The following is a 57,671-nucleotide window of genomic DNA, read 5'->3' as shown; positions in this document are numbered from 1 at the left end:
CGAGCTGTCGCACGCAGGTGGGCCCGGACCGGACGCGCGTCAGATCAAGCACGGTGAAGCGCGATAGGGCTTCCGAGGCATGTGGAAAGAGCATTTTTGGAACTCCGGACGCAAGGGCGACATGCCAAGCTTCTGATGGCAAAAATATAAAATCAATGGCCTGCCTCGGGAACAGATGGCAAGCCTGCTCTTTTGCTGATAAGCGCCTCCGCCTCAAACATCCCGCAATTGATGGTAATTACCGAGTTGCGTGGACGAGTGTAGTTGTGGACAAATGGTTTCTGCCCCGATCGCCTTTTGCCGCTTCCATGGAAACTGCAAATTAAGAATGACGGATCAATTCTTTGGGCAGCATGACGCTGCGGCGGCAAAGTGCGGAGTTGGTTTGTGCCGCATCTACGCCGGTTACGAAGCCGGAACCCCAATTTGAGGCGAGGCGATGAGATCGGCATCTACCCAGGACCCTCTGCTCTCGGACGATCCCTTCTACACGGTTGTCGGCGGTAGTATTCAGGGAAGCTACTTCCCGGACACTTCGGGAGCCACTCCGAGTTCGACCACCACGACCGGCTCCGTCATGTCGGTCACCTCGGGTGGGGTCACCATCAACTTGATCCTCGATGCGGCGGCGCAGGCTGCGCCGGACAGCTTCAAGAACGGCCTGCAACAGGCGGTCGCGATCCTTGCCGCCAACATCACGGACAAGATCACCGTCAATATCAACATCGATTACAGCGGGAGCGGCGGCGGCGCTTCGGCCGGCCCCGACAGCGGCTACTATGAAACCTATGCCTGGACTCACTCGCAGTTGGTAAACAATGCGAGCGCCGGCGACGCCACGTTCAACAGCCTGCCGGCTGGCTCCGCGATCCAGGGACAATCGAACGTCGCGGTCTGGAATGCGCAGCTCAAGCTCTGGGGAGTGATTGGCGCCAACGACACCACCACCGACGATGCCAGCGCGAATTTTTCCACCGACATCAATCCCAGCCTGCTGGTTGGCGTCGCCCTGCATGAGCTGACGCACGCGATGGGCCGCGTGCCCTACGGTTCGGCGCCCGACGTCTTTGACCTGTACCGGTTCACAAGCCCCGGCGTTCGCCTGTTTCAGGGCGGCGCAACAGCGCCAGCCGCATTTTTTTCGCTGGACGGCGGCGCTACCAAGATCGCTGATTACGGCCGGAGCTCCGACCCTAGCGACTTCCTCAATGGCGGCGTGCAAGGGTCCAATGATCCTTTCAACGAATACTATACCAGCTCCACCATTCAGGGATTGACGACAGTCGATCTAAAGCAGCTGGATGCGCTCGGATTTCATCTCGCGGTCAACTCGCCCACGACAATCGAGTCCTATGGTTTCACGACCCTTGTTGAGGCCGGCAGCAACTACTTCATGAACGCGATGGCCGGCGGCGCGGGGCCGTCGGTGAAATACGGCGGTTCGGCATACGTTGCCGGGCAGTTCGGCGGTTGGTCACCGATCGGAGCGGAAGCGATTTCGGGCGGCTACGAAGTGGCCTGGAAGAGCGGATCTCAGTTCACGATCTGGTATACGGATGGCAGCGGCAACTACATGTCAAACGCTGGATCGCTCGCGGCCAACAGCACCAGTTTGGAAATGTTCGAGACGAGCTTTCATCAGGATCTGAATGGAGATGGCGCGATCGGAATTCCAGCAGCGACGATCGAGTCATATGGCTCGACGAAACTGGTTCAGGTTAGCAACAATTATTTCTTCAACCCCGTAGCGGGAGGAACGGGACCAGAATTCAGCTATGGAGGATCTCCCGTTGAGCAAGGTCAATTTGGCGCTTGGTCACCGGTCGGAGCGGAAGCGATTTCGGGCGGCTACGAAGCGGCCTGGAAGAGCGGATCTCAGTTCACGATCTGGTATACGGATGGCAGCGGCAACTACACGTCAAACGCTGGATCGCTCGCGGCCAACAGCACCAGTTTGGAAACGTTTGAGACGAGCTTTCATCAGGATCTGAATGGCGATGGCACGATCGGAATTCCAGCAGCGACGATCGAGTCATATGGCTCGACGAGCCTGGTTCAGGTTAGCAACAATTATTTCTTCAACCCCGCAGAGGGAGGAACGGGACCAGAAGTCAGCTACGGAGGATCTCCCGTCGCGCAAGGTCAGTTTGGCGCTTGGTCACCGGTCGGAGCGGAAGCGATTTCGGGTGGCTACGAAGTGGCCTGGAAGAGCGGATCTCAGTTCACGATTTGGTATACGGACAGCGGCGGCAAGTACACGTCAAACGCTGGTTCGCTCGCGGCGAACAGTACCAGTTTGGAAACGTTTGAGACGAGCTTTCATCAGGATCTGAATGGCGATGGCACGATCGGAACTCCCGCAGGAACGGCGGGGAGGACGACGATTGAATCATACGGCGCGACGAGCCTGGTTCAGGTTGGCAACAATTACTTCTTCAACCCCGTAGCGGGAGGAACCGGACCAGAATTGGGCTACGGAGGCTCTCCCGTCGCACAAGGTCAGTTTGGCGCTTGGTCGCCGGTCGGAGCGGAAGCGATTTCGGGTGGCTACGAAGTGGCCTGGAAGAGCGGATCCCAGTTCACGATTTGGTATATGGATATCAGCGGAAATTATACGTCGAACGCTGGATCGCTCGCGGGCAACAGCACCAGTTTGGAGACCTTTGAGACGGGCTTTCATCAGGATTTGAATGGAGACGGCATTTTAGGAGTCACAGCACAGGTCTCCGCACAGTCAAATCTCAATGTTGAACGGCAAGTTGTCTCTCCTCTTCCTGCGGGCGAGCAATTCCATTTTGGACAGGGCCAAGAGATTTTGCTGGCTCGGTCTAGCGCGCTCGATCTGGCTCAGTTCGATTGGACTGATGGTAGCTATTCGCATTCAGTGCACGTCAATCCACCCTCCAATAGCTTTCTTTCAGTTGAAATAATGCCAAACCACGATGCCATGAGCGCGTGGCATGAACTCGCCCGTAGCATTACTGGTGACCACGGGCACCTGCTGTTCACGTAACCTAAGCGACTGCCCTTTTTTTATACGACCCATAGCTAAATTGACGAGCCCAATTCAAAATGGGCTTTTCCAAGAAATTGTAGGATATCCAGCAGAGCACGATCGTGCATACGAATGCGGCAATGAGCAAACCTAGGTCCTCTAGAGTTTGCAAGCGTTCTCCTCGCCGCATTGCGACGAAGAACAGCCCAATCACCATCGGGTGGAATAGATATACAGAATAAGAGATCGTCCCGAAAAACTGGAGCGGCGCGCAGTGAAGTACTCGAAGCGTGTCGTGATCTCTGTTCAAGACGATGACTAGAATTGCAGACCCATACAACAGGCCAAGATACAAGTGACCCCAATAATACATCGTATCTGCGGGTTGCTTAGAATACAGGACGAGGAAGAACGGAATAGCCCCCACACAGAGAGCCAGAACTAATGTGACCAGGGGGCGGCGCCTGTTCAACCACGCGAGACTTTGTTCTCGCCTAAATGCCAAGGCGATCAGTCCTCCCAGACAAAGCTCATCAAGTCGTAGCAATGTGTTCACATAAGGAGCAAAATGATTCTCGGGATACTTCAGATGAAAATACGCACGCGCCGCAGCCGAGATCGCGCCGGTCGCCCAAAGAATGATCCTTAAGCGGGACACTGGCGTCAGATAGACGACAGCAGGGAAAACCAGGTAAAATTGCTCTTCGATGGCAACTGACCAAGTAACGCTGGAGGCGCTCGGTCCCCATTCATTGTGGAAGGACATATACCAATTTTGTAAGAAGAGTAGGTAGGTGACGGGACCTATATCTGCATTGAAATAAGTGTTTGGGGGAAGGCACAATGTGAACCCCCAAAAGAATACGAGCAGTAAGAAATAGGGGGGCAAAATCCTCGCTGCACGACGTAGGTAAAACGTCGCAAAGTACCTCCCTTTCTCCCGTTTATCGACAAGAATTCCAATGATCAAAAAGCCGGAGAGCACAAAGAACAAGTCAACGCCCGTGCGACCAAAGACCAGTATGCTAGAGAGCCATGTGGATGCGCTGCCTAGGCTCGGTGAGATGACAGCTCCAATGAAATGCCAGAGAAGGACCATCAGCACTGCGACGCCTCTGATGCCGGTCAGCTCGACGATGTGCTGTTCAGAGGAAAGAATTGCGTTCCTCATGATTTCTCCCGAAAAACAGTTTAGACGCGGCTTTTAGCTCCATTCCGATCGGATGATATATCTAATCGCGGAATGCAGCCCAGCCGGGTTCAAGTTGTAGAATGCCGTCGAGCGAGGTGAATATCGCGTCGGGCATCGGTGCGAGTCTTGTAGTTTCGAAGATGAACGAGCTCGCTTTTGAGGATATGAAGAAGCCGCTGATGGAAGCTTGTCGAATGGATCGATCCTAGCACACAGATCGTCGCACCGGATTGCGCGTTGCGGTCCTTGATGGAGCGGGAGCTCATGTCGGGCGTCCGGCACTCAGCGCCGCAGCACTGGGCCGTGCAGATTCGAGCTCTCTTTGGCCGCCGATGTGATCGGCGCCTCCATACCGCCAGCTCAATGGCCTGGCGCTTGTACTCTTCGGTGAACGACCGACGATGAGGTTCTTTCCATTCGACACCTCCCGGCTCTTTGAGCCTAATGCAGCTCTCTCTCATTCGGGGGAGGTTCACCCTGGGCGCTCCAGTTCTGAAATCTTGGAAGGGATATCTGTGTCTTGGAAAGATCGGTGTTTCGCTTTATGCGATTCGATGTCGCTCGGGATGGCGCGCTGCTCGTTTATGCTCCGGATAGGTTGCCGGTACTATCAGGACCGCCTACCAGCGGTTCCGCTCCGCCAGGAGGAAGCGCAACGTTCGACTAAAGGCGCTTTCACCCGTCCAATCGGTTGGTAGGTCTAGCGCCCACACATCATTGAGGAAGTCAAAGTTAGAACCCGCCACAACCCAGAGTTGGTCTGAGAATACAAGGGCTGAATGCGCCATCCGCGGTGCCCACACTTTCGCGAGGTAGGGGTACCAGGTTGTTCCGTCCTTGGAGTACCAGATTTCGTTTGATCCCGCCCGAGTCGATGGAACCAGTCCTCCCATAGTCCATAAAGCGCCGCGAAACGACGCGCTGGCGGACCAGATCCGGCCAGGCCATTCTGCCATCGCTGTTTTCCTGGTCCAGGAATGACCATCGGGGCTGCACCACACGTCTTGGTAAGCGACGGCTTTCTTGCCCCAATATCCGCCGCCCAAAATCCAAATCTGTCCTTCGTGAACAACCGCGTTGTGGAACGCACGAGCTGGCCAAGGTGCGTTTTGAAGGACCTGCGTCCAGGTCGTCCCATTGTCAGTGACCCAGACGTCGTTGAAGTTTGGCTCCGTGCCTTCGTTTCTCGGATGCCGAGTGCCGCCGAGCAGCCAAAGCCTTCCGGAAAAAGATACGAGTGCGCCGCCACCGCGTGGTGACCAATCTGCCTCTCCAGCTCGGGTCCAGCTTCGCCCATCTTGAGACGACCAAATTTCAGCGACTGGCGTAAAGGTGTCGCCGTCTTGATAGAAGCCGCCCATTCGCCAAAGCCGTCCTGCGAATGCAATGACCATCGATTGAACGGTAGGGCTCCATGGAGCTTGATTTAGCTCTTTAATCCAGGTCAGACCTTCCGCTGAACTCCAGCAATCACTGAGCCCTTGTGGTGTTTTCGCTGGAGTGCCTCCAATCAGCCAAATTCGGTTTTCATGAACGACCAAACCTGCGTTGTCCCTGGGGGCCCACGGAGCAGCCGAGGTTACTGCTCTCCAAGACGGGTCCGGCGCGGGGCGATAGGAGGCTATCCCAACGGCCCCGCTTATGAGCCCTCCGACGAGTATGAGGCGCCGGGTAGGTGGTCGAGGATTCATCGCGCTGCTCCGTTGTCCTTTCCACTGTCTAGATCAAGAAAATCGTAGCACTTCAAGCGAATGGATTTGTTCGCTGGATGAACAAACCGACACTTCACTTGCCTTGCACAATTGGATGCTGTTAGAGGAAAGCTATCTTTCATGTCGCCTTTTTCGTGTGGCGGAACCATGTCTTCTACGAGGCCGAGGTAAGCGTGGGCACGATCAGGTTTGGCCTACTTGGCCGCGGACGCATAGCGAACCATGGCGCGGATTTGCTGGGCTACGGTAGCCTCATGGGAGCTGCCCGCGCCCACATTCGCGGCAACTTACCTGATCGCGCGGATACCGGGGCTTCCTCAAGAAAAAGATCTCATGCTGTCTTCTATCGCGGCCGAGGAAAAGCGCGTTTACAATGTGCGCTCGGGCCTGCGGCCGCTGCTGTTTCCGAACGCGCATCGGTATCAAGTTGCATTCTCTCGCTGCCAACGTTCGCCGAGATCGCAATTGCTCAGCAAACTGCTGTCATTGATCTGGTTCGCACGCTTGACTAGTCCTCGGCCGACGGCTCGACTGGCGCAGTCCCTCATCGCGTCGGGATTTGGTCCACTCACGTCGCAGGCTTTCTCAATCGCGCTTGTTCCTGTTTTGTTTCGGTTATATGAGCCATCTGATTTCGGTGTCTGGGCGGCTATCCAGGCCGTGGCGATAATGGTCGGCTCGCTGCTCTCGTTTCGCTTTGACCTGGCCCTGGTAATCGAGCGCGACTCCCTGGCCGCGAGTCGTCTCTTCCTGGCCACGATAGGTCTCGTTTGTGTCATGTCGCTCGTGCTGGGCGCTGTGACCGCCATATTCATGAGGTCCATTGAACAGCTCGGAATCGGGCCGATGCCTGTAGCGTTGGGTTGGGGCTGGTTGTCGCTCGTGGGTCTTGCAGTCGTACTCCAGGCCTGGTTGATGCGGGAGGGGGCGTTTGCTCGAATCTCGACGGGCGTTGTGCTGAATGCGATCACAGCTAATCTCGTCCAGCTCGGAGGAGGCTTTAGCGGCGACGGCGTGTGGCTGGTCGTTGGCAGTGTTGTTGGGCAGGGAGCCGCTACGCTTTTCTATGTTTGTAGCATTCAGCGGTCCACTAAGCGGCCGGCCTATTCGATGGATGTCAGTGGGATGATGACTGCCTTGATGCGCAACAGGCGCTTCCCGCAGTTCTCGCTGCCCTTCACGGTCCTTTCCTTGCTACGCGAGCGAGCGCCTATCTTCATAATCGGAGCATTCAGCACGGCTTCGCTGGTCGGAGTCTACAGCCAAGCTTGGAGATTGACGCATCTTCCGTCCGCATTCACCAGTGCTTCTCTTAGACCCGTGTTCTTTCACCGCGCAGCGACGGAAGGACTTGCCCCTCAAGGTGACGCGGTCGACCGGATCATGCGATGGCTGCTCATCGTGAGTAGCCCATGGATTGCCCTGCTCGTGTTTGGAGGAGACGAGCTCTTCATGTTCGTGCTCGGATCTCGATGGCAGGGGGCGGGGTGGTTCTCCGCAATGCTCGTGGTGCCTGCGTCTCTCTTCATGATGACAAATTGGATGGATCGACTGCTCGATTCCATTGGCCGTCAGGATCTCAATCTGAGGCTCGAGGCCGTTGCAGCAATCAGCTCTGTCGGTTCTCTTTTGGCGATGCTCGCTTCGGGACGATCGTTGACCGAAGCCGTTGCCCTGCAAAGCGTAATGCTGACTTTGAGCTACCTTGCGTTTCTCTGGATCTGCTATGGTGCCGCGGGTTGGTCCCGCTCTGTATTGCTGAGATCGATTGCTATTTCCGGGGTTCTCGGAGCGGTGGTCTATGTCATGCTTTCCATACTCCGGCAGCTGCTTGCGCCAGTGGCCGTGATTGCGTTGGGCGCCATGTTGGGGGGCGCCATCACAGCCATCGCCTTGTTGAGAGCTAGGAGGGATTTGCTATGATCACCATTATCGACTACGGCGTCGGCAATCCCGGTGCTCTCGTCAATATGTTCGAGTTTATTGGCTACGAGGCACGAATTGCTAGTCAGGCCTCGGCCATCCTCGAAGCTAGTCACCTGCTGTTGCCCGGAGTCGGTGCGTTTGATGCGGCCATGCAGAGGTTGCGCAATTCAAATCTCATTCCGGCACTCGAGAAAGCTGCTTTTGGCCAAAGAACCCCTTTGCTGGGAGTTTGTCTCGGCATGCAGCTGCTCGGCCGCGGCAGCGAAGAGGGAGCTACAAAGGGACTCGGCTGGATCCCTGCCGATACGGTCCGAATGCGCCCCGACCCTGCACTGAAGCTGAAGGTGCCGTTCATGGGATGGGCGGACATCGAAGCTGCGCCGAGCGCGAGGCTACTCGATGGTGGCAGCGAGCTTTGCTTCTACTTTACCCACAGCTACCGCATGGAATGCGACTATGCCAGCGATGTCGCTGCGACCTATCAGTTTGACCGCCCGGTTGTTTGCTCTGTGCAGCGCGATAATATTTATGGAGTGCAGTTCCATCCAGAGAAGAGCCACCGGTTTGGCATGAAGCTGCTAAGCAATTTCGTCGAGAGATCCGCAGTATGAGACCCCGCGTCATTCCGGTTCTCCTGCTTGATAGCCGCCGTCGACTCGTGAAGACGCGACGTTTTGGTGAACCCGTCTATGTCGGTGATCCCTTCAACGTCATTCGCATCTTCAATGAAAAGGAAGTGGATGAGATCTGCTTGCTCGATATCAACGCAACGGTTGAAAAAAGGCGGCCGGACGTCGGTTTCATTCGCGAGCTCGCGAGTGAGTGCTTCATGCCGTTGAGTTACGGTGGCGGTGTGACATCTGTCGCGGACGCGACGCCTATATTCGCGGCGGGCGTTGAAAAGGTGGTCCTTGGTCGTGCTGGAGCGGACATGCGCGCGGTCCGGGCGCTTGCCAACGATTTTGGATCCCAAGCCGTCACCGTCTGTATCGACTGCACGCGCGTGAATGGCACGTGGCGAGTCGCACAGGACCGTTGTCGTGTCGTTACCGATCTCGATCCTGTCACCTTTGCAAAGGCCGCCGAAGATTCCGGTGCTGGTGAAATCTTGCTGCAGAATGTCGATCGAGACGGAGAGCGCGGCGGGTACGACCTTGCCCTAATCTCCCAAGTCTCCCGCGGCCTCGAGGTCCCGTGTGTTGCGCTGGGAGGCGCTGGTGAGCTGCAGCATCTGACGGAAGGTCTCGCGGCAGGCGCCAGCGCTGTCGCTTCTGGAAGCGCCTTCGTTTTTGTTGGTCGCCTTCGAGCCGTCCTTATCACCTATCCTTCGGGCAGTGAGATACGGCGTCTGCACGCAACTCTGCAGAGGGTCGTTTGATGCTGCAGAACAACCGAAGTTATCAAGTCTGTTCATACTGCGTGATGGATAACACTAATCCGGGAATCGCCTTCGACAGCAACGGACAGTGCAACTGCTGTCGCGACGCCATTGCACGCAAGCCTCACGAATGGTGGCCCAGCGACGAGGGGCGAGCAAGCTTAAACGCGATCGTCGACAACGTTCGAAACGAAATGAGCAACAGACCGTATGATGCCATTATAGGGCTGAGCGGTGGGATAGACAGTGCTTATGTGGCCCATCTGCTGGCAAGGGAATATGGTCTTCGCCTTTTAGCGGTGCATGTAGATGGTGGCTGGAATACACAAGCCGCTGTTCGAAATATCGAATTGTTGGTGAGGAGCTTAGACATTGATTTGCATACCGAGGTGATCGAGTGGGAGGAAATGCGTGACCTCCAGCTGGCATATCTCAGTGCCTCGGTACTCAATCAAGATGCGCCCCAAGATCATGCATTTTTCTCAACCCTCTACAAGTTGGCCAAAAAGTACAATCAAAAGTATTTCTTTAGCGGAGTTAACTTCAGCAGTGAGAGCATTCACATCCCTGCAGGTGGTTATCCAGCGATGGATGCGCGCAACCTGAAGGCGATCCATCGTGCACATGGCGCAACTTCGCTGCGAACTTTTCCCGTCATGAGTTCGCTTCAGTATCTTTGGCTAGTGAAACTCCGAAGGCAGGTGCAAATAGTGAAGCCACTCAATTATCTGCCCTACGACAAAGAGGCTGCGAAGCGCTTGTTGGTGCAGACTTACGGCTTCGTGGATTACGGCAGCAAGCATCAAGAAAGTCGATTTACGAAATTCTACCAAGAGATCTACCTGCCCGCTCGCTACTCCTTTGATAAGCGCAGGCTGCATTATTCAGCCCTAATAGTTGCGGGGCAAATCACCCGCGATGGTGCGATGCAAGAGCTAAGTGTTCCTTTGATCTCCGAAGGGCAGGCGATGAGAGATAAGCGCTTCGTGGCAAAGAAGCTTGGAATTGAATTCTTGGAGCTGGAACGCCTGATCGCTTTGCCAGCGGTTCCGCACGAGCACTATGCAAACAACGCAGCCCTCTACAGGTTGAACCACGCTTTGCGACGACTGGTCCCGAGGTTCTCATGATCATCTCTTTAACCTACGTCGTGGCCGCTTTAGCAATCTATGTTGCCGCGATCTATCTAGTGTACCGATTGGAGCCTCGCATAACTGCGTCTTCGATTTTAATCTGCTTCCTATTTTTGATATACGGTCCGCCTTATATCGCCTACATGCTGTTCCGCAGGCCCATCTCGGCAGCCGATTACTTAATTTCCAGTTCGGTTGATTTCGACCAGGTGGTCATTGGTCAAAATCTTTCGATTGCGCTGATGTTCGTCTCTGTAATTGCAGGCATAGAGCTTTTAAATGTGTTGATGGCTAGCTCGATCCTGAAGATGCAAGAAAATCTTAGGGCGTGGAACAAGCAACCACTGACGTCATCGTCAAAGAGGTCGTTGGCGCTATTCAGCGTAGTCCTCGGGCTCGCGATTTTCATGGGATGGACATCGTACCGGGAGGGTCACTTTCAGACGCTGTCGGGATATCTCTCCGTACCAGGGGATGAATTTGCTAAGATCGCTTACCGCCAGCAGCACGGCGGAAGCCAAAGTTATCTTTACAATTGTGTCGCAGCTTCCGTCGCACCGATGATGATAGTCTGGGCAGCTCTCGCAGGATGGGCGCAGCGATGGTGGGCGCTGCTAGCGGCGGCCGCTTTGCTCGTTATGACGACTTTGTTAGCAAAGCTCGAGACGCTCAATAAGGCGCCTAGCGCCTTATTTCTCCTTCAGCTCGGCTTCGTGGGGTATTTATTGTTTCGAAATAATCTGAACTGGCGCATAGCAGTCGGGGGTCTCGCGGTCACGATATTGATTTTCGTTCCGATATTTCAGCTGGCAATTCCTGGTATGAACGCGACGGAAGCGCTTGGATTCTTCTATTATCGGGCGTTCGATTACTCGAACGCGGCACTGCTGGAGTATTTTGGAGCGTTCCCTTGGAGGCTTCATCACATGTGGGGAGCCAACATCCGATGGGTAGCCACGCTGTTGAATTGGGACTGGACCCCATCTTACGACGTGGTGGCGAGGCTGTGGCGGTCGGCCGAAGGGACGCATACGACCGCTATGTTTATTGCAGATGCATGGGTCGACTTTTCCTATGCGGGAGTAGTCATATACAGCATAGTCGCGGGCGCGGTCTGCCGGGCTATAGATGCGGTGTTTCTCAAGGAGGGAAAGACGACGGTCGCGGTGGCGGCTCTGGCCGCTGCGTTCATTGGGGTCTACAACTTGATGATCTCCGCGCTTCCAACTTCGATGCTGTCCGGCGGATTGGGACTGCCGTTGATTGTCGCGCTCCTGCTTGGAATCGGCAAGCGCTTGAGGCGCGAGGAACGTGGCGAGGCAGCCGATGCTGTGCCTATCGTCTTGGAAACTGGGACGGGGAGCTAATGCTGACCACATTGCCCATACGCATTCTTGATGTCTTAATGGGGTGGAAGGCATGGAGGTCAGGGGCGGTTTCCGTCGGAAGCGGAACCTCGTTGGTTTGGCGCCGGCTTCGTCGTGTTCAGGGCAATCGACTGAGAATTGGCGAAAGCTCTATTGTCCACGCGAATATCATTTTTGAAAGCCGGGGGGGCGACGTTCTAATCGGTGATCGGACATATGTTGGCCTATCCACCGTCATTTGCTTTCAGCAAATTTCCATTGGAAATGACGTCCTCGTATCTTGGGGCGCAACGATCGTTGACCACGATTCGCACAGCCTTGAGTGGAATCTGCGTCGGAACGACGTGCGCGAATGGTCGCGCAATCGAAAGGACTGGTCTCACGTCCCTAGCGCGCCAGTAGTAATCGCCGATAGGGCGTGGGTAGGATTCAATGTCACGATATTGAAGGGGGTGACTATCGGGGAAGGTGCTGTTGTTGCTGCGTGTTCCGTTGTGACGCGAGATGTTCCGCCTAATGCTCTCGTTGCGGGAAATCCGGCTCGGGTGATTCGGATCCTGAGCAACGGTGCCAGGGCCGAACTATCGCAATGAGGATTTTCCAGAACAACGGGCTCTCGCGCGGATTTCGAAGCTACCGCACCAGGCTGCGTCGCAACACGTTCCGCCAGCAGATTCTGGACTTCCTGGGCACTCGATTCGCCGCCTTGCATATTCTGTCTCCCGTACTGGAGGACGACGCACGTGCGTTCTATACAAACGGCGATGATGAGCGATTGCAGACAGCCTGGGCGCTAGAGCAGGGTCTCCAAACGAGCGATTTGACGAAAATACTCCTTGCCCAGATCGAGCACCACAATGCCGAAGTCTTCTACAATCTCGATCCAATGCTATATGGGTCCGATTTCGTAAAAAGGCTGCCGGGCTGTGTCAGGCACACGATATGCTGGCGTGCAGCACCTTCGGGCAACGTAGATTTGAGCGAATACGACCTTGTCGTCTGCAATTTTCCCTCGATACTGCAGGATTGGGAGAGAAAGGGATGTCGAGTAGCGTATTTCGCGCCTGCATATGATCCTTCAATGAGCGAATATGCGGGTGAGACGACCAAACCACTGGATTTGATATTCGCTGGAGGTTTTTCGCGCCATCACATCGCGAGATCGGCGATATTGAGTATGGCGGCTGGCCTTCAGGGCGTAAAGTCGCGCTTCCATCTCGAGCAGGGGCGACTGACGCGTGTTGCGAATGCGTTGCCGTTTGTTCCTTTGCTGAGCAAGTTCGCGTACCCGCGTCAAGTCGCAGAGCGGGCTATGAAACCGCTCTACGGGCGAGAAATGTACTCGGCATTCGCGAGCGCGAAAATAGTCCTGAACGGGGCGGTCGATATGGCTGGAGCCGACCGGGGAAATATGCGTTGCTTTGAAGCAACTGGTTGCGGTTCGGTCCTGCTGACGGACGCCGGCAACTACCCGGAAGGGTTCGTTGATGGAGAAACGATGGTGACCTATTCCGCCCCCGGTGAGATCTCAACGCTGGTTAATCGGCTGCTGGCCGATCCATCTTGGGCATCGTCGATCGCGCAGGCTGGGCACCACATGGTGAAGAGTCTGTACAGCAAGACGAGACAATGGGATCGCTTCCAGGAGCTAGTGGAGTGAAATTGGCTATGGTCTCGCACTCATGAATGCTGCATTAAAAGGCACCTGGGAAGACGCCGTGTGCTGGCTCCGCAAACAACCGGAGCAACGGCAGCTCGTCTTGGACGCCTTCTATGACGATCCGCTCATCGCAGCAGCCGAGAGGTACTTCCATTCCTCCGAATGGGAAGAGATATCACGCCTCTTGTCCAACAGGTCGGGCAGGGCGCTAGATGTTGGCGCGGGCCGAGGAATAGCGAGCTATGCCTTGGCTCGCGGTGGATTCGAAGTTACTGCGCTCGAGCCTGACCCGAGCGCAATTGTTGGGGCTGGCGCGATCCGCCATCTCGTGGCGGAAAGCCGGCTCGGCATTGACGTCGTGGAACAATTCTCGGAGCAGCTACCCTTCGCCGAAGCAACTTTTGATGTGGTTTTCGCGCGCGCTGTGCTTCACCACACTCGTGACCTTGAGAACGCATGCAGCGAGATGTATCGAGTGCTCAAGCCAGATGGCTTGCTTATAGCTGCAAGAGAACACGTGATCACCAAGGATGCGGACCTGCCTCGGTTTCTTGCGCTGCATCCACTGCACCATCTATATGGGGGAGAACATGCGTTTCGGTTGGATCGATATCTGGCCGCGCTCAGGCACGCGAAATTCCGCTCTACTGAGGTGCTTTTGCCGCTCAAGAACCCCATCAATCTCTACCCTTACACGATCGATCGCATTCGCGAAGAGGTCATCACAAGATGCTCGCGCAGGCTTCCTATTGCTTCAATATTGCGGGCTCTGACTCCACCTATGCTAATTGAACTAGCTTTGTCGGTTGCTACCCGTTTCGACAATCGGCCAGGGCGACTGTACACATTTGTCGCCTATAAGTAGGCGCTCAACCTTGCTTGTCCTCCCAGAGGGACGCTGCGCGCTGTCGACGGTCTGTGAGTGCTGCAGCGTGGCGGTGTTGACCAACCCCGGTCAAACGAGCAGTTGAAGTCGAGAAAAGAGTCCATGAAGCCACTGGTCCCAGGTGCGGTCGCCGACGGCCCGCGCAAGCACAACGCCGTCAACATGCTGGAGCGCCTGGATTAGCAATTTCGAGCCGTCCGTGTGTTGACCGTCAAGCGTCACTAGTGGGATCCCATGGCTATCCCGACCTGGATTTGTGGTTGGAGCACAAGAAGGAGGCGCTACGCTTAGGAACTGAGGATCTTCCGGGCGCAGTGGGTGAGCGACGGAGACTCCGAGGAGCGTACCTCGGCCGCGCCCCATGATCAGTTTTGCTGCCTAAACGCACAGAAATGATGCGGTCCGCAGTCGGATTTAGGGATTCCGAAATAGCTGTCTGGCAAAGCTAAGTTTGAGCTCTGATTCGCTTGGGTTGACGGAATGCAGGGAACGAGATGGATCAGCTTTTTAGGCCTAGGACTTGATTTAAAAGGGGTATCTCGAATATAGACGACCTACGTTCGACCACCGGGCGCAACGGAAGGGATCGCTGAATGATCAGGTTTGGCCTGCTCGGATGCGGGCGTATCGCCAAGCGTCACTCGGAGCTGTTGGGGAGTGGTCAAATTGAGGGCGCGCGCCTCGTTGCGGTCTGCGATGTGGTTAAGGCTCGCGCCGACGCTGTCGCCACGAAGTTTGCAGTCCCGGCCTACGACGATTTGAACGAGTTTCTCGCACGCACCGACATGGATGCCGTCGCGGTCCTGACGCCGAGCGGCATGCACCCCGAGCACGCCATTGCCTGTTCGCGCGCCGGCAAGCACGTCGTCGTCGAAAAGCCGATGGCGCTTCGGTTGCAGGATGCCGACGACATGATCCGCGCCTGCGACGAAGCCGGCGTAAAGCTGTTTGTCGTCAAGCAGAACCGCTTCAACGTTCCGGTCGTCAAGGCGCGGGAGGCGCTGGACGCCGGTAGGTTTGGCCGGCTCGTCCTCGGCACTGTGCGAGTGCGCTGGTGTCGAGACCAGAGCTATTACGATCAGGATGCGTGGCGCGGCACCTGGGCCTATGACGGCGGCGTGCTGACCAATCAGGCCAGCCACCACATCGATATGCTGGAATGGTTTTTCGGGGACGTCGTGAGCGTTCATGCCCGCGCAGCTACCGCCTTGGTGAAGGTCGAGACTGAAGACACTGCGGTCGCGACACTGAAATTCCGCAACGGCGCGCTCGGGATCATCGAGGCGACCACGGCGGTTCGGCCAAAGGATCTCGAAGGCTCTCTTTCGATCCTTGGCGAGAAGGGCACGGTCGAGATCGCGGGGTTCGCGGTCAACCAGATCAGGCACTGGAATTTCGTCGACGAGTTGCCGAGCGACAAGGTCGTCGTCGAGAAGTTCTCGGTCAATCCTCCCAACGTCTACGGCTTCGGCCACCAGGCCTATTATCAGCACGTCGTCGACTGCCTGTTACATCAGAGCGCTGCTCTGGTCGATGGTCTGCAGGGCCGGAAGAGTCTCGAATTGATCTCCGCCCTCTACGAGTCGATAGAGACCGGACAGGAAGTCGCGCTTCGTTTCGAGCCGCGGCGGAGCAAGCTCGGTGTGATCTCGTGAGCGGCAAGCCTCAGATGCACCAGGTTGCCGTGCGCGACGTTAAGTTCGGTGAGCGCGTCAAACTGGTTGAGCCCTGCAATCTCTACGGCTGCGAGATCGCGGACGACTGCTTCGTCGGCCCGTTCACCGAGATACAGACCGGGGTAACCGTCGGCCCGCGAACCCGTGTGCAGTCGCATGCCTTCATCTGCGAACTGGTGTCGATCGGCCAGGATTGTTTCGTCGGACACGGCGTGATGTTCATCAACGATACGTTTTCCACCGGTGGGCCGGCACGCGGGCGCCGTGAATTGTGGCGCGCGACGAAGGTCGGCAATCGCGTTTCGATCGGCTCGAATGCCACTATCATGCCGGTGTCCATCGCCGACGACGTCGTGATCGGAGCAGGTTCCGTCGTAACGAAAGACATCACCGAGCCCGGCAGCTACGCCGGAAATCCCGCCCGCCGCCTCAAGGGCAAGATCTAGGGAATAGCATTCATGCCGGTACCTTACGCGGATCTCGGGCTCCAGTATCAGTCGATCAAGGATGAGATCGATGGCGCCATTGCTGCGGTCATCCGCGATAGCGCCTTCATCCGGGGACCCTATGTCGATTCCTTCGAGCGACAGTTTGCGGCTGCGGCGAGGGTCAAGCACTGTGTATCCTGTGCGAACGGCACTGACGCACTCTACCTCGCGATGGCAGGGCTCAAGGTCAAGTCGGGTGATGAGGTCATCACGACCGCGCATTCCTGGATATCGACGTCGGCGATGATTACTCATACTGGCGCCCAAGTCGTGTTCTGCGATACCGACGGCGTGACCTTCACGATCGACCCGGCGGCGATCGAAGCCGCGATCACGCCGCGGACCGTCGGAATCATTCCGGTGCATCTCTACGGCCAGCCGGCGGACATGGACGCGATCATGGCAATCGCGCGCAAGCATGGACTCTGGGTCGTTGAGGACTGCGCCCAGGCGCATCTGGCCTGCTACAAGGACCGGATGGTCGGAACGTTCGGCGCGGCCGCGACCTACTCGTTCTATCCCGGCAAGAATCTCGGCGCTATGGGCGATGCTGGCGCTGTCGTCACCAACGATGCTGAACTTGCAGAGCACATGACTATGGTGGCGCGCCACGGCGGCCTCATCAAACATCAGCACAACATCGAGGGCATCAACAGTCGGCTCGATGGGTTGCAGGCAGCAATTCTTTCCGCGAAGCTGCCGCATCTCGCTGCCTGGACCAAAGCCCGGCAACATGCGGCTGCGATCTACGATGCCAGCCTCAATCAGATAGAAGGTGTGGAGGTGCCGCAGGTCGCACTCGGCCGCAGCCACGTCTATCATCTCTACACGATCCGTCATCCGCGACGCGATGCGCTAGCCGCTCATCTCAGTTCCAGCGGGGTGCAAACTGCGATCAATTATCCGACCGCACTGCCATTTCTTCAGGCTTACAAGCGGTTCGATCATAGCATGCGTGAGTTTCCGAATGCATACCGTGATCAAAACAGTATTCTCTCGCTCCCGATGTATGCCGAGATGACGAGCGAACAGCAGGAAATAGTTATCGATTGCATTCGCTCCTTCTAGTTGGTCATGCCTTTGTCGAGCCAGGTACTAAGACGGGGGTGAGATATTGTAATGACCATTTGGATCACCGGTGCCAACGGTTTTATTGGAAGGTATCTGACGCGCGAACTGGCCGAGCGAGGACTCGCTGTACATGGCCTTGGCCATGGGGCGATTGCAGAGCCCGACAAGCACTATCTCGGAATGCGCAATTGGTTGAACGGTGAAATCGAGTCTGCCAATCTCAACGCCTTGGCAGTGCGAGCGGGGTTACCAAACGTTGTCTTCCATTTGGCCGGCGGATCCTCCGTCGGAGTGTCCATCGCGCAGCCCTACGAAGATTTTTCGCGCACGGTAGCAACCGCGGCTCGTCTTCTGGAGTGGCTGCGTACAAATGCGCCGGAGTGTCACGTCGTGGTAGTGTCTAGTGCGGCCGTCTATGGCTCCGCCCTTGTGGAGCGCATTTCTGAAAGCGCAACGACCGAGCCCGTATCTCCCTATGGTCAGCATAAACTCATAGTCGAGCAGCTCAGTCGTAGCTATGCCACCACGTTCGGCTTGCAAAGCACAGTCGTGCGGCTCTTTTCGGTCTACGGTGCCAATTTGCGCAAGCAGTTGCTTTGGGATATTTGCATGCGTTTGCGCGACGGGGCTGGCGCGCTTACACTCGGGGGTACCGGGAGAGAACAGCGCGATTGGACAGAGGTCCGTGATGTGGCGAAGTTGTTAGCGCGCGTTGGGTGCAATCCGCCGGATCAAGCAGTCGAAATCATCAATGGAGGCTCGGGCATTGGAACGTCCGTTGCCGATATAGCTCAGTACGTCACGTATGCTTGGGGCTTAAATATTCCAGTGGAGTTTTCAGGTGTAGCACGGCCCGGCGATCCTCTATGCCTGGTGGCAGATGCCAGTCGGCTGAACGCATTATCCTTTGAATGGGAAATTGCCGTTCGGACGGGCATTGCCGAGTACGTCACTTGGTTCAAGGGGCAATTTCCTTGACTCGGCCGCCCCTCCGTGTCGGCTTCACATTCATTCCCCGCCGGTTGCATGCAGGGGGGTTCAACTATCTCAAAAACCTGTTTGCGGCTCTTCACAGATATCAGCCCGGCGAACTCGAGCCAGTAACATTTGCGGGCCTTTCGGACGATGACCAAGATCTGGCTAGTTTTCTGCGGATTCCAAGTGTCGAAGTCGTAAAGCATAAGGCGTTCGAACGCGATCATTCCGGGTTGACTAGTGCGCTCGTTGCCGGAATAGACCACGCGGCCGCTGCTGCTTTCGATGCGGAGAGAATTGACGTCGTGTTCGAGCATGCTCGGTTTTTCGGTTGGCGCCTTCCACTACCGACCGTCGCCTGGTTTCCGGATCTGCAGCACAAAAGCCTGCCTCAGCTGTTTTCCGTGACGGCCCGTTGGCGTCGTGAGCTTGGATTTCGTGCTCAGCTTGCCGCACGACGAGCGATCGTTCTGAGTAGCGAAAGTGCATTGAAGGACTGCAGGCGCTTTTATCCGGGCGCGACAAATCAGTTCTCGGTCGTCAAGTTCGCCAGTTACCCGACTAACGACCTTCTTGCAGTGAATCCTCGCGAGATTATCAGCCTTTATGGCTTGCCTGAGCGATACTTCTATCTGCCGAATCAGTTCTGGCGACACAAGAACCACCAATTGGTGCTCGATGCACTGGCGATTTTGGCTGAGCGGGGTATAAAGATTGTAGTTGCGGTATCAGGTGGGCCCGATGAACCGCCCAGATCCTTCAACGGCATCATGCGACAGGTTGAGGAGCGCGGGCTCAAGGAAAACTTTCGTTACTTGGGGATGATTCCTCTCGCGCACGTCTACGCGCTACTCCGGGCATGCCGGGCACTGATCAACCCGTCACGGTTTGAAGGCTGGAGTACGACCGTGGAAGAAGCGAAGTCCTTTGATGTACCCATGATCGTATCGGATCTGGACGTACACCGCGAACAGACTGGTGGCTCGGCTGTGTACTTCAGCGTCGACGATGCCGCGGCTCTCGCCGGATGCCTCGCCGAAGCTATGTCGAGAGATGAGCCCTTCGTCGTAAGGCAGTTGGGATCCTCGGTCGAACGGCGCGTTGCCAAGTTCGCCGAAGAGTTTGCGGATGCCATCAAGCGCGCTGCGGCAGCCGGCTCTTTACTCTCGCGGCGTGTCAAATAGGATCGGTCAGAGTTTCGCCCTAACCGGCTGATCGCCAACTTCGCTTTTCGGCCAGGATCTGAGGGCCGCATTGCGGTCTTGCGATGCGCGATGTCGATCAATTCACGCCTGCCTGATGCCATTGACGACCCAGCGGTAGCGGTCGAGCGCGACATCTTCGTAATATTTCTCGGCAACAGTGGCCGCACGAATGCCCTTGTATATCGTGGCCTGGCGATCTCTAGCGGCTTCGCGGATGATGCGGGCAAGCTCGGCCGGATTTTCTGGCGGAACGACCCATCCGATTGCCTCTTCGTTGAGCACCAGAGCTCCCTCCGAATCTACCTCAGAGGCTACAATCACTGGCCGCCCAACGGCGAGGATGTTGTAGAGGCGACTCGGTATGGAAACGCCAGCCACGTTGCGACGATACGGAATGATCCAGAGATCGGCGGCGGACAGGAACTCAACGAGCTCATCCTCAGCGACAGGTTTCAGCATCGTGATGTTCTCGAGTCTGTCCTTCGCGAACAGATCGTTCAGGTCCTTCCAGCCAACGCCCCATCCCGAGAGGATGAAGTGGATGTCCTTGTCTTCCCGCAGCAGCCTGGCCGCCTCGAAGACCGTCGCAGGATCGTGGGTGAAGCCGAGATTGCCCGAAAGGCCAACGATGAATCGTGACGGATCGGGTCCGCGGAATCGACTGGCGTGAGCGATCTCCCGATATCCGATTGGAACCAGCGCCCAGTTGGGAATGTAGTGAAGCTTGCCGGAATCGACACCTCGATACTTCTGGATGAGCGGAGCAGCATCGCGTCCAATCACGACGATGGCGTCTAGGCGCTTAAACATAAGGGTGTTGGCGAATCGAATCAGACGGACCGTAAGCGAGTTGGACTGCACCATGCCGGCCGCCTCGAGTGCCTCAGGATAGAGGTCGTAGATCAGGAGCATCGTGGCCGCACCTCTCAGTTTCGCTGCCAAGAGTACGGTATAGGGCAAAGTGAAAGGTGTCGTGACACAGAAGACGAGATCTTCCGGCCTTGCGCGCCTGAGAACGGAAAAGAACATCCGGGCCGCCAGCAGACAGATGGCTACGGCGCGTCGCACTAGTGCGGACTTGGGCGGATTCCAGGTGCCGACTTCGACGACGGTCGGTTTGCCGGGAGCGTTTGAGCGGCTTGAACCGGGCGTGGCGGAAACGACGACCACTTGGTGATCTATCGCAAGGGCGTCGGCGATCCGGCCGACATAGACCGCTGTCGTGCTCGTATCTGGCGGATAGAATTGTGCTGCGATGATCAGCGTTGCGGGCTTGTCCATGTGTCGATTGATCTTCGCCACTCAAATCTGCGGCTCTGAAAAGGTGTTGGCATGCTCCGTCAGGTACGCCGAGTAGGCGCGCCGAATTCCAAGCTCCAGCAAGGTCGTCGCGCGCCAGCCGAGCTTGGCGAGGCGGCTGACGTCGAGCAGCTTGCGCGGCGTGCCGTCGGGCCGCGAGCTGTCGAAACTGATCTCGCCGTCGTAACCGACGGTTTCGGCGACGACCCGCGCGAAGTCGGCGATGGTGATGTCCTCGCCCGTGCCGATATTGACCAGCTCTGCGCTCGAATAGGTCTTCATCAGGTGCACGCAGGCATCCGCCATGTCGTCGACATAAAGGAACTCACGCCGCGGCGTGCCGGTGCCCCAGACGACGACGTTCTTCGCGCCCGCAACCTTCGCCTCGTGGAAGCGGCGGATCAGGGCCGCGACGACGTGGCTCATTTCGGGATGATAATTGTCGCCGGGGCCGTAGAGATTGGTCGGCATCACGCTGATGAAGTCGCTGCCGTACTGGCTGCGATAGGCCTCGGCCATCTTGATCCCGGCGATTTTTGCAATTGCATAGGGCTCGTTGGTCGGTTCCAGCGGGCCTGATAGCACGGAGTCCTCGCGTAGCGGCTGTGGCGCCAGCTTCGGGTAGATGCAGGACGAGCCCAAAAACATCAGCTTCTCGGCGCCGTTCTGATGCGCGGCCTGGATCACATTGGCCGCGATTGCGATGTTGTCGTAGATGAACTCGGCGCGCAGCGTGTTGTTGGCGACGATGCCACCGACCTTTGCCGCGGCGAGGAAGATCACCTGCGGCCGCACGCGCGCGAACCAGTCGAACACCGCGGCCTGGTTGCAGAGATCGACCTCGCCCCGGTCCACCGCGACGAGCTTGACGTCCTCCCGTTCGAGCCGGCGCGCAATCGCAGCTCCGACCATGCCGCGATGGCCGGCGACGTAGACGCTTTTGCCTTTCAGCTCAAACGGTGCGTTTGCCACGGCCCGCGTCCCGCTTTGCCTCCGCCAGATCGCTCGCCATCATCTCCGCGACGAGCTCTGCAAAGCTCCGCTTCGGCTTCCAGCCGAGCACCTCGCGCGCCTTGCTGGCGTCGCCGACGAGGAGATCGACCTCGGTCGGACGGAAATAGGTCGGATCGATCTTCACCACGGTCTTGCCGCTCTTCTCATCGACGCCGGTCTCGTCGACGCCCTTGCCGCGCCATGCGATGCGGCGGCCGACTTGCTCGAACGACAGCTCGACCATCTCTCGCACCGAGTGCATCTCGCCGGTGGCGAGCACGAAATCGTCGGGCTTGTCGGCCTGCAGGATCTTGTGCATGCCCTCGACATAGTCGCGCGCATGGCCCCAGTCGCGCTTGGCCGAGAGATTGCCGAGATAGAGCGTTTCCTCCAGCCCGACCTCGATGCGGGAGACGGCGCGCGTGATCTTGCGGGTGACGAAGGTCTCGCCGCGCATCGGGCTCTCGTGGTTGAACAGGATGCCGTTGCTCGCGAACATGCCATAAGCCTCCCGATAGTTCACCGTGATCCAGTAGCCGTAGAGCTTTGCCACACCGTAAGGCGAGCGCGGATAGAACGGCGTGGTCTCCTTCTGCGGGATCTCCTGGACCAGGCCGTAGAGCTCGGAGGTCGAGGCCTGGTAGAATCGCGTCTCCTTCTCCATGCCGAGGATACGGACCGCTTCCAGCAGCCGCAGCACGCCGATACCGTCGGCATTGGCGGTGTATTCCGGAGTCTCGAAGGAGACGGCGACGTGGCTCTGGGCGGCGAGATTGTAGATCTCGGTCGGCCGGATCTGCTGCACCAGGCGGATCAGATTGGTCGAGTCCGTCATGTCGCCGTAGTGCATCAGGAACGGCACGTTGCCGACATGCGGGTCCTGATAGAGATGATCGACCCGCGCGGTGTTGAACGAAGACGAGCGCCGCTTGATGCCGTGCACGACATAGCCGAGCGACAGCAGATATTCGGCGAGATAGGCGCCGTCCTGGCCGGTGACGCCGGTGATCAAGGCGACTTGTGGTTTGGATCCTTGAGCATTCATTGTGGTTTCCAGGCAACCCAGCTTGCGATTGACGCTGCTGCCTATCGCACTTTTCTAATGATGTCTTGTCCTCTAAGGCGGTCCGATTGCAAAAAAAAATTACACGAACTTTCAATGGGTTAGCGGGGCGTTGCAGCAGATGAACCGCGAGCCAACTTTAACGCCTCATGCAACAAAGGTCTCTTCTAACCAACCAGCCGCTGGTGGCGCGGGCTCCACCAGCATCGGCCAACGAAAACGGTGACTGAGATGTTGTCCTACACGCCATCCTGGGACAGGATTCGCCGAATCCGGCGATGATTCGGGAGTGTGGGTACGCAAGCAACAGCGCGCACAGTCCTTTGGTCCCTTCTAAGGACCTCAGGTGCAGCCACAAAGGCGAGCTGACGCTGTGATGTGATAACGAGGAGCTCGCGGAAGCGCTGCGATCGAAGTAGGTCGCGATCATGGCAGTTCCCACGATCCAATTTGATATATCGACAAATTGGGCGTCTGTGACGTCACCGCGGCGATGGAACCAAGGCAACCGGGGGATTAATGAGCATCAGGTGTCGAGCTGACGTGGATGGTCTGCGTGCGGTTGCAATGAGCGCCGTGATCGCGGACCAGGCATTTGAACGCTATTGTCCAGGCGGATACCCAAATCAGTTGAACGACACCATCCGACATTCTTAATGCCGGACGGACCGGTCACCTGATCGAAGTGCGCCCGCGTCAGGCCAGCCAGATCGGTTCTTGAGCGCGCCAGGCCGGTTCGCCGAGCAGATGAGTTAGAGTTTGGCCGTGCTTTTGGCGAGCGGAGCTTCTGAGATTAAGCCAACAAGCGAGCCGTACCATTGCCTCATCGCATTTGTCGCGCCGGCGGAGCAAGTTCTCGGGCGTCAGATGGGCTCGTACCATTTCACCGCAACGTCATTTCATTCTAGATCATCGCCAGCATTCACGAGCAGCATCGCGCAAGGTGTTGTTTAAAGCGGACGGAAGGTCTGCGACCCGCAACGCTCGAAGTGGCTGAATATCCGAAGTTATTCAGCTCATTGTCTTTGAAGAAAACGCTGTAAGCCCAGCGTTTTGTCTGCTCCGTAGCTCCGCTTCGCAGGCAGACGATCCACGGGATGGATGAGTTCGGGGGCGCTGGGATTGGTACCGATATTTCGAGCGCTGGTTGAAGCTTGGCCTGGGCTGCTGCGGTCTTGAGAGAGTTGATCACAGTTGGGGCAGATAGATTCGGGGAGCCTGTTTGTGCATGCTGCGGGGGTCGGCAATGGATGAACAGGCTGCCAAAGAGGCAGCGGCTGCGATCGCGAACGGGGTACTAAACCAGTGGCGGCAGCCATGGCTGGTGATGTCCCGTCGAATCAGGATCTTGAGATCTCCCACCGATCCTGGTTGGACATACAACAGAGCCCATTTTGAACGATACTGCATGATCAAGTGTGTCGCTCTCGCAACATCAGAATTGTTCCGTCGATCTTCGCAAAGCTTATGACTTCACAGGGTGCCGAATTCGGTCTTTGATGATGTCCGAGCCGGGAAGAGATTCATCCGGACATTTTTTAAGCCAGGATCAAGAGGCCATTTCTTGAGGGCGTCGACGCCAATGCAGATACGTAATGTCGCCACATCAATTGCCTGGACCGGGCTCGTGGGCGTCATCATCCTCTATTTGATCTTCGGCCCGGGCTAGGCTGCGCACTCCATTATCTCGATTGATCGGGTCGGGCTGACGATAGCATGTAAACCCGTCACTGAGATCGAAGATGGAAGGTGACGAAGAAAAGCCGCCCGAAGGGAAATTGCACCAGCTCGCCATTCTGGCGGCGAAACGCACCCTGGCCGTTCTCAAGGTGTAGGGTTCAAGGGAATCGCTATTGGCGAGGGGTTGGCGAACGGTGTTGGGGCTATCCTCAGGGAAGATGGCTCGCCGGCTTTAAGAGAAGACGGCTCGCTCCTATTGCGCTAGGAAGCCGACACCGCGCGATTTGAGGGCCACGTCGGACTACCTCATCGGACAGTTATCATTCGAACAGTCCTGACCAACCAGGTCCAAGCGCAGCTCACTGCAGCGACGCTGCTGAGCGCAATCGAACTGAAGATCGAGGTGTTGGGCGCGGACGGTTCGAATTCGGAAATCGACGAATTCTACGATCTGAAACGCCGTGTTGAAGAATTCCTTGCTGCAAACCCAAAGAGGGACGAAGCCCCGATCGCTGATGCCACGCTGCGATCGCCGATGGATTCCGTCGTTTCTGGACGGAAAAGCACGTCAGCATCTGCGAAAAGACCCTCGACATGACACTGTTCGGCGCCGGCCTCGCCTTTTGCGGATGGCAGGAGTGGGCGGTTCCTACCGAGTTGTCGCGTGCCATCGTCGGCGGCAAGACTGTTGCAGCCGGAGCGAAGCTCTTACCCGGGAAGGGCGCACCCGAATGCGGACGCGAGTCCCTGTTCTTGCACAGCCATCACGCGCGGTAGCTCGCGCGTTCCAGTTCGCCCCGTTCTGTTCACGCGCATCGTTCGTGCACAGGTTATTTTGCAGGGGGGCGGCGTTCGGCAACGCGCGCATCATGCCGGGCTCGGGCTCCCGGCAAAGCCGCTCCATGCGCGTGCGAGCTCGTGGAGAATGGCCCGGCTGCACCTCGCCAAGATCGGCGTCAAGCTCACCGAGCTGCGCAAGGACCAGGCCGACTACATCGGCGGGAAGCAGGAAGGTTCGTACAATTCGGACCATTATCGGTACTGAGATCAGGCCCTGGAGCAATCCAGGGCCTTTATTGCAGTTGGATGACCTGCACGCTCGATCGTTCCCCGAAGATTGTGGATTGTTAACGAGTTTCGAATGACCTTGTTACATGTTCGATCCGAATTTGTGAGCGCCCAGGCAAACCCATGACATCTGTGGATGAGCCGGCAGGAAGTCCGGGCCCGCCGTCGCAGGCCTCCGCCACCGAGTTTCTCAATCCGGAGCGCTGAGGCTTGTCGCACAATGCTGGATCGTGGTCGCGGCGATTGCCTACTTGGTCGGTCTGTTTGGTCGAATGCGGGTCGGCCTGACGGACGGCATTCGCACCCCGTTCGGCGGCGACTTCATCAACTGTTGGTCGGGCGCCTATCTCGCACTGCATGGCCAGGCGGCCGAGGTCTACAACTTCGTCGCCTTTCATGAGTTCGAAAGCTCAGTGGTCGGGCCTCAGATCGATTTCCTTCACTACTCCTATCCGCCAGTTCTTCTTCTGCTGACTGTAGCGCTCGCGCTTCTTCCCTATGGCTGGCGCACATGGTTTGGCTCGTGTCGACCTGGTACGGCTTCTACCGCGTGCGCTGAAGCTTGCTGGCGGTGACAAGGCGTTGCTGCTGTCGCTCGCGGCGCCAGCGGTGTTCGTCAACGCGGCGACCGGACAAAACGGGGCATTGACGGCGGCGCTTCTGGCAGGGGGGCTGCTGCTGGTTGACCGCCGGCCGGTTGTGGCGGGAATTCTGTTTGGGCTGCTCGTCTACAAACCGCACCTCGCAATGATGCTGCCTGTTGCGGATCGCGAGCCGACGCTGGCGCGTGACCGGTGCTGCCGGCGCCACCGCCCTCCTGCTGATCGCGGCCAGCGTCGTGGTCTTTGGTCCTGCCGTTTGGGTCGAGTACCAGCACAACCTCTCGGTGCTGCGCGCAGTCATCCTCGAGGATGGTTCCGGGGCCTGGCACCGCATGGTTTCGGTGTTCGTATTTGTCCTGCGTCTGGGAGGCGGCGTTGAATTGTCCTGCGCGCTCCAGCTAGCCGCTGGGATCGCTGCGGCGCTAGTCGTTGGTTGGAGCCGGGTGCGTAACGATCCGGCCTACATTCGCAACGCCCTGGTCGTGGTCGGGACCTGCCTCGCCACGCCCTATCTTCAGGACTACGACCTCATGATCGGCGCATTCGTGGCGGTGTGGCTCAAGAACGCCCAGCAGCACTCAAAAATCGACGCTCGCTGGTTCCGACGCCGGGGCGGTAATGGTGCTGCTGCTGCCCCTGGTGGCCGCCGCACTTGCCAACTTCAGCGGGCTGGCCTTCGGGCCCCTGTTCTTGATCCCGTCCTTGATATTAGTCGGTGCGGTCGCGGCGGAGCAGCGTCGAACAGGTTGCACCGTTACGACCAGTTGACCCGCCGCTGCCGCGATCGGACAATTCTCTCCGGAGGAGATCCGATGAAGAACGCCCCACAAGAACAACATTTCGACGTGCTGATCGTCGGTGCCGGCCTGTCCGATATCGGCGCGGGTTATCACTTGCAGCCCGACGAAGAGTGAGGCGTCGGGCACTTTGCTGCAATCGGCGAGTAACATTTATCTGTTTAACTTAGACGGCATCGTAGCCGCGAAGGCCGCCATAGCGATAGTGACGCTACCTGTTGGCCGTATTGTTACGGGAGCCGTAAAGGGCGTAAGCCAAGGTTTGGAGAAAGGTCTTTCCCGCGGGGTCCAGGATCGCTTTCGCGGCCGCGAACGCGTGAGAGAAGCCGAACGTCGACCCGCATAAAAGAAAGCGGCAGCAACAGAAACAAAAACGGCCCCTGCAAGAAGGCGAAGAAGGCCAAGAAATCTGAGAAAACGATGAAACGATAGCGAGCGCGCTGTTTCGCTGTGAGCGCGGGAGTTTCGTCGCTCCCGCGCCCGTGGTCGTCACCCCGGCGTGTGTCGCCAGCCGCTGCCGGTCGCGCATCCTGTGAGTTCGGTCCCGCGTTCTCGGCCGTTACGGTTTCAGGTTCTGCCGGTGCAAGCTTGACGCCAGCGCCACTTCGCTCTTGAACATGCCGCCGCGCTACTTTCGCCTATTGCTGTTGCTGGGGCTGGCATTGTCGTGTTTAAGACCGTGTCCCGGTACCCACGAAAGCGGAACAAAAGGCAACTAGGCAGGCTTATGGGCGGAATCGGTTATCGATCTGACGTGGACGGTCTGCGTGCGGTTGCGGTTGGCACCGTGATCGCAAACCACGCCTTCGAACGCTTCTGTCCCGGTGGCTTCGTTGGAGTTGACGTATTTTTCGTGATTTCCGGATTTTTGATCACGGCGATCTTGGTTGAGGAGACATCAACCGGCACCTTCAGTGTAACCGGGTTTTACGCTCGGCGCGTCCGTCGAATCTTCCCTGCGCTGATTCTTGTCCTCGCAGTGGTTTTGGTCCTCGGCTGGTTGCACATGATGCCGAACGAGCTTCTATCGCTCGCTCGGAACGTCTTCGCGAGCACTCTCTTCTCCGCCAATCTGATGCTGCTATCCGAAGTCGACTATTTTGACCTTGCAGCAAAAAGCAAGCCGCTGCTTCATCTCTGGTCGCTCGGCGTTGAGGAACAATTCTATCTCATCTGGCCGCTGCTGCTCGGTGCCCTGGCTGCCGCTCGATTGTCCGCGAGGAAGGCAATCGTCATTCTCTCAGCAATATCTCTTGCCGCAAGCATCTATCTCACACGAACTCACCCCGCAGCCGCATTTTACCTGCCCGTGAGCCGCGCCTGGGAGTTGGGCACCGGCGCATGCCTCGTGCTGTTTCGAGCCGAAATCTTACATCAGATGCGTTCGCGCCTTTCCCGCGAATTAGCAGGCAATCTGGGGATTCTGGCGATTGCGGCCGCCGCTGTTGTGTTCAACGGAAAAACGCCATTTCCAGGGGCCGCAGCAATTGTGCCGGTGTTGGGGGCCGCGCTGTTTATCTCGGCGCCTGGGTCATTCGCGAGCACAGTGCTTTCAGCCCGGCCGCCAGTTTTCATTGGTCTGATCTCCTATCCTTTGTACCTGTGGCATTGGCCAATTCTTGTTTTTTCTGAGCTTTTCGCCATGCATCCGCTCAGTATTCGCGAGCGCGCGATGTGCATACTCGCCAGCACACTGGCTGCCACGCTTACGTTCCTTCTTGTTGAAAAACCGATCCGCCGCAGACCATTTGCGATCCCACCACTGGTCGGAGCAATGAGCGTGATCGCGGCTCTAGGGATCGCGGTAATCAAGGCTGATGGATTTCCGTACCGAATACCGCAAGAGATCCGTCAAGCAGCGGTGGTCGTTCCTGGGCGTGACTTCATCCGGTACGGTGAGTGCCATGTCTCCGCCAGCGACCACGCTCAACTATCTCCCAACTGCATCGAGAAGAACCGCAAGCCTCTAATTGCGGTTTGGGGCGACAGCACGGCTGGAGCTCTTGCGGCCGGGCTTTACCAACTCGACGATCGCCTCAGGCCTGGCATCGCCCAATTGACGTTGAACTCATGTCCCCCGGTTCTTGTCGATGCTGGCGAGTTGCCGCCCGACTGTGTTGAGGCCAACAAAGACATCCTCGCTCGCATCACGCGCGCGAAACCGGACGCAGTCCTTTTGCACGCTATTTGGAACCTATATTGGCAGGAGCCCATCATCGGACCAACCGTCCGCGAGCTGCAACGGGCTGGAATTCGGACAATCATCGTGGGTCCGGTGCCTATCTGGGAGCAGCCTTTGCCGCGACTGTATGCGGAATACTATGCGGCGCGCAGGACAGTTCTCCCGGAAAGAACGGCACAGTTTCTCCGACCGTTGCTAGCTGAAGACGGGCTGCGGCAAACATCGAATAACCTCGGTGTCCGCTTCTACTCGCCCCACGCAGTACTTTGTGATCCGACCGGATGCCTGACCCGCACCTCTCCCGAGCTTCGAGACATCGTCCAATCAGATTTCGTTCATCTGACGCCGTCCGGCGCAAAATTTGTCGCGGCAAAGATGGTCCAAGATCTTGGACTAAGGAGAGATCCCGATCCGCAGGCAACGGAAACTGACCAGCCTCGGCATTAGGTTGCTCGTCAGCATCCGATGATGTGCCAGCGTGCCTGGACTGTCCGGTCATCGTCGCTTGGGGGCGGCCTGATCTGGGTATTGTCCGGCTAGCGGCTGGGCTTCGCTGCGAATTCGGGCCGGCCAAATACTCGCACGTGCTAATCCACCGCTTTACAGCCATGGGGAAAACCGCCCCCAGGTCATTTCCGAATCCCCGAGCGTGCTCGCTATCTCCACAGTGTTCTGGTTGAGGAGGTGCGCGTGAGCCAATTTTTATCCGTGCTGCTGCTCGTTACGAGTTTGATGCGGTGGCCTAACATCAGCGCTCAACTTCAGGCCCAAAGCTGGACGCCAACTCGATAACTGAAGCTGCACCCTTGCGCTCCGCTCCGGTTGCGGAAGCATGCCCAGGGGAGCGTCAACTAAGAGGGCGCCCCCGGGGTTTCGAGCGATTTAGGGGCGTACTCGATCACGCGCGGTTCGCGTGAACACCCAAGTGCGGATCACGGCGTGATGATCTACGGCGGAAGGTCGATGCGATGGGCTGTGAGGCGCGCTTATAATCGAAAGTACTGGAACCCTGCCGACACCAGCGGTGGGGTGCAGAGTGCGGAGGGCAACCCAATGCGCTTCCATAGCCCCATCGGGAACAAGTTTACCTCCACGATCGTTTAAAAATAACAAGTGGAGGAGGATGGCGTGAAGCGATTTTGTTTAGCATTCGCCGCGTTGGCAGCGCTTAGTGCGGGCGAGATAACCACAGCGAAGGCCGTGGAATTTGATGTCGGTCCAGGTGGCGTCTACGTAGGGCCACACCGGCACCGGGGCTATTACCACGACCGGGACCGGTATGACCGGGACCGCTATTCCGGTTCATATGCCCGAGAGGGAGGCGACAGTTGTGGTATGTGGCTTCACGAATGCGCTCGCTCTTATGGTGAGGGAACGCGTCTATACGAAGTCTGCATGTCCCGACGAGCGGCTGTCGTTGCTTGCGGGCGCTAACAGCGTCCGTCTGGCATAGACCTGCCGCTATGTTACCGATTGGGAACGCGCAACAGCGTCGCTTGATAACGTCGCCGCAAATGCCACTGGCGACTTTGCACTTTCGACAATCATCGGTTTTTCTCTCCGGTTACTGAACCGCGTGCACCTGTGCGCCAGTGCTATGAACGGTCGCTCGATTATGAAGTAGGTCATTAGTGACGTGCCAAGCGTGATCGCGACGAACGTCGGAAGATGGTCTGGTAGATGCCGCTTGGTTTGCCAAATGTAGTCGACCACGATCGGATGCAGTAGATACGCCGAGTACGAAATGGCCCCGATTCCCTGCATGATCGGCAGGGACGCGCGCGCCGGCCGCTGCAGCCAATAGCAGATCAGCACTGCGGTTGCGAACGCTGCATAGGTCCCTTGGAAGTAGCCCCCCAAATTGCGCGCCGTGATGGGGATGGCCAGACAAATCACTAAAACCGCAACGGCCGTGTTGAATGCAACATCGTTTGCAACAAACTTCGGCAGCTTCTGATCGGCGGCCCAAAGAGCGACAATCGATCCAACAAGGAACTGGTGATAGTATGCAAACGTCAGGGATTCGCCGTGAGCTAACCGAGCCGCGATGCTCGCCACCACCAAAATCAGGAAGCACAACACGGGATAGCCGGTTTTCCGCGCGATGAAGAGAACTGCCGGAAAAGTAATGTAGAACCAAAACTCGACTGCGAGGCTCCACAGCACGCCGTAGCTATATCCGAACCAAACCGCGAAGTCCGAGGTGAACGTGAGAAGGCCTGGTATCTGAGAGGCAAAATTATCAACATTATCGCGATAGAGCCAAAGCCAGAGGATCGCGATCTGCGCAACATACATCGGATAGATCCGCGCAACTCGACGACCCCAAAACCTCACCACGTTCGGAATTGTCAGCATTCCCTCACGGAGGAGAATGCTACAGATCAGATAACCGCTAATGACGAAGAAGACGCTAACCCCAATAGCCCCTCCTGGAGCTGTGGATGGGCTGGCATGCCCGAGCATCACGAACAAGACTGCCACAGCCCTCAGCCAGTCCAGATATTCGACGCGATCTGTGATTTTCGATTGGCCCAAAACGCACCCCCCACTGCGCCTGTGTTACCTCAGCCGCAGCAGTTGGGAAAGGCGGAACCTTGCCAAACGTGGCTAGAACGTCGCGCCCCGCTCGCGTCCATGGGGTTATATTGCCTCGATCCTTTCATTGGATTGGTGCATGGGACGCCTCCACCTGGGCCTCGAAGCTGATCGCTTCGGACTTGGAGCGCTTAGCCTTGATGCCGTGGCCGGTTGCCTCTTTGGCATCCTCCGGCATCAGCTTCTTCAGGTCGGCCTTGCGGTCTCGTGCTCGCCATGCGCCTCGCGGGTGCGCAGATAGGTGGCCGCCAAATCCGCCCACTGATTGGAGGTCGACATATCGACGACCTTGATCGCTTCCAACTTGGGCCGCGGGGTTTCGATGTTGCACAGGACAGGCGGCTCGCCACTCTGGACGCAGCGCCAGAACATCTTCTCGGCCGTGAGCAAGAGATGCTGGTAGAGCGGATCGGCGTGCATCTTGATCTCGACCCATTTGCCGCCGCCGGTAATGATTGAGAGCACCGCGCTGCGGGAAGCCATCACCCACATGTTGTGCTGTAACTGCGCCATGTGCTTGTCGGCCGCGGCCTCCTCGGTGAAGGCCCATGGCAACATGAACTTGGCCTCGAACACCGCGTCGGTTTGTTCGACAATGCCGTCGAGCGTCGCTCCCATCCATTTGTGCACGGGATGGCGAACGCGCTTCTGGATGTCCTTGATGGTTTGCCCGGAGGATCGTTGATACCAGGCGCGGTTGAGGACCTCGGTTATGGTGCCGAGCTGGACTATCAAATTGTCCGAGAGGTCTTCTGGGTCGATCTCGCCGCGCTTCTCCCGCCCGAGTCGTAAAAGCGAGTCCTGATCGTCTCCCATGATGGTCCGCGCATCCGAGCCGCCGATGAAATGACGGCGGTCGTTAGGGTTAAACCGAACAATGTGATTGGGCGCATCCGCGCCGTTTGTTTGAACTGTTGTCGCCGGTATTTCCTACGCAAAACAAGCGGCTTCACATGCCGCAATGCCTGAAGCCCCGCGTCCGCGAGGCGAGATACCGGCGCTACGATCGATGGGGGCGCCCAGTCGAATCAGTGACGCTCCAATCACGGATGAAGGCCAGTCCTTTCTGCAGCAACAATCTTGCTCGTTATAGCGGCAGAAACGGCTTTTGTTCTTACGCGCTTAGGCCAAGGGCGGGACGACGGTGATCGGTACAAAGACCGACAAAACGAAGCCAATTCACGCATGAATAGCAAAGACGTGGATGCAAAAGGCGCGCTCGCAGTGAACGATTGTCTGGTCGCATGACATGTTGAAATGAAGCCGTGATTGTCGGAAGATCGGCGGGTATCCCCTCCAATTTGGGCTAGTGAGATTTGAAGCGCCCGGCAGTATTTTTCGATCGTGATGGCGTTCTCAATGAGGACGACGGCTATGCTTTCGATCCCGGCAAGATCCGGTGGGTGGAAGGAGCCCAACAGGCCGTAAAAGCAGTCAATGATGCCGGATACCTTGCATTTGTCGTGACCAACCAATCAGGAATTGCGAGGGGGCTTTATGAGGAGCGGCATGTTCGCAATCTGCACGACTGGATGTCGCGTGAACTTGCTATCGTTGGTGCCCGTATCGATGCATTCGAATTTTGCCCACATCACCCGGATGGTCTGGTTGAGCGTTACCGTGTCCTCTGCAACTGTCGTAAGCCGCAGCCGGGGATGATCAGAGCCCTCCTTGAGCGGTATTCGGTGAATATCGATGCTAGCTTCATGGTCGGCGACAAGCAGAGCGATCTTGCTGCGGCTCAAGCGGCCGGAATAGCAGCCTATCTGTTTGATGGACCAAACCTCCACACGTTCATTGCCCCGTTGTTGACGGATTCGTCGTACCCTCCGGATCGGTTACCATCGCATCGTGGAGGAGCCGGAACCGAGGATTGAGGTCGTGCACTTTGCGCGAAGCGGATTGCTCGACTGCTAAGTAGAGAAATCAAGGAGGCAAGTTGGCTTAAAGCGACAAATCGAAGCCAATCGCGCAAACGCAGAGAGGAGTACCGGGCCGCAAACAACCGCCGGCAAAGCAGCATCGAGCCGCAACGCCTATCGGCATAGCTTATCTCGTTGGGACGAACCCGCTGGTTCTGGTTTCGCTGGCTTCGATGCAGTTCTTGCGGAAGACTTCAAAGGTACGGACATGGATGTCGCAGTTCAAGATCTGGCTCAAGCGAGGAGTCGCCAGGATCGCCTGCGAGCTCTTAGGTTAATTCTGATCTTTGGAGGTGATTGAGGGCGCAGAACCAAAGCAAATGAGATATCTGTCGAGCTTGGAATGGTATGAGAAGGCTGCTCTCTCGCAGCAACGGCGGGGGCTCAAACATTTGAAGCGGAATGCTGGATGAGAACCACGAGTTGAGTAGGACATTGGCGGTCTAGGGTCTCAGGCCGGGGAGCGCCGCGCCGATTGGACGGGCTGCTAGTATTTCAAAGTCTTGGAGCGCTGCATGACTACATTTTCCCACTGCTCGCTGTCGCGATCACCATCGGCCTGTTTGTGCTCTACGCCATGGTGCGGCAGAGCTTGCGTCGATCCCGCGCCGATGAGGTTCCTCACTGGCCGGATTCTAGCCTGAGATAGCGATCGGGCGTAGAAGCGTCCATCGCCATACGCAGGCGCATCGAGAAAATCAAAACTGAGCTTGCGCCGCTCGGGCAAAGCGACAGATAGAGCCTCCTTGGAAGTAGCCCTTTTCGATCGAGGAAGAGATTAAACGCGCGCTTGCCATTGTGATGATGCTACTCTTGCCAACGTCGCTGAACGCCGGATCAACGATCGTGGGCGCTGGCTCGCAATCTTGTACCGCTTGGCTGAATAGGAAGAAGAACTTAGTCGTAAAGGCGGCCTTTGAATCCTGGGTCGTGGGTTTCGTCAGCGGACTAAACGTGAGTGCTGAGAGGGACATTGTTGGCGGCGGCGATTTCTCCGCGATTGTTGTTTGGATGGACCGGCGCTGCAAATCTCATTCTTCAGATCAAATTGGAGTCGCAGCTCTCGATCTGGCGATGGAATTGGCTGGTAACGCGGCGAAGCGCTGATCTGCTACACACGCCAGTTGACGCTGACGCCGCTACCGTCCTTAGCCCGGCGGAGCCGGTCATGGATCACGGAGACACATGTGCGGATCAAGCTACCCCAGACAGACCTCAAGTCAGTGCAAAGCCTTGGTAGCATTGAGCTCAAAGACGAAGGGGCGGACACGTCGGCCAATACTTTTTCGGAAAGGGTCACGGCCGGACCGTCTTCCTATTCGGGAAGTACAAGGGCACTTTCAAGACCCACGCTGAGTGTCAAGCGTTCATCGATGGCGTGACCGCTATGATTGATGACAATCGCCTCCCGCAGCAAGGAAACTGAAGCTGATAGCAAAGGCTTCGATAGCTTGAGTTTTGAGACAGTTCGCGCATTCTTCTGGCGCGCCAATGGCAGCGCAGACCGGAGCAGGTGTTTGAGCTTGGCAAAGACCGGTTCGATCGGGTTCAGTCGGGTGCGTATTTTGGCCGACACGCAATCCTCGCGCCAGCCATTCCGGCTTATGAAAAAGGGCCAGGCTGATGGCTGACCCTTTAGGTAGATTATGTGATATGAAAGCCGTCAGTAACGAGACGCCGAGGCAGCGCCCCAATTGAACCGATAGTTCAGGCCGGCCTTGATGGTGTGCTCGTCATTGCGGAAGTCGACGGCGGTAACAACACCTCCGGCGCTGGTGAAGAGAGCGTTCCGCGTGCCGAAGTCATAGTACTGATATTCGACCTTGCCCGACCAGTTCTGGGCGAACAGGTATTCGAGACCACCGCCTACCGTGTAGCCGTCGCGACCACCGCCGTTGTTGGTGAAGGTGCCGCCGCCGAAGCCATTCGTAAGGCGGGAGTCAGCCCAGGCATAACCGCCTTTGACGTACACCATCGCCGGACCCTAGGTGTAGCCAAGGCGACCGGTGACCGAACCGAGCCCACGGTTGACGAAGGGATTGTCATTGGTGTCGAGGAAGCTGTAGTTCGCTTCAATGCCCAGCACCCAGTTCGGTGAGAACTGATGGTCGTAACCGACCTGCGCGCCGCCCATGAACACACCATCGTTGCTGTTGGTGCCGGTGAAGCCGGGGGCCAGAATGTTGTTGTTGCCACCGAATGCGCCACCGACGTGACCGCCGATGTAAAAGCCGGTCCAGTTGTAAATCGGCGAGGCCTCCATCGCTGGGGCTTTGGTGTAAGGACGCGCGGCCATATCAGCTGCCGATGCCGTACCCGCTAGGACGGCAAAAGCGACGGTAGCGAGTAGGAACTTTTTCATTTTCGTTCTTTCAAGTTTCAGAAGCTCTCCCAAGAGCTACCCCAGTCCGCCGAATTTGCTGTAGCGCGGAAGACACACCGCGGATTAGAATGCTTAACCAGCAGCCATTTTTTGCCCAGACTGGAGGGCAACTGCGCCGGGGTGATTGCGGGAGATTGCGCCCTCAACCGCTGCGACTACGCTCTTGCGAAGATCGAGAGAGTAAGGCTTGGCCATCCATGCTGCCCTACGCCCAGCAAGCATGGTGGTGATCAGAGACACCCTGATTTGCGAATCTCAAGTATCTCGCTCTAGTTGATCTCAGCTGACTGATTGAACCTTGCCGTCGCTGCGGCCCAAAGCGGACGTCGCGCTTGCCTGGTCTGAAAGGCGATTCGAGGCTTACGCAACGTCAGACCTGTGCATCATTGGAACTGGCCAAGGCGCACTGCGACTCTTAAGGAGCCGCACCGTCATGGCCGTGGCGAGACCCGTGGCAATCAAGTACGCGGGGGAGATGTTCCACCCGCTACCTGTACCTGCGAGCACTAAATAGCTCAGCAGTCCCCCCGTCGAGACGGTGAAACCAAGCCAGCAAGCTTCGGAAAATGAAATCCACGTTCGCCGCGCCAAAGATCGAGCACGAGGTAGAACACGAGAAAGGTATTGCCGAGCGCCGCCGGCAGCAAATCTATGATGATCCCTTGCCTGTCATTTTTCGACCCCGCTGCATGTGGAGCGCGCAACCCTCGGATATTTCGGGCGTTTTGCGCAAGTTTCGCCCGAACATAACTTGTTTTGGCGAAATATTCGGTGCTACGAGAATAAGGTCAGTTCTACCGCTCGTCCGCGATCACCTTACCGTCGTTCGGCAGCGCACCGGGCCTCACCAGTTCAACCTCGCCTCCGAGTTTCGTCACGGCGCGCAAGGTGCCTGCAATCTCCTCGCGCAACGCATCGTTCGCGGCCGCCGTCTCCGCTTTCAGCGTCATTGCATCGGCCTCGCCTTGGCGCGTGACGACGAGGCGTAATCTTCCGAGCGCGGAATGGCGCTTACCGATCTCGGCGACCTGCTCGGGGCGAACGAACATGCCTTTGACCTTGGTGGTTTGGTCCGCGCGGCCCATCCAGCCCTTGATGCGCATGTTGGTGCGCCCGCAGGGACTGGTCCCGGGCAGTGCCGCGGTGAGGTCGCCGAGTGCGAGCCGGATCCAGGGATGGTGCGGGTCGAGTGAGGTCACGACGATCTCGCCGACGTCGCCGGGTGCCACGGCATCGCCGGTACCGGGCTTGACGATCTCCATGATGAGATCCTCGTTCACGACCATGCAGTCGCGTGCGCTGGTCTCGAAGGCGATGATGCCGAGATCGGCGGTGCCGAAAGCCTGGTAGGCGTCGATGCCGCGCGCCTTGACCTCGGCCTGGAGCGAGGGCGGGAAGGCCGCGCCCGAGACCAGCGCGCGCTTGATCGAGGAGACGTCGCGGCCCGAGCTTGCGGCAGCATCGAGCAAGATCTTCAGGAAGTCCGGCGTGCCGCTGTAGCCGACGGGACGGTAGGCCTCGATCAGCTCGAATTGCTGCTCGGTATTCCCTGGACCAGCCGGGATCACGGCGCAACCTAGCGCGCGGGCTGACGCATCGAAGATGAAGCCGCCAGGGGTGAGATGGTAGCTGAAGGTGTTGAGCACGATGTCATCGGGCCGGAACCCGGCCGCGAACAGCGCCCGTGCGCCGCGCCAGGGGTCGGCCTGCCGCCCCTCCGGCTCGAAAATCGGCCCGGGGGAGGTGAAGAGGCGGGCGAACGAGCCGGGCGCCGCCGCGACGAACCCTCCGAAGGGCGTGGAGGCCTTGTGCAGGGCCGGCAGTTCCGACTTGCGCAGCACCGGCAGGCCAGCCAGGGCCGCCCTGGAGGTCACGGCGGCCGGATCGACGCCTTTCAGCCGATCGGCATAGGCGGGCGCGGTCATCGCAGAGCGCAGCACGCCTGGCAGGCGGGCGAACAGATCGACCTCTCGCGCGGCTTGTTCGCGCGTCTCGAGGGCGTCGTAATGGGCGGTCATGGCTGATCTTTCCGGGTTGGCATCCGTTGCGCGCCGCCGCCGGCATGGGTATCAGGCCGTGGACGAGGTTTGAAGAGGACGCGATGGCGGACGAGGGAATCAGTGCGGCGGACGAGGCGTCGGACGTCGTGCCGCGCCTGAAGCGCCGCATGATCGACGAGGCGCTGCCGTTGTGGTCGACGGTCGGTTGGGACCATGGCGCGGGTGGTTTCATCGATCGGCTGCATCGTGACGGCACGGCGGACAGCGCCGCGCCGCGGCGCGTGTTCGTGCAGGCACGTCAGATCTGGTGCTACGCCAAGGCTGCGCAGATGGGCTGGTACCCTGAGGGGCGCGCCATCGCACTGAAGGGGCTTGAGCATCTGCTCGCCAAAGCAAAGGCGCCCGACGGCCGGCCCGGCTACGTGCACCGGCTGACGCCGGAGGGCGCGGTGCTGGACGGCCGGCGCGACGCCTACGACCACGCCTTCATCCTGTTTGCGCTCGCAACCGTCTATGCGCTCGACCAGGACGCGCAAATTCGCGCCGAGATCGATGCGCTGCTCGCCTTCCTCGACGGTCATCTGCGCTCGCCGCACGGCGGCGTTCACGAAAGCCTTCCGGTCTCGCTGCCGCGCCGGCAGAATCCACACATGCATCTGTTCGAGGCGATGATCGCGTGCTTCGATGCGACCCACGATTTGTCGTTCCAGAACCGCGCTGGCGAGTTCTTCGCGCTGTTCCTCGCCAGTCTCTACGACAAGCGGACGCGCGCGCTCGGCGAATATTTCGAGGAGGACTGGTCGAAGATCGCGCCGGTCAGCGTCGAGCCCGGCCACCAGGCGGAATGGGTCTGGTTGCTGAAGGGGTTCGAACGCATCACGGGCTGCCCGACCGGACAGCGGCGCGCCGAGCTGCTGGAAACCGCGCTGCGCCATCGCGACGAGGCCACCGGCTGCCTGATCGACGAAGGTGACGATGCCGGCAACATTCGCCGCACTACGCGCCGGCTGTGGCCACAGACCGAGATTGCGAAGGCGTGGATCGCGCAGGCCGAATCCGGCGAGGCGGGCGCGGCGGACGAGGCGCGCATGGCGCTGGCGCGGCTCGAACGCCATTATCTCAGCCATCCCGTGCGGGGCGGCTGGTACGACCAGTTCGACCGCGACGGCAAATCGCTGATCGACACCATTCCTGCGTCGTCGTTCTATCATGTTCTCTGCGCAGTCACGGAAGCGGAACAGGTATTGGAAGGTTAAAGCCAGCGCTTGCGCCGCTTGAAGCTCTTGAGGTTCTTGAAGCTTTTGCGCTGGTCGCCGGCACCGCCGAGGTAGAATTCCTTGACGTCCTCGTTGTTGCGCAATTCGTCCGCGGTGCCGTCGAGCACGACCTTGCCCTGCTCCATGATGTAGCCGTGGCTTGCCACCGACAGCGCAGCGCGGGCGTTCTGCTCGACCAGGAGAATGGTGACGCCGAGGTCACGATTGATCTTGTGGATGATCGAGAACACCTCTTTCACCAGCAGCGGCGACAGGCCCATCGAGGGCTCGTCCATCAGGATCATCTTCGGGCGCGCCATCAGCGCGCGGCCGATCGCGAGCATCTGCTGCTCGCCGCCGGAGAGATAACCGGCCAACCCGGTGCGCTCCTTCAGGCGCGGGAAATAGTTGAAGACCATATCGAGATCGGCCCCGACCTCGCGGTCTCTGCGGGTGAAGGCACCTAGCTTGAGGTTTTCCAGCGAGGTCATGTCGGCAACGATGCGCCGGCCCTCCATCACCTGGAAGATGCCGCGGCGGACGATCTTGTCGGGATCGATGCCGTTGATGCGCTCGCCTTCGAACAAGATTTCGCCACGCGTGACTTCGCCGTCCTCGGTCTTGAGCAGCCCAGAGATCGCCTTCAGCGTCGTCGACTTGCCGGCGCCGTTGGCGCCGAGCAGCGCCACGATCGCGCCCTTGGGCACGTCAAGGCTGAGGCCGCGCAGCACCAGGATGACATCGTCATAGACGACCTCGATGTTGCGCACGGCAAGGAGAGGCGGCGCGGATACGACGATCGGGGAGGGGCGCTCGATGTGAGCCGCTTCACTCATGGTCAGTTACTCTCTCGATGTCGTCACCTGCCTCGTGCGCAATAGCGCACTGGGGCGGGGTGACTCAGTATTCCAGAGACGCCGGAGATTCACCGGGAAGCCGCGGCGTACTGGATCCCCCGCTTCCAGTGCGCGCTGCGCACAAGGCGGGGGATAACAGTTGTGCGTACGGCGAAAGCGAGGTTCACCAGCCCAGCAATTCCGGCTTGCGCGGCAGCTCGACGGTCTTGACCTTCTCGAGCTTGATCGCGCTCTTGGCCATGAGGTCGTTGAGGTCGCCGTCGGTCGCGCCCGCAATCCTGGTGCGGTAGAGGTCGACCTTCAGCGTGCCGCGGTGGTCCTTGTCGGTCCAGGTCGAGGGATTGCAGACACCTTCCATCCCCGCCGGCACCCAGTCCTTCTTCTGGTAGAAGCCCTTGGCGACGTTCTCGCCGGTGGCGCCGCCGTTCTTGGCGGCCCAATCGATCGCCTCCTTCATGTAGAGCGCCGAGCAGACCGCCGCGATGTAGTGCACCGGGCGATAGACCTTGCCGGTGGGATCGGACATCTTGGAGATCTCCATCACCGTCTTCATGCCGGGCGCATCGCCGCCCCAACTCACCGCGGTGCGCAGCGGGAAGATCACGCCGTCGGCGGCATCGCCCGCGGTCTTTGCGGCGTTCTCGTCCATGCCCCAGACATTGCCCATGAACTGGATGTCGACTCCGGCGGTCTTGCAGGCCTTCATCACCGAAATGTTGGACGCGGCGGTGTTGCCGAGATAGGCGTAGTTGGCGCCCGAGGATTTCAGGCTCAGGCACTGCGCGCTGTAGTCACCCGGCGCAAGCGCGAACACCAGCGGCGGCAGCACCTCGAAGCCGAGCTCCTGCGCCATGGCTTCGCCGGCGGCCTTCGGCGCGTTCGGATAGGGGTGGTTGGCGCCCATGTGGACGAATTTCGGCTTGCCGGACTTGCCCTTGGCCTTCCAGTCTTCGGCTGCCCACATCAGCATCGCGCGCAGCGAGTCCGAATAGCTCGGACCATAGAAGAAATTGTAGGGCGCGGGCTTGGCCTTGCCGCTGATGCCTTCGGGATCGGTGAGCGCGGCGGCATAGGAGCCGGAGAGGTCGGGGATCTTGTCCTGGGCGAGAAAGCCGGTCAGCGCCTCGGTATCCGCGGTGCCCCAGCCCATGATCGCCGCGACCTTGCTGTCGGTCGCCGACCACTTCTTGTAGAGCGCGATGGCGCGCGGCACCTGGTAGCCATAATCGTTGGTATCGACGTTAAGCTGCTTGCCGCCGACGCCACCGTTCTTGTTGACCCAGGCGAAGGTGTCGGCGACGGCCTGGCCGTAGGGCGTGCCGACGTCGGACGTGCCGCCGGAATAGTCGGCGAGATGCCCGATCGCGATCTGCGCCTGAGCGCCTGACGAGAATGCGGCGATCGCCAGCGCAAGTGACGCGGTGCTCAAAAAGGATTTTGTCTTCATTGGTTGCCTCCTCCTGTTTATTTGTTGGTTTGCGAGTTGCCCGCGCTCAATGGGAGAACGGGTAGAGTTTCCAATACGCCTTGATCTGCCGCCAGCGATGCGCGAGCCCATCCGGCTCGAACATCAGGAACGCGATGATGATCACCCCGATCGCGATCTCGCGCAGGAAGGTGATGTTGTTGTTCAGCGACAGCGCCTTGTCGATCGCGCCGCCCTTCAGCGCCACGCTGAGGAACTCCATCGTCTCGGGCAGCAGCACCACGAACGCGGTACCCATCAGCGTGCCCATGATCGAACCGGTGCCGCCGATGATGATCATGGCGAGGAACAGGATCGAGCGTTCGATGCCGAAGCCCTCTTGCGACACCACGAGCTGGTAGTGTGCGTAGAGCGCGCCGGCGATGCCGGCGAAGAAGGCGGCGAGCCCAAATGACAACGTGCGATACTTGGTGAGATTGATGCCCATGATCTCCGCGGAGAGATAATGGTCGCGGATCGCCACCAGCGCTCGGCCGTCGCGGGTGCGCATCAGATTGGTGACGAGGACGTAGCTTGCAACTACGTAGGCGAGTACGACGTAGAAATATTGCCTGTCGCCGCGCAGCGTGTAGCCGAAGATCGAGAACGGACTGGCGCTGGCCGGCACCGAGCCGCCAGTGAACCACTCCGCGCGCGAGAAGAAGTCGAGCAGGATGTATTGTGCCGCGAGTGTTGCGATGACGAGATAAAGCCCCTTCAGTCGCGCCGCCGGGATGCCGAAGATCAGCCCGACCAGCGCAGTGACGACGCCCGCGAGGGGGATCGCGAAGAACACCGGGATCGATGCGCTATTGGAGATGTAGGCCGAGGTGAAGGCGCCGAGCAGGAAGAAGGCGGCGTGACCGATCGAAATTTGGCCTGTGAAGCCGACCAGGATGTTGAGACCAAGCGCGGCGATCGAGAAGATGCCGATCTGGATCAGGATGCTGAGCCAGTACCCACCAAGGAATTGCGGCACGAGACAGAGCAGCACCACGCCGACGATCGCAAAGTTGCGGCTGGTCGTGGTCGGGAAGATCGTGGTGTCGGCCGCGTAAGAGGTGCGGAAATCACCAGCAGGGATGAGGGCGGGGCCGGCCATGGATCAGATCCGTTCGATGTCGTGGGTGCCGAACAGGCCGTAAGGCTTGATCATCAGCACGATGATGAGCACGTAGAACGGCGCGATCTCGTAGAGATTGCCCCAGTGCAGGTATTCGCTGTCGACATATTGCGCGATGTTCTCGAGTAATCCGATGATGATGCCGCCGAGCACGGCGCCGCCGACGGAATCGAGCCCGCCGAGGATCGCCGCCGGAAACACTTTTATGCCGTAGGCGGCAAGGCCCGAGGATACGCCGTTCACGACCGCGACGACGACGCCCGCCACCGCCGAGACCGTTGCGGAGATCGCCCAGGCCATCGCGAACACGCTTTTGACGGAAATACCGAGCGATTGCGCGACCTGCTGATTGAACGCGGTGGCGCGCATCGCAAGGCCGTACTTTGACGCGCGGAAGAACCAGGCCATGCCGATCATCATCGCGATCGAGACGACGAGACTCATGACATAGACGGTTTGGATCTGAAGCCCGAGCAGGCTGACGGACTGGCTCTCGAACACGCGCGGGAACGGCTGCGGATTGACGCCGAACATCCATTTCAGCGTTGCCTGCAGCACGGTGGACAGGCCGATCGTCACCATGATGACCGAGATGATGGGTTCGCCGATCATCGGTCGCAGGATCAGGACCTGCACCGCGATGCCGAACACGAACATGAACACCAGCGTCATCGGCATGCCGATCCAGAACGGCACCTGGTATTTCGCGAGCAAGGTCCAGCACACCCAGGCGCCCACCAGCAAGAGCTCGCCCTGCGCGAAATTGACGACCTGCGAGGCCTTGTAGATCAGCACGAACGACATCGCGACCACGCCATAGAGCGTGCCGACCACGAGGCCATTGACCAGGAGCTGGATGAGGAAGGCGGTGTTCATGCCGATGTCCGCGTAAAATGCAGAAGCGATAACGGTGCACCCTCTCCCCTTGCGGGAGAGGGTGGCTTCGCGAAGCGAAGCCGGATGAGGGGTTGTCTCCGCAGCGACGGTGCGGAGACAGGACCCCTCACCCGAGTGGGGTCTTCGCTGACGGCGGAGATGCCCTCTTCCACAAGGGGATGGGGCGCATCGACTGGCAGCTTGCGCTCGTTTGAAAGCGTGTTCACTCCGCGGCCTCCGCCAAATGCCCCGGTCCGCCCAAATCCACCACTCGCAGCGTCGTCCGCACCCTTTGCGTGGTGCCGTCCTGGAACCGGATCACGGTGTCCACGGGGATCTCGGCCTGGCCGCCGTAGATCGCGTCGATGATGCCTTCGTATTTCTCGTTGATGACGCTGCGGCGCACTTTCCGCGTGCGGGTGAGCTCGCCGTCGTCGGCGTCGAGCTCCTTGTAGAGCAACAGGAAGCGCGAGATGCGCTGTGCCGGCGGCAGGGTCGCGTTGACGGTCTCGACTTCCTTCTTGAGCAGCGCATAGACCTCGGGTCGCGAGGCCAGGTCGCTGTAGGTCGTAAACGAGAGCCGGTTCTTCTCCGCCCATTTCGAGATGATGGAGTAGCGGATGCAGATCATTGCGGCGAGCGTGTCGCGCCCCGAGCCCAGCACCACGGCTTCCGCGATGTAGGGCGAGAACTTCAACTTGTTCTCGATGAATTGCGGCGAGAAGCGCTCGCCGCGCGAGGTCTCGGCGAGATCCTTGATGCGGTCGATCACCACGAGCTGGCGATTCGCGTTGAAATAGCCGGCGTCGCCCGACAGCATCCAGCCGTCCTTGATGTCGGCGACGCTCGCCTCCGGGTTCTTGTAGTAGCCGAGGAACATGTTGGGATGCCGCACCACGATCTCGCCGACGCCGTGGACGTCGGCATTGTCGATGCGGATTTCGACGCTCTCGGCCATCGGCACGCCCGTCGTGTCGGGATCGACCTTGCCCGCGGGATGCAGCGTGTAGGCCCCCAGTAGCTCGGTCTGGCCGTAGAGCGTGCGCAGCGGCACGCCCATGGCCTGGAAGAACTTGAAGGTCTCGGGCCCAAGTGCCGCGCCGCCGGTTGCGGCCGAACGCAGGCGGGTGAAGCCGAGGCGGTCGCGCAACGCGCGGAACAGGATCGCGTCGGCGAAGCCGGAACGCTCGCCCTGTTCGAGCGCGGCAAGTCCGCTCTTCATGCCGATGTCGAACAGGCGCTGCTTGAACGGCGTTGCGTCCATCACCCTGGCGCGGACGTCGGCGGCAATCGATTCCCAAACGCGCGGTGCAAACAGGACAAACGTCGGCGCGATCTCGCGCAGATCGTTCATCATGGTCTCGGGCTCCTCGACGAAGTTGATCTTCATCCGGCACAAGAGACCTTTGCCGAGTACATAGACCTGTTCCATGATCCAGGGCAGCGGCAGCACCGACACGTATTCGTCGTCCGGCCCTTTCGGATCGAAAGCGAGATAGGTCGCGCAGTGGCCGAGCACGCGGCCGGCCGCGAGCATCGCGAGCTTTGGATGCGAGGTGGTGCCTGATGTCGTGCAGAGGATCGCGACGTCCTCGCCCTTGGTCGTGTCCACCAGCCGGTCGTAAAGTTCCGGCTCGCGCGTAGCCCGCGCCCGGCCGAGTTCGGCAAACGTCTCCGCTGACATCAAGCGCGGATCGTCGTATTTCCGCATGCCGCGCGGATCGGAATAGATGATGTGCTTCAGCTTTGGGACGCGGTCGGCCAGCGTAAGCAGCTTGTCGACCTGCTCCTCGTCCTCGGCGAAAACGAGCTGCGCCTCGCCATAATTGAGGAGATACGAAGCTTCTTCGTCGAGCACGTCGCGGTAGAGCCCGAGGCTCAAGCCTCCAACCGCATGAGTGGCGATTTCCGCCGCGACCCAGTCCGGCCGGTTGTCGCCGATGATGCCTATAACGTCTTGGCGCCCAAGGCCCAGTTCGATGAGGCCGAGCGCGAAATCGCGCACCCGCGTCTGGTAGGCGTTCCAGGTGAACGGGCGCCAGAGCCCGAGATCCTTCTCCCGGAGTGCGATCTCGTTGCCGTACTCCTTCGCATTGAGCCGGAGCATTTTCGGATAGGTGTCGGCCTGGGCGACGCGGCCTGCGTAATCCATCATGCCGCGCTCTCCTGCGCCGGCGGAGCATCGTCAGGGTCCACCAGCACCTCGTCCTCTTCGCCGAGATAGGCGCGCCTGACGTGGGGATCAGCGAGCACGGCGGCCGGATTGCCCTCGGCGATCTTGCGGCCGAAATCCAGCACCATGACGCGGTGGGAGATGTCCATCACCACGCCCATGTCGTGCTCGATCATCACCACGGTCATGCCGAACTCCTCGTTGAGATCGACGATGTACCGGGCCATGTCCTCCTTCTCCTCGAAGTTCATGCCGGCCATCGGCTCGTCGAGGAGAATGAGGCGCGGCTCCAGCGCCATGGCGCGGGCGAGCTCGACGCGCTTGCGCAAGCCGTAGGAGAGGGTGCCGGCCGGCGCCTTTCGCACCGACTGGAGGTCGAGGAAATCAATGATTTCTTCTACCTTGCGGCGGTGCTCGAGCTCTTCCTTGCGCGCGCCGGTGAGCCAGTACAGCGAGCCCGTGAGAAAATTGTTCTTCAGGAGGTGATGGCGGCCGACCATGATGTTGTCGAGCACGCTCATATGGTGGAACAGCGCCAGGTTCTGGAAGGTGCGGCCGATGCCGAGCGAAGCGCGCGCGTTGGGCGTCAGGCCGGTGATGTCGCGGCCCTGGTAGAACAACTGGCCTTCGGTCGGCTTGTAGCGGCCGGAAATACAGTTCACGATCGAGGTCTTGCCGGCGCCGTTGGGGCCGATGATCGAGAACAGCTCGCCTTCCCTGATGGCGAAGCCGACATCGGTCAGCGCACGAACGCCGCCGAATCGCAAGGACACGCCGCGCACTTCAAGACTGGTAGCCACCAAACAGATCCCTCCCGGTGATGGCGCTTTCAGTGGCGCTCTTCGTCCGTTTCTGTCGTGCGATCCTAGTACGACCGTGCCGGTGAGGCCATGCAGCAGATGGTCTCGACCGGAGCCGCGCCGCTCTCTTCCCGTTTGGGATCAAAAGCCGCATCGCCCGAGGTGGTCCTCAATAGGGGAAAGCGCTATTTTGAAATGTCCCCCGCCTGACAATTCTGCGACAAAGTTTTTGGATGGGGGGATCATCCATCTTTCGTCGGATGGTGGTCGAAACGGTCATGCTGCGTTGCAGCAGAACAGGAGTGACGAACGGTGCGGCTGGCTTCGGGATCATGATTTCAGAGGATCAACTGAAGCGCGTCGCTGCCTGGTCGCGCGAGCTCACGCCAGCGGAGATCGAGGTCGCTCGTACCGGGATCACGGAGCGGTCCTACGGCACGGGCGAGACCGTTTTCATGCGCGGCGATACGTTCGACTATTGGGCCGGCATGGTCTTCGGCCTTGCCCGGATGGGCGGGGTCTCGCGCGACGGCAAGGAGACGAGTCTTGCCGGGCTGACGGCAGGGGCCTGGTTCGGCGAGGGCAGCGTGCTCAAGAACGAACCGCGCCGCTATGACGTGGTGGCGCTGCGCAACAGCCGCGTCGCACTGATGGAGCGTAGCGCCTTCATGTGGCTGTTCGAGAACAGCGTCGGCTTCAACCGCTTCCTGGTGCGCCAGCTCAACGAGCGGCTCGGCCAGTTCATCGGTATGCTCGAAGTCAACCGCACGCTGGATGCCACCGCGCGGCTTGCCCGCAGCATCGCCTCGCTGTTCAATCCGATCCTCTATCCGGAATCCACCGCGCATCTGGAGGTCACCCAGGAGGAGATCGGCGCGCTTTCCGGCATGTCCCGCCAGAACGCCAACCGCGCGCTGAACCGGCTGGAGAAAGAGGGGCTGCTGCGGCTGGAGTACGGCGGCGTGACCATTTTGGATATCGAGCGGCTAAGGGGATACGGGGAGGAGTGAAGCCGCGTTCGCGGCCGCTACCACCGCTTGCTCTTCCGGCACGACGAGCCCATCCTTGCCGATCCTGGGCCCATGACCGGGTCCAGCAGACCGCGCCATCGCGGCGCCCGCGGGGTCTCGACCCATGAACTGCTCCTGTTGCGGTTCCGAGGTTCAGAGCGGCTTTGCCTTCTGCCCGAAATGCGGCACGAAGCAGCCGAACGCCTGCCCCGGCTGCGGCTATGCGTGCGCACCGGATTTCGCGTACTGCCCGAAATGCGGCGCCCTCGTCAGTGAAGCCTCCAAGGCCGGCGGGCAGGCATCAATGCAGGCCAGCCGCGTGACAATCCCGACCAGGGCGTCCTCGCCACCGCTGGCGCCGACGGCCGACGCCCTATACGGGTTTCGATCGCAGCCGGACAAGATCGACAGCGAAGCCAACCGCCGCACCATTACCGTGCTGTTTGCCGACCTTAGCGGCTTCACCACGATGAGCGAGCGACTCGATCCTGAAGTCATGCAGGCGCTTCAGAACGAATTGTTCGAGGAGCTAACGGCGGCGGTGCAAAGCTTTGGCGGCTTCGTGGACAAATTCATCGGCGACGCGCTGCTTGCGCTATTCGGAGCGCCGGCCGCGCACGAAGACGACCCCGAGCGGGCCGTCCGCGCCGCGCTCGATATGATCGGCCGAACGGCGCAACTCAGCGAACGTGCAAAGGCGTATGCCGGGTCACCGCTCCTGCTTCATGTCGGCATCAACACCGGGCACGTGGTTGCTGGCGGACTGGGTGTCGGAGTTGCCAAATCCTACTCGGTCACGGGCGATACGGTGAATACGGCTCAACGATTGCAGTCGATGGCTTCCACGGGCGAGGTGCTGGTCGGGCCGCTGACCTACCGTCTTACGCGGCATGCATTCTCATATGAATCGCTTGGCGAGGTCTCGCTGAAGGGCAAGATGGGCAGCGTCCTGGTCCATCGCTTGAACGGACCGCTCGACACGCCCCGTGCGGCACGCGGCCTCGATACGCTGGGCCTCAGTGCGCCGGTGATTGGGCGCGACGCCGAGCTGGCCCGTCTAGTCGACAATCTTGATCTCGCGTGTGGCGGCGCGGCGCAGCTGGTGCGGCTGGTCGGTGAAGCCGGCATCGGCAAAACGCGTCTGGTGGACGAATTCGTTGCCCACGCCCGCGATGAGGACCGTTTCGCCGGCGTGGCGATCCGGCGCGCTGTCTGCTCGCCGCTGGGCGAACAGTCCTATGGCACCCTTGCCGCTGTGCTGCGCAGCGCCTACGGCATCGCGCAGAAGGCGACCGTGGCGGAGGCCCAGGCCAAGCTGGCCACGGCACTGTCGGAGCTCGGCCTTGCGGTCGAAGAGGCCGATCGCCTGATGCCCCTTTATTTCCACGTTCTCGGCCTCGGCGATCCGGACGCCGCGCTGCAGCACGTCGAGCCCGAGCAGCTTCGGCGGCAGATATTCTTTGCGATTCGTACCGTGTTCGAACGGCGCCTGGTCCTGTCGCCGCTCCTGATCATTGTCGAGGATCTGCACTGGGCCGATGCTGTATCGCTTGAAGCGCTGCGATTCCTGATGGACCGGCTGGAGCGTACGCGGCTGATGCTGTTGTTTACGCATCGGCCCATGTTGGAACTGGATCAGTTCGGCTCGGGACGGATCAGCCATACAACCCTTCGATTGCTTCCACTTGGTGACGCAGACGGACAAAAGCTGCTCGCGGCCTACTTCAGCCACGGCTGGAGTGAACCGCCGGGCAATCTGTTCAGCCGAATCCTCGAGCGCGCGGGCGGCAATCCACTCTTCTTTGAGGAAATCATCCGCGGTCTCATCGAAGCTGGCGCTTTGGAGCGTGACGGCTCACGGTGGCGGATCAAGTCAGATGAAGCCGCCGCCGGTATACCGGCAAGCATTCAGGCCCTGCTACTGGCGCGCCTGGACCGGCTGCCGCATGAGGTGCGCCGCTTGGCCCAGGAGGCCGCGGTGATCGGCCCCCGTTTTGACGCGGCTCTTCTCGGTGCGATGGCATCTGAGAGGACGAAGGTGGAAGCGGGGCTCGAACTTCTGTGCGATGCCGAGATTGTCGAGGAGGTCGCGGGTGCGAACTCGATCTCGCTGCGATCTTATCGCTTTACGCAAACCATGCTTCAGGACGTGATCTATCAAAACCTGCTCTTGCAGCGTCGGATCGAGCTCCATGGACGGATTGGTGCCGCGCTGGAGCGGCTCTATGGCAATGAGCCCGAGCGCCTCGAGGACCTCATACTGCTCGGACACCATTTCAGCCTGAGCGCGAGCAAGCCGAAAGGTGCGCGCTATCTGCGCGCGGCCGGCGATCGCGCCCGCGCGACCTACGCCAATGACGATGCCATTCGCTTCTACCAACAGGCTCTCGCCGTGTTGTTGGCCGGCGGGGAACGGGAGCCCGAACGCCTGATCCTCTGCGAGCGCATCGCGGAGCTGTGTGCCGCGGCCGGCCGGAGGATCACGGCTGAGGAGCACTACCAGAGTGCGCTGGAAGGTCATCGCAATGCGGAGGACCGCATCGGCGAAGCGCGAATTCTCCGCAAGCTTGGCCGATTGTTGTGGGACGCCGGCAAGCGGATCAAGGCAGAGGCGCATTATGCCGAGGCGGCCGAACGGCTGGGAGGGACCGACGCGCCCATCGAGTGGGCGCACCTCCTGCAAGAGCGCGGCCGTCTTTCGTTTCGCACGGGCGATCACGTGGCCGCCGCGAGATGGGCGGACGAGGCGCTTGGCTACGCCCGAAGCGTACCGGCGGACGCCGACAGGCAAGTCGGATTCGAGGCGGCGCGCGCCATTGCAGAGTCGCTCAACACCAAGGGGGTGGCACTGGCGCGGCTTGGCCGACACCAGGAGGCGGTCCGCGAGGTGGAGCAAAGTGTCGCAGCAGCCGAGGCCGCCGGTCTCCTCAACGTGGCCTGCCGCGGTTACACCAATCTCGGTGTGCTCTACACGATTGTCGACCCTGCGAAAGCCGTGGAGATTTGCCGGCGCGGACTTGATGTCGCGCGTCGGATCGGCGATCTCGGGTTCCAGGCGCGCCTTCTCGCCAATTTTGCCGTTGCCTGTTGCACCTTCACCGACAAATGTACTGAGGAGGGGGTGCCGGCCGCCGAAAAGGCGATCGAAATCGACCGCGCGCTTGATCAGCGCGAGCATCTCTCCGTGCCGCTGATCGTGCTCGGGCAAATCCATCAATGTCATTTCCGGCCCGATCTGGCTGCTCGTTGCTACAATGAGGCCATCGAGGTGGCGAGCGAAACCGGCGAGCCGCAGCAGCTGTTTCCATGCTATGATGGTCTTGCGACGCTGAACCTTGATCGAGGCGACATGCCCGAAGCCGAGCGATATTTCGCGCTGGCACAGGACGTCTGCACGCGGCACGGGCTTGATCCCGCAGGGCTGATCGTACTGCCGTTTCTTGACTAGATCATGTGAAGGAGTGCCATCATGTCTGAACGTCACGTCGAGGGACCACTTCAACCGGGCGATCGTGCACCGAACGTCGTGCTGGACGCGATCACACGCGACGGAAAGATCGCGCTCGAAGACTTTCGCGGACAAAGCCCGATATTGGTGGGCCTGTATCGGGGGCTGCATTGCCCGTTCTGCCGCCGCCATATCGCGGCACAGGCGCAACTTGATGCCGCCTTGCACGAGAAAGGCGTCGAAAGTCTCACGGTGGTCAACACGCCGATCGAGCGCGCGCGACTCTATTTCCGTTACCATCCGTTGCCCAACCTGCTCGCTGCGTCCGATCCCGAGCGGATCTCGCACCGCGCGTTCGGCCTGCCCAATCTCGAGTTCACGGAGAACGAGACCGAGTGGCCGCGCAAAGTGGGGATGGATGTGGTCATGAGCATGCAAGTCGACATTCCCGGAGAATTGTCCGGGCCGATGAATCGCTTGGCGGCTGCCGAGCAGCTCAACAACAAGGATGGCTACCAGATGATGGAAGCCGATCAGCGCATGGCGGCAACCGGCCAGGGCCAGCTGTTTGGCCAGTTCCTGCTCGATCGGGACGGGATCGTGCGCTGGACTTTTACCGAGGTTCCTGAAGGCGGCCAGCGCATGTTCGGCATGCCGAGCCCGCAGGAGTTGATGTCGGCCGCCTCGCAGGTGGCAGACTAAGCATCGTTGCTTGGTTGGCGGCGCAAATGCTGCGCTCAACGCGCTGCAATCCGCGGCTTCCTCTCCGCTGGCGCTGTTGCCATCGCCGAGAGCGGTGGCCGCGTGACATGCGGATCAGTTTGAACCACGGCCATCCTGCTCATGACATTGCAATGACCCAGGGCGCACAATGACCAACATCCAGGAGCGGCTCCTCGAAAGCAAGATGACCGAGATTGAGCAGGCCCGATCCTGGAGCCCACGCGTGATCTCGAAATTTGAAATGCTTATCAGGAGCGGTGACGATCTCTCGCTCTACCGGATCAATCCTCTTGCGTTCGCGCGTGATCGGACCATCACCGAGGCCGAAAGCATCGACCTGTTTCTCCACGCGACAAGGAGTGGGTTGTTCGAGATGAGTTGGGACGTTGTCTGTCCCCAATCCGGCATGGTGCTCGACAGCTTTGGCGCTCTGCGCACCCTGAAGACCCATTACGTTTGCGGCCTATGCGACGTCAGCGGTGAAACCGATCTCGACGATTTCATTGAGGTTACGTTTACGGTCTCGCCGCAACTCCGGCGGCTTCCATTTCATGATCCTCATTCCCTCTCGGTCGAGGATTTCCACTGGAAGCTTCGTTTCTTGGGCGACGCGCGCTTGCCTGGCCAGAAGGTCCGATTTCTGGATTTCCTGCATGGATTGGTTCGCGGACTCGCGTTCTTGCCGCCTGGCTCGACCACCACTCTTCGCGCCGAGCTCGGTCCCGGTGCCCTGGCCGGCGTCAACGTCCAAACGCAGGCTGCATTCCTGGTCTCGGTCGCAGGCGAACCCGCAACCGCGCCGACCGTCCTGCGAGTCCGATATGATGGGCGGCGTTTCTGGCCTTCTCTGTCCGCCGTCCCGCCCGGCCCCATTGTGATCGACGTGGAGAACTCCGGCGCAGTGCGTGGCTCATTGCTCCTGATCAATTGGCCGGCCGAAGTCCTGGCTCAGACGACCAAGCCTGCGCTCGAGTTCGAACCGTATCTGTCCGGCGGCATGTTGCTTGCGCGGCATACCTTCCGCCGCCTGTTCCGCTCGGAACGCATCGACGAGCGGGAAGGCCTGGGCATCCGGCAGGTAACCTTGCTGTTCACGGATCTCAAGGGTTCGACCGCAATGTACGAACGTCTCGGCGATCTGAATGCCTATGCCCTGGTCCGCGAGCTCTTTGCCTTGCTGGGAGCGACCGTCCAGGAGCATTCCGGCGCCATCGTCAAAACGATCGGAGACGCCGTGATGGCGGTCTTCTCCCGCCCGACAGACGCGGTCTCCGCGGCGCTACACATGCTCGGAGAAATAGAACGCTACAACAGCGAGCACGGTGATCCGAGCATCATCCTCAAGATCGGAGCGCATTGTGGTCCTTCGATTGCCGTGACCCTCAACGAAAATCTGGACTACTTCGGGCAGACTGTGAATGTCGCGGCGCGCGTGCAAGCGCTGGCCGATGCCGGCGAAATCTGTGTCTCGGAAGCGCTTTATTCGGCGCCGGGCGTCAGCGATCTCCTCGCCGGTCACGCCGTCGTTGAGTTTGATGCACCTCTGCGCGGCGTCGAAGGAAATGCGTGCGTGTATCGTGTCGTGCGTGGATAGAATCCTGCTCCGGCACGACCCTGCTGAAGATTTTCACTTCACCGACACTTTCGGCTTCTTTTCCGCCAGCGCCACGGCCATCGCCGAGATCAGCGGGCGCATGAAATAGGCGTCCTCCGCCGGCACGATGTCGGGTTGCAGGCCATGCGCCGCGAGTTCGCCCGAGACCGCAGGTCCGACCGATGCGATCAGCGTCCGCTTCAAGCCTGCGCGCAGCTTCGCCTCGCTGCCGTGGGCCTTCGCGGCTTCGATCAGCCGGCGGACCTGGCCGAGATTGGTCAGTGCGATGGCGTCGATCCGCCCTTCCGCCATGTCGTCGATTGCGTTGACGATGCTGGCGTCCGCAGCCTTTGGATCGTAGACGTAAGGCAACACGGTATCGACCTCGGCACCTTGCGCGGCGAGCGCGCCGGTCAGCGCGCTGTGGTCCTTGTCGGGATAGAGCTGGAGGCCGAGGCGGTGCCCCTTCAAATCGAGCTTGCCGAGCATCTCGATCACGCCCTCGGTAGTCGGCTTCTCCGTGGTCTGCTGCGCCTCGAGCCCGATTTCGCGCAGTGCCTTGCCGGGCTTCGGGCCGCGGGTGAATTTTCGTGATCTCGCAAGCGCCGCCACGAGAGCCTGATCGAGCCCCCGTGCGACGGCGAGCTTCATGACCCGCCGCAGGCCTTCGCCGGTCATCAGCACGAGATCGTCAAACGGCCTCTCGATGGCACGGCGGATCCAGGCCTCGACCGGGGCGGGGTCCGGTACATCCTGGATGGTGAACATCGGGCATTGCACGACCTCGGCGCCTTGCTCGGCCAGCAGCTTCGAAAACTGCGCCTCCTCGCGCGTTTCCAGGATCAGGATGCGGGTGCCGTTCAAGCGGTCGGCCATGAGCCTACTCCGGTCAGTCAAAGCAATCGTACGTTCATCCTGACTCCACCGTCGGGATTGGCGCAAGGTGGGGTCGGTGATAGAGCAGGGCGCAAATCGCGGGGCGTTCCCGCAGCCGCTGCCCAAACCTTCATCAAGGCCCATGCCCGATCATCAATATGTCCTGACCCTGTCCTGTCCGGATCGTCCCGGCATCGTCTCGGCGGTGTCGACCTTCCTGGCGAATTCCGGACAGAACATCCTCGACGCCCAACAGTTCGACGACATCGAGACCAACAAGTTCTTCATGCGGGTGGTGTTCACCGCCGCCGATCTCGCCGTGGAGCTGTCGGCGCTGCAGACCGGCTTTGCCGCGATCGCCGAGCGCTTCGGCATGGAATGGCAGATGCGCGATCGCGCCGCGCATCGCAAGGTGATGCTGCTGGTGTCAAAGTCCGATCACTGCCTGGTCGACATCCTCTATCGCTGGCGCACCGGCGAGCTGCCGATGACTTTGGCCGCCATCGTCTCCAACCATCCGCGCGAGGTGTATGACGGGCTCGATTTCGGCGGGGTTCCGTTCCACTATCTGCCTGTTACGAAAGAGACCAAGCGCGAGCAGGAGGCGCAGATCCTCGACCTCGTCGCCAAGACCGGCACCGATCTCGTCGTTCTCGCCCGCTATATGCAGATATTGTCGGACGATCTCTCGGCAAACCTGTCGGGACGCTGCATCAACATCCACCACTCGTTCCTGCCGGGTTTCAAGGGCGCAAAACCCTATCACCAGGCCCATGAGCGTGGCGTCAAGCTGATTGGCGCCACCGCGCACTACGTCACCCGCGACCTCGACGAGGGCCCGATCATTGATCAGGACGTCGAGCGCATCAGCCATCGCGACACGCCTGAGGATCTCGTCCGCAAGGGCCGCGACATCGAGCGCCGCGTGCTGGCGCGCGCGATCCGCTACCATCTCAACGACCGCGTCATCCTTAACGGCCGCAAGACCGTGGTGTTCGTGGATTGATTTGCGTCACCTCTCGCCGCAAGCGGCGACGGGCGCTTTCTAGCGCACCGCGCTGCCGGACGCCGTGCCCTTCTGCGCCTGCTCTTCCTTTTCGCGATCCGCTGCCGGCATCAGCCGCTTGCGCTCGCGTTCCTTCATGTAGGCATCGTATTGCGGCGTCCCCGCCCGCGGGGGGGCGTCCGCCGGCAAGCCGCCGGCCCATTGCGGGACGTAGTCGCCCATGCCGGACGAGAGCTTTTCGTTGACGGTGCCGCAGCCGGACAGGCCCGCGGAGAGTGCGAGGAGGATCAGCAGGGAACGGAAGGGTCTGGGCATTGTACGGAGGCGAGGTCAGTCGTGTTGGACGCCAGGTCAGGCTGTCGCCGGGAGAGTACCCTTCAACAGGTAAAATAGACTTATTCGAGGTGGGTAATTTGATACCGTAGTGTGCCGACCCAGGCCCTGCCGATGTTCAAATTCTGCAAACAAAAGACGAAATCCTCCATCCACCCGGCCGACGGCGTTTCTAGACTGCGGCAAGAGCTCGCGACAAAGCGCCTTGATCGGGAGATAGGGCTTTTTCGTTGACAGGTCCATTTTGTTTGTACAATCGTACAAATGATAAGCGATTGCAATCGCGATGCCGGGTTTACTCGGACGTCACCCGATATCGCTTCTGCCGTCGGCAATCGGAACGCTCGGCTTGCGCGGAATGGTCGCCAAACGTCCGATTGACAATAAGGGCGCGAAAGACGCCATGTGGCGCGCGACATCACGCGTGCGTGAGCTAAACTTAAGGCAAGGATCGGGCACTCGGTCCAGCGCACAAGAGATCAGGAATGAAGGGGAGGGACATCTGATGTTCGAACGCAAACAACTGTCTCGTAGGACTGTTTGGGCTGCAGCAGCTGCCGCCATCGCGGGCCTTGCGGCCATCGCACCGGCCAAGGCCGAGGATAGCGTCAAGGTCGGTCTGATCCTGCCGATGACCGGCGGCCAGGCCTCGACCGGCAAGCAGATCGAGAACGCGATCAAGCTCTACATGCAGCAGAAGGGCGACACCGTCGCCGGCAAGAAAATCGAGATCATCCTCAAGGACGATGCTGCGATTCCCGACAAGACCAAGACCGCCGCGCAGGAGTTGATCGTCAACGACAAGGTCAATTTCATCGCCGGCTTCGGCGTGACCCCGGCCGCGCTCGCGGCGGCGCCGCTGGCCACGCAAGCCAAGATCCCGGAGGTCGTGATGGCGGCCGGCACCTCGATCATCACCGAGCGCTCGCCCTATATCGTGCGCACCAGCTTCACGCTGGCGCAGTCCTCCACCATCATCGCGGACTGGGCGGTGAAAAACGGCATCAAGAAGGTGGCGACCCTGACTTCGGACTACGCGCCGGGCAATGACGCGCTCAACTTCTTCAAGCAGAACTTCACCGCCGGTGGCGGCGAGGTGGTCGAAGAGGTGAAGACGCCGCTCGCCAATCCCGATTTCGCACCGTTCCTCCAGCGCATGAAGGACGCCAAGCCTGACGCGATCTTCGTGTTCGTGCCGGCCGGCCAAGGCGGTAACTTCATGAAGCAGTATGCCGAACGCGGGCTCGACAAGGCCGGCATCAAGGTGATCGGACCGGGCGATGTGACCGACGACGACCTCCTCAACAACATGGGCGACGCCGTGCTGGGCACGGTCACCGCGCACCTCTATTCGGCGGCACATCCCTCGCAGATGAACAAGGATTTCGTCGCGGCCTACAAGAAGGCCTACGGAAACCGGCCGGGCTTCATGGCGGTGGGCGGCTATGACGGCATTCACCTGATTTACGAAGCGCTGAAGAAGACCAATGGCGACACCGACGGCACCAAGCTGGTCGAAGCCATGAAGGGCCAGAAATGGGAGAGCCCGCGCGGCCCGATCTCGATCGACCCCGAGACCCGCGACATCGTGCAGAACATCTACATCCGGAAGGTCGAGAAGGTCGACGGCGAGCTTTACAACGTCGAGTTCGCGACCTTCGAGGCCGTCAAGGATCTCGGCAAGACCAAGAAGTGACGCGCGAAAGCGCGTCATCCCGGAACTCTCACCTCTCCCGCTTGCGGGAGAGGTGGGGGCCGCGGCGCCGGGGGGGGGGGGGGGCGCGGGGGGGGGGGTGGGGTGTGGGGGCAGCGCGGCCCCCCCCCCTCCCCCCGCGGGGGAGTTTACAAAAATCCGGGCCCCCGGGGCAGGAGACGAGGGG

42 protein-coding genes and 5 pseudogenes (1 of these 47 cut by a window edge) are annotated in these 57,671 nt (G+C 59.6%); 28 read left to right on the top strand and 19 right to left on the bottom strand.

Annotation, left to right across the window (positions count from 1 at the left end):
* Positions 1-94, bottom strand: partial view of a CaiB/BaiF CoA transferase family protein gene (locus AC0L3K_RS05740; protein WP_317246041.1) — the 5' portion only. It extends 1,100 nt beyond the left edge of the window; 94 of the gene's 1,194 nt are visible here — the first part of the coding sequence; the start codon lies at positions 92-94; its stop codon lies off the left edge, out of view.
* A 483-nt stretch (positions 95-577) separates the two neighbouring features.
* Between AC0L3K_RS05740 and AC0L3K_RS05735 the strand changes: the two genes are divergently transcribed.
* The gene (locus AC0L3K_RS05735) at positions 578-3,013 is read left to right on the top strand and encodes an NF038122 family metalloprotease (RefSeq protein WP_473365572.1); all 2,436 of its coding nucleotides are present in this window, start codon (positions 578-580) and stop codon (positions 3,011-3,013) included.
* Between the two features lies 1 nt (position 3,014).
* On the opposite strand, the gene AC0L3K_RS05730 is transcribed toward AC0L3K_RS05735, so the two are convergent.
* Positions 3,015-4,166, bottom strand: a complete 1,152-nt coding sequence (locus tag AC0L3K_RS05730) for an acyltransferase family protein (RefSeq protein WP_473365571.1) — start codon at positions 4,164-4,166, stop codon at positions 3,015-3,017.
* 2,066 nt (positions 4,167-6,232) lie between these two features.
* Here AC0L3K_RS05730 and AC0L3K_RS05725 point away from each other — a divergent pair.
* The 13 genes from AC0L3K_RS05725 to AC0L3K_RS05665 all read left to right on the top strand — a co-directional run bounded on the left by AC0L3K_RS05725 (position 6,233) and on the right by AC0L3K_RS05665 (position 19,643).
* Positions 6,233-7,822 (top strand): oligosaccharide flippase family protein, encoded by a 1,590-nt coding sequence (locus AC0L3K_RS05725; protein ID WP_473365570.1) that lies wholly within the window; start codon positions 6,233-6,235, stop codon positions 7,820-7,822.
* Complete coding sequence (gene hisH / locus AC0L3K_RS05720) at positions 7,819-8,436, top strand: imidazole glycerol phosphate synthase subunit HisH (RefSeq protein WP_247441498.1); 618 nt, start codon at positions 7,819-7,821, stop codon at positions 8,434-8,436. The genes AC0L3K_RS05725 and hisH overlap by 4 nt, the downstream gene beginning before the upstream one ends.
* Positions 8,433-9,203, top strand: coding sequence for a HisA/HisF-related TIM barrel protein (locus AC0L3K_RS05715; protein ID WP_247441501.1), 771 nt, complete (start codon positions 8,433-8,435; stop codon positions 9,201-9,203). Before hisH ends, AC0L3K_RS05715 begins: the two co-directional genes overlap by 4 nt.
* The gene (locus tag AC0L3K_RS05710; RefSeq protein WP_247441503.1) at positions 9,203-10,333 is read left to right on the top strand and encodes an N-acetyl sugar amidotransferase; all 1,131 of its coding nucleotides are present in this window, start codon (positions 9,203-9,205) and stop codon (positions 10,331-10,333) included. The genes AC0L3K_RS05715 and AC0L3K_RS05710 overlap by 1 nt, the downstream gene beginning before the upstream one ends.
* Positions 10,330-11,703: a hypothetical protein gene (locus tag AC0L3K_RS05705; protein ID WP_473365569.1), complete on the top strand. Its 1,374-nt coding sequence runs from the start codon at positions 10,330-10,332 to the stop codon at positions 11,701-11,703. The genes AC0L3K_RS05710 and AC0L3K_RS05705 overlap by 4 nt, the downstream gene beginning before the upstream one ends.
* Positions 11,703-12,296, top strand: a complete 594-nt coding sequence (locus AC0L3K_RS05700; protein WP_473365568.1) for an acyltransferase — start codon at positions 11,703-11,705, stop codon at positions 12,294-12,296. The genes AC0L3K_RS05705 and AC0L3K_RS05700 overlap by 1 nt, the downstream gene beginning before the upstream one ends.
* On the top strand, positions 12,293-13,363 hold the full coding sequence (locus tag AC0L3K_RS05695) for a glycosyltransferase family protein (protein ID WP_247441507.1): 1,071 nt from the start codon (positions 12,293-12,295) through the stop codon (positions 13,361-13,363). The genes AC0L3K_RS05700 and AC0L3K_RS05695 overlap by 4 nt, the downstream gene beginning before the upstream one ends.
* A gap of 22 nt (positions 13,364-13,385) precedes the next feature.
* Positions 13,386-14,228 carry a class I SAM-dependent methyltransferase gene (locus tag AC0L3K_RS05690; protein WP_247441509.1) on the top strand — a complete coding sequence of 281 codons (843 nt, stop codon included), beginning with the start codon at positions 13,386-13,388 and terminating at the stop codon, positions 14,226-14,228.
* 614 nt (positions 14,229-14,842) lie between these two features.
* Entirely contained in the window at positions 14,843-15,904 is a 1,062-nt protein-coding gene (locus tag AC0L3K_RS05685; protein WP_247441511.1) for a Gfo/Idh/MocA family protein, read from the top strand.
* A gap of 14 nt (positions 15,905-15,918) precedes the next feature.
* The gene (locus AC0L3K_RS05680) at positions 15,919-16,371 is read left to right on the top strand and encodes an acyltransferase (protein ID WP_473365593.1); all 453 of its coding nucleotides are present in this window, start codon (positions 15,919-15,921) and stop codon (positions 16,369-16,371) included.
* A gap of 12 nt (positions 16,372-16,383) precedes the next feature.
* The gene (locus AC0L3K_RS05675; protein WP_473365567.1) at positions 16,384-17,481 is read left to right on the top strand and encodes a DegT/DnrJ/EryC1/StrS family aminotransferase; all 1,098 of its coding nucleotides are present in this window, start codon (positions 16,384-16,386) and stop codon (positions 17,479-17,481) included.
* A gap of 51 nt (positions 17,482-17,532) precedes the next feature.
* Positions 17,533-18,462 (top strand): NAD-dependent epimerase/dehydratase family protein, encoded by a 930-nt coding sequence (locus AC0L3K_RS05670; protein WP_473365566.1) that lies wholly within the window; start codon positions 17,533-17,535, stop codon positions 18,460-18,462.
* Positions 18,459-19,643: a glycosyltransferase family 4 protein gene (locus tag AC0L3K_RS05665; RefSeq protein WP_473365565.1), complete on the top strand. Its 1,185-nt coding sequence runs from the start codon at positions 18,459-18,461 to the stop codon at positions 19,641-19,643. Before AC0L3K_RS05670 ends, AC0L3K_RS05665 begins: the two co-directional genes overlap by 4 nt.
* A 102-nt stretch (positions 19,644-19,745) precedes the next feature.
* On the opposite strand, the gene AC0L3K_RS05660 is transcribed toward AC0L3K_RS05665, so the two are convergent.
* Genes AC0L3K_RS05660 through gmd form a run of 3 tightly spaced genes read right to left on the bottom strand, consistent with a single transcriptional unit; the run spans position 19,746 to position 23,001 of the window.
* Positions 19,746-20,966 (bottom strand): glycosyltransferase family 4 protein, encoded by a 1,221-nt coding sequence (locus tag AC0L3K_RS05660; RefSeq protein WP_473365564.1) that lies wholly within the window; start codon positions 20,964-20,966, stop codon positions 19,746-19,748.
* A complete protein-coding gene (gene fcl / locus AC0L3K_RS05655) occupies positions 20,967-21,935 on the bottom strand; it encodes a GDP-L-fucose synthase (protein ID WP_473365563.1) in 969 nt (322 codons plus the stop codon).
* Complete coding sequence (gene gmd, locus AC0L3K_RS05650; protein ID WP_247441521.1) at positions 21,916-23,001, bottom strand: GDP-mannose 4,6-dehydratase; 1,086 nt, start codon at positions 22,999-23,001, stop codon at positions 21,916-21,918. The genes fcl and gmd overlap by 20 nt, the downstream gene beginning before the upstream one ends.
* 2,620 nt (positions 23,002-25,621) lie before the next feature.
* On the opposite strand from gmd, the pseudogene AC0L3K_RS05645 reads away from it, so the two are divergent.
* The 5 genes and pseudogenes from AC0L3K_RS05645 to AC0L3K_RS05625 all read left to right on the top strand — a co-directional run.
* Positions 25,622-25,744: pseudogene (locus AC0L3K_RS05645) on the top strand (adenosylhomocysteinase); the annotation flags it as partial.
* 253 nt (positions 25,745-25,997) lie between these two features.
* Positions 25,998-26,342, top strand: coding sequence for a hypothetical protein (locus AC0L3K_RS05640; protein ID WP_473365595.1), 345 nt, complete (start codon positions 25,998-26,000; stop codon positions 26,340-26,342).
* Positions 26,266-26,469 (top strand): annotated as a pseudogene (locus AC0L3K_RS05635) (DUF2029 domain-containing protein); the annotation flags it as partial. The gene AC0L3K_RS05640 and the pseudogene AC0L3K_RS05635, both read left to right, overlap by 77 nt.
* A gap of 58 nt (positions 26,470-26,527) precedes the next feature.
* Positions 26,528-26,866: pseudogene (locus AC0L3K_RS05630) on the top strand (glycosyltransferase 87 family protein); the annotation flags it as partial.
* A gap of 1,054 nt (positions 26,867-27,920) precedes the next feature.
* On the top strand, positions 27,921-29,795 hold the full coding sequence (locus AC0L3K_RS05625) for an acyltransferase family protein (RefSeq protein WP_473365562.1): 1,875 nt from the start codon (positions 27,921-27,923) through the stop codon (positions 29,793-29,795).
* Positions 29,796-30,809: 1,014 nt separating this feature from the next.
* On the opposite strand, the gene AC0L3K_RS05620 is transcribed toward AC0L3K_RS05625, so the two are convergent.
* Both AC0L3K_RS05620 and AC0L3K_RS05615 read right to left on the bottom strand, forming a co-directional pair.
* Positions 30,810-31,886 (bottom strand): acyltransferase family protein, encoded by a 1,077-nt coding sequence (locus tag AC0L3K_RS05620; protein WP_473365561.1) that lies wholly within the window; start codon positions 31,884-31,886, stop codon positions 30,810-30,812.
* 124 nt (positions 31,887-32,010) lie between these two features.
* Positions 32,011-32,825: pseudogene (locus AC0L3K_RS05615) on the bottom strand (YqaJ viral recombinase family protein).
* A 437-nt stretch (positions 32,826-33,262) separates the two neighbouring features.
* Between AC0L3K_RS05615 and AC0L3K_RS05610 the strand changes: the two are divergent.
* Positions 33,263-33,823, top strand: coding sequence for a D-glycero-alpha-D-manno-heptose-1,7-bisphosphate 7-phosphatase (locus tag AC0L3K_RS05610; protein ID WP_473365560.1), 561 nt, complete (start codon positions 33,263-33,265; stop codon positions 33,821-33,823).
* Positions 33,824-34,355: 532 nt separating this feature from the next.
* Here AC0L3K_RS05610 and AC0L3K_RS05605 read toward each other — a convergent pair.
* Positions 34,356-34,595, bottom strand: coding sequence for a hypothetical protein (locus AC0L3K_RS05605; protein WP_473365559.1), 240 nt, complete (start codon positions 34,593-34,595; stop codon positions 34,356-34,358).
* Positions 34,596-34,672: 77 nt separating this feature from the next.
* Between AC0L3K_RS05605 and AC0L3K_RS05600 the strand changes: the two genes are divergently transcribed.
* Entirely contained in the window at positions 34,673-34,975 is a 303-nt protein-coding gene (locus tag AC0L3K_RS05600) for a hypothetical protein (protein ID WP_473365592.1), read from the top strand.
* Between the two features lie 208 nt (positions 34,976-35,183).
* Here the strand turns inward: AC0L3K_RS05600 and AC0L3K_RS05595 are convergent, their stop codons facing one another.
* The 3 genes and pseudogenes from AC0L3K_RS05595 to AC0L3K_RS05585 all read right to left on the bottom strand — a co-directional run bounded on the left by AC0L3K_RS05595 (position 35,184) and on the right by AC0L3K_RS05585 (position 38,269).
* Entirely contained in the window at positions 35,184-35,444 is a 261-nt protein-coding gene (locus AC0L3K_RS05595; RefSeq protein ID WP_473365558.1) for a hypothetical protein, read from the bottom strand.
* A gap of 87 nt (positions 35,445-35,531) precedes the next feature.
* A pseudogene (locus tag AC0L3K_RS05590) lies at positions 35,532-36,230 on the bottom strand (outer membrane protein).
* Positions 36,231-37,045: 815 nt separating this feature from the next.
* Positions 37,046-38,269, bottom strand: a complete 1,224-nt coding sequence (locus AC0L3K_RS05585; protein WP_473365557.1) for a phenylacetate--CoA ligase family protein — start codon at positions 38,267-38,269, stop codon at positions 37,046-37,048.
* Between the two features lie 83 nt (positions 38,270-38,352).
* Between AC0L3K_RS05585 and AC0L3K_RS05580 the strand changes: the two genes are divergently transcribed.
* Entirely contained in the window at positions 38,353-39,507 is a 1,155-nt protein-coding gene (locus AC0L3K_RS05580; protein WP_473365556.1) for an AGE family epimerase/isomerase, read from the top strand.
* Here the strand turns inward: AC0L3K_RS05580 and AC0L3K_RS05575 are convergent.
* From AC0L3K_RS05575 to AC0L3K_RS05550, 6 genes are all read right to left on the bottom strand, one after another.
* A complete protein-coding gene (locus AC0L3K_RS05575) occupies positions 39,504-40,343 on the bottom strand; it encodes an ABC transporter ATP-binding protein (protein ID WP_473365555.1) in 840 nt (279 codons plus the stop codon). The two genes, AC0L3K_RS05580 and AC0L3K_RS05575, sit on opposite strands and share 4 nt — an antisense overlap.
* A gap of 184 nt (positions 40,344-40,527) precedes the next feature.
* Positions 40,528-41,811, bottom strand: a complete 1,284-nt coding sequence (locus AC0L3K_RS05570) for an ABC transporter substrate-binding protein (protein ID WP_473365554.1) — start codon at positions 41,809-41,811, stop codon at positions 40,528-40,530.
* A gap of 46 nt (positions 41,812-41,857) precedes the next feature.
* A complete protein-coding gene (locus tag AC0L3K_RS05565) occupies positions 41,858-42,931 on the bottom strand; it encodes a branched-chain amino acid ABC transporter permease (RefSeq protein WP_219682123.1) in 1,074 nt (357 codons plus the stop codon).
* Positions 42,932-42,934: 3 nt separating this feature from the next.
* Positions 42,935-43,828 (bottom strand): branched-chain amino acid ABC transporter permease, encoded by an 894-nt coding sequence (locus tag AC0L3K_RS05560; RefSeq protein WP_027519025.1) that lies wholly within the window; start codon positions 43,826-43,828, stop codon positions 42,935-42,937.
* 223 nt (positions 43,829-44,051) lie between these two features.
* Positions 44,052-45,983, bottom strand: coding sequence for an AMP-binding protein (locus AC0L3K_RS05555; RefSeq protein ID WP_473365553.1), 1,932 nt, complete (start codon positions 45,981-45,983; stop codon positions 44,052-44,054).
* The gene (locus AC0L3K_RS05550) at positions 45,980-46,801 is read right to left on the bottom strand and encodes an ABC transporter ATP-binding protein (protein WP_473365552.1); all 822 of its coding nucleotides are present in this window, start codon (positions 46,799-46,801) and stop codon (positions 45,980-45,982) included. Before AC0L3K_RS05550 ends, AC0L3K_RS05555 begins: the two co-directional genes overlap by 4 nt.
* Before the next feature lie 332 nt (positions 46,802-47,133).
* Between AC0L3K_RS05550 and AC0L3K_RS05545 the strand changes: the two genes are divergently transcribed.
* The 4 genes from AC0L3K_RS05545 to AC0L3K_RS05530 all read left to right on the top strand — a co-directional run bounded on the left by AC0L3K_RS05545 (position 47,134) and on the right by AC0L3K_RS05530 (position 53,576).
* Positions 47,134-47,811, top strand: coding sequence for a Crp/Fnr family transcriptional regulator (locus AC0L3K_RS05545; protein WP_473256130.1), 678 nt, complete (start codon positions 47,134-47,136; stop codon positions 47,809-47,811).
* A gap of 124 nt (positions 47,812-47,935) precedes the next feature.
* Complete coding sequence (locus AC0L3K_RS05540) at positions 47,936-51,259, top strand: adenylate/guanylate cyclase domain-containing protein (protein WP_473365551.1); 3,324 nt, start codon at positions 47,936-47,938, stop codon at positions 51,257-51,259.
* A 21-nt stretch (positions 51,260-51,280) separates the two neighbouring features.
* Entirely contained in the window at positions 51,281-51,961 is a 681-nt protein-coding gene (locus AC0L3K_RS05535) for a redoxin domain-containing protein (RefSeq protein ID WP_473365550.1), read from the top strand.
* A gap of 169 nt (positions 51,962-52,130) precedes the next feature.
* Complete coding sequence (locus tag AC0L3K_RS05530) at positions 52,131-53,576, top strand: DUF5939 domain-containing protein (RefSeq protein ID WP_473365549.1); 1,446 nt, start codon at positions 52,131-52,133, stop codon at positions 53,574-53,576.
* Positions 53,577-53,609: 33 nt separating this feature from the next.
* Here AC0L3K_RS05530 and AC0L3K_RS05525 read toward each other — a convergent pair whose 3' ends face one another.
* On the bottom strand, positions 53,610-54,452 hold the full coding sequence (locus AC0L3K_RS05525; RefSeq protein WP_473365548.1) for a uroporphyrinogen-III synthase: 843 nt from the start codon (positions 54,450-54,452) through the stop codon (positions 53,610-53,612).
* Positions 54,453-54,594: 142 nt separating this feature from the next.
* Between AC0L3K_RS05525 and purU the strand changes: the two genes are divergently transcribed.
* Positions 54,595-55,458 (top strand): formyltetrahydrofolate deformylase, encoded by an 864-nt coding sequence (gene purU / locus AC0L3K_RS05520; RefSeq protein ID WP_473256128.1) that lies wholly within the window; start codon positions 54,595-54,597, stop codon positions 55,456-55,458.
* A 39-nt stretch (positions 55,459-55,497) separates the two neighbouring features.
* Here purU and AC0L3K_RS05515 read toward each other — a convergent pair whose 3' ends face one another.
* Positions 55,498-55,773 carry a hypothetical protein gene (locus AC0L3K_RS05515; protein ID WP_473256129.1) on the bottom strand — a complete coding sequence of 92 codons (276 nt, stop codon included), beginning with the start codon at positions 55,771-55,773 and terminating at the stop codon, positions 55,498-55,500.
* Between the two features lie 523 nt (positions 55,774-56,296).
* Between AC0L3K_RS05515 and AC0L3K_RS05510 the strand changes: the two genes are divergently transcribed.
* Complete coding sequence (locus AC0L3K_RS05510; protein ID WP_473365547.1) at positions 56,297-57,487, top strand: ABC transporter substrate-binding protein; 1,191 nt, start codon at positions 56,297-56,299, stop codon at positions 57,485-57,487.
* Positions 57,488-57,671 lie beyond the last annotated feature (184 nt).

This window comes from Bradyrhizobium sp. MI1.10 (genome assembly GCF_055811035.1).
Note: the sequence above shows the minus strand (reverse complement) of the source record. Positions and strands in the feature narration are given on the sequence as shown.

Coding starts and splice junctions, on each gene's coding strand:
- AC0L3K_RS05735 (WP_473365572.1), top strand. CDS start 578: ATGTCGGTCACCTCGGGTGGGGTCACCATCAACTTGATCCTCGATGCG.
- AC0L3K_RS05730 (WP_473365571.1), bottom strand. CDS start 4,166: ATGAGGAACGCAATTCTTTCCTCTGAACAGCACATCGTCGAGCTGACC.
- AC0L3K_RS05725 (WP_473365570.1), top strand. CDS start 6,233: ATGCTGTCTTCTATCGCGGCCGAGGAAAAGCGCGTTTACAATGTGCGC.
- hisH (WP_247441498.1), top strand. CDS start 7,819: ATGATCACCATTATCGACTACGGCGTCGGCAATCCCGGTGCTCTCGTC.
- AC0L3K_RS05715 (WP_247441501.1), top strand. CDS start 8,433: ATGAGACCCCGCGTCATTCCGGTTCTCCTGCTTGATAGCCGCCGTCGA.
- AC0L3K_RS05710 (WP_247441503.1), top strand. CDS start 9,203: ATGCTGCAGAACAACCGAAGTTATCAAGTCTGTTCATACTGCGTGATG.
- AC0L3K_RS05705 (WP_473365569.1), top strand. CDS start 10,330: ATGATCATCTCTTTAACCTACGTCGTGGCCGCTTTAGCAATCTATGTT.
- AC0L3K_RS05700 (WP_473365568.1), top strand. CDS start 11,703: ATGCTGACCACATTGCCCATACGCATTCTTGATGTCTTAATGGGGTGG.
- AC0L3K_RS05695 (WP_247441507.1), top strand. CDS start 12,293: ATGAGGATTTTCCAGAACAACGGGCTCTCGCGCGGATTTCGAAGCTAC.
- AC0L3K_RS05690 (WP_247441509.1), top strand. CDS start 13,386: ATGAATGCTGCATTAAAAGGCACCTGGGAAGACGCCGTGTGCTGGCTC.
- AC0L3K_RS05685 (WP_247441511.1), top strand. CDS start 14,843: ATGATCAGGTTTGGCCTGCTCGGATGCGGGCGTATCGCCAAGCGTCAC.
- AC0L3K_RS05680 (WP_473365593.1), top strand. CDS start 15,919: ATGCACCAGGTTGCCGTGCGCGACGTTAAGTTCGGTGAGCGCGTCAAA.
- AC0L3K_RS05675 (WP_473365567.1), top strand. CDS start 16,384: ATGCCGGTACCTTACGCGGATCTCGGGCTCCAGTATCAGTCGATCAAG.
- AC0L3K_RS05670 (WP_473365566.1), top strand. CDS start 17,533: ATGACCATTTGGATCACCGGTGCCAACGGTTTTATTGGAAGGTATCTG.
- gmd (WP_247441521.1), bottom strand. CDS start 23,001: ATGAATGCTCAAGGATCCAAACCACAAGTCGCCTTGATCACCGGCGTC.
- AC0L3K_RS05600 (WP_473365592.1), top strand. CDS start 34,673: ATGCTACTCTTGCCAACGTCGCTGAACGCCGGATCAACGATCGTGGGC.
- AC0L3K_RS05585 (WP_473365557.1), bottom strand. CDS start 38,269: ATGACCGCCCATTACGACGCCCTCGAGACGCGCGAACAAGCCGCGCGA.
- AC0L3K_RS05580 (WP_473365556.1), top strand. CDS start 38,353: ATGGCGGACGAGGGAATCAGTGCGGCGGACGAGGCGTCGGACGTCGTG.
- AC0L3K_RS05575 (WP_473365555.1), bottom strand. CDS start 40,343: ATGAGTGAAGCGGCTCACATCGAGCGCCCCTCCCCGATCGTCGTATCC.
- AC0L3K_RS05570 (WP_473365554.1), bottom strand. CDS start 41,811: ATGAAGACAAAATCCTTTTTGAGCACCGCGTCACTTGCGCTGGCGATC.
- AC0L3K_RS05565 (WP_219682123.1), bottom strand. CDS start 42,931: ATGGCCGGCCCCGCCCTCATCCCTGCTGGTGATTTCCGCACCTCTTAC.
- AC0L3K_RS05560 (WP_027519025.1), bottom strand. CDS start 43,828: ATGAACACCGCCTTCCTCATCCAGCTCCTGGTCAATGGCCTCGTGGTC.
- AC0L3K_RS05555 (WP_473365553.1), bottom strand. CDS start 45,983: ATGATGGATTACGCAGGCCGCGTCGCCCAGGCCGACACCTATCCGAAA.
- AC0L3K_RS05545 (WP_473256130.1), top strand. CDS start 47,134: ATGATTTCAGAGGATCAACTGAAGCGCGTCGCTGCCTGGTCGCGCGAG.
- AC0L3K_RS05540 (WP_473365551.1), top strand. CDS start 47,936: ATGAACTGCTCCTGTTGCGGTTCCGAGGTTCAGAGCGGCTTTGCCTTC.
- AC0L3K_RS05535 (WP_473365550.1), top strand. CDS start 51,281: ATGTCTGAACGTCACGTCGAGGGACCACTTCAACCGGGCGATCGTGCA.
- AC0L3K_RS05530 (WP_473365549.1), top strand. CDS start 52,131: ATGACCAACATCCAGGAGCGGCTCCTCGAAAGCAAGATGACCGAGATT.
- AC0L3K_RS05525 (WP_473365548.1), bottom strand. CDS start 54,452: ATGGCCGACCGCTTGAACGGCACCCGCATCCTGATCCTGGAAACGCGC.
- purU (WP_473256128.1), top strand. CDS start 54,595: ATGCCCGATCATCAATATGTCCTGACCCTGTCCTGTCCGGATCGTCCC.
- AC0L3K_RS05515 (WP_473256129.1), bottom strand. CDS start 55,773: ATGCCCAGACCCTTCCGTTCCCTGCTGATCCTCCTCGCACTCTCCGCG.
- AC0L3K_RS05510 (WP_473365547.1), top strand. CDS start 56,297: ATGTTCGAACGCAAACAACTGTCTCGTAGGACTGTTTGGGCTGCAGCA.